Origin of the sequence: Spirosoma spitsbergense DSM 19989 (genome assembly GCF_000374085.1) — a bacterium.
Taxonomy (GTDB): Bacteria; Bacteroidota; Bacteroidia; order Cytophagales; family Spirosomataceae; genus Spirosoma; species Spirosoma spitsbergense.
Genome location: NZ_KB893573.1, coordinates 1 through 51,238, shown reverse-complemented (window position 1 = coordinate 51,238; position 51,238 = coordinate 1). Strand labels below are relative to the sequence as shown.

43 protein-coding genes are annotated in these 51,238 nt (G+C 51.2%); 21 read left to right on the top strand and 22 right to left on the bottom strand.

What is annotated here, in order from left to right; genetic code table 11:
• Window positions 1-117: 117 nt before the first annotated feature.
• A complete protein-coding gene (locus B157_RS0124665; RefSeq protein ID WP_026308953.1) occupies window positions 118-591 on the top strand; it encodes a hypothetical protein in 474 nt (157 codons plus the stop codon).
• A gap of 165 nt (window positions 592-756) precedes the next feature.
• Here the strand turns inward: B157_RS0124665 and B157_RS0124660 are convergent, their stop codons facing one another.
• Window positions 757-1,929: a Gfo/Idh/MocA family protein gene (locus B157_RS0124660; protein ID WP_020605985.1), complete on the bottom strand. Its 1,173-nt coding sequence runs from the start codon at window positions 1,927-1,929 to the stop codon at window positions 757-759.
• Window positions 1,930-2,156: 227 nt separating this feature from the next.
• The gene (locus tag B157_RS0124655; RefSeq protein ID WP_020605984.1) at window positions 2,157-3,527 is read right to left on the bottom strand and encodes a putative oxidoreductase C-terminal domain-containing protein; all 1,371 of its coding nucleotides are present in this window, start codon (window positions 3,525-3,527) and stop codon (window positions 2,157-2,159) included.
• 305 nt (window positions 3,528-3,832) lie between these two features.
• On the opposite strand from B157_RS0124655, the gene B157_RS0124645 reads away from it, so the two are divergent.
• A complete protein-coding gene (locus B157_RS0124645) occupies window positions 3,833-5,317 on the top strand; it encodes an OmpA family protein (RefSeq protein ID WP_020605982.1) in 1,485 nt (494 codons plus the stop codon).
• A 179-nt stretch (window positions 5,318-5,496) separates the two neighbouring features.
• On the opposite strand, the gene B157_RS0124640 is transcribed toward B157_RS0124645, so the two are convergent.
• Window positions 5,497-5,706 (bottom strand): alkylphosphonate utilization protein, encoded by a 210-nt coding sequence (locus tag B157_RS0124640; RefSeq protein ID WP_020605981.1) that lies wholly within the window; start codon window positions 5,704-5,706, stop codon window positions 5,497-5,499.
• Window positions 5,707-5,913: 207 nt separating this feature from the next.
• Between B157_RS0124640 and B157_RS0124635 the strand changes: the two genes are divergently transcribed.
• Window positions 5,914-7,398 carry a hypothetical protein gene (locus B157_RS0124635; RefSeq protein WP_020605980.1) on the top strand — a complete coding sequence of 495 codons (1,485 nt, stop codon included), beginning with the start codon at window positions 5,914-5,916 and terminating at the stop codon, window positions 7,396-7,398.
• A 98-nt stretch (window positions 7,399-7,496) separates the two neighbouring features.
• Window positions 7,497-7,844: a winged helix-turn-helix domain-containing protein gene (locus B157_RS0124630; RefSeq protein ID WP_020605979.1), complete on the top strand. Its 348-nt coding sequence runs from the start codon at window positions 7,497-7,499 to the stop codon at window positions 7,842-7,844.
• Window positions 7,845-7,943: 99 nt separating this feature from the next.
• On the opposite strand, the gene B157_RS35975 is transcribed toward B157_RS0124630, so the two are convergent.
• The 4 genes from B157_RS35975 to B157_RS0124610 all read right to left on the bottom strand — a co-directional run bounded on the left by B157_RS35975 (window position 7,944) and on the right by B157_RS0124610 (window position 13,850).
• Window positions 7,944-8,297, bottom strand: coding sequence for a hypothetical protein (locus B157_RS35975; protein WP_020605978.1), 354 nt, complete (start codon window positions 8,295-8,297; stop codon window positions 7,944-7,946).
• Between the two features lie 48 nt (window positions 8,298-8,345).
• A complete protein-coding gene (locus tag B157_RS0124620) occupies window positions 8,346-11,525 on the bottom strand; it encodes an efflux RND transporter permease subunit (protein ID WP_020605977.1) in 3,180 nt (1,059 codons plus the stop codon).
• Window positions 11,526-11,633: 108 nt separating this feature from the next.
• On the bottom strand, window positions 11,634-12,590 hold the full coding sequence (locus tag B157_RS0124615) for an efflux RND transporter periplasmic adaptor subunit (RefSeq protein WP_020605976.1): 957 nt from the start codon (window positions 12,588-12,590) through the stop codon (window positions 11,634-11,636).
• 63 nt (window positions 12,591-12,653) lie between these two features.
• Complete coding sequence (locus tag B157_RS0124610; protein ID WP_245565246.1) at window positions 12,654-13,850, bottom strand: TolC family protein; 1,197 nt, start codon at window positions 13,848-13,850, stop codon at window positions 12,654-12,656.
• A 260-nt stretch (window positions 13,851-14,110) separates the two neighbouring features.
• Between B157_RS0124610 and rihA the strand changes: the two genes are divergently transcribed.
• Window positions 14,111-15,049 (top strand): pyrimidine-specific ribonucleoside hydrolase RihA, encoded by a 939-nt coding sequence (gene rihA, locus B157_RS0124605; RefSeq protein WP_020605974.1) that lies wholly within the window; start codon window positions 14,111-14,113, stop codon window positions 15,047-15,049.
• Here the strand turns inward: rihA and B157_RS0124600 are convergent, their stop codons facing one another.
• Window positions 15,050-15,634: a hypothetical protein gene (locus B157_RS0124600; RefSeq protein ID WP_020605973.1), complete on the bottom strand. Its 585-nt coding sequence runs from the start codon at window positions 15,632-15,634 to the stop codon at window positions 15,050-15,052.
• Between the two features lie 257 nt (window positions 15,635-15,891).
• On the opposite strand from B157_RS0124600, the gene B157_RS0124595 reads away from it, so the two are divergent.
• From B157_RS0124595 to B157_RS0124565, 7 genes are all read left to right on the top strand, one after another.
• A complete protein-coding gene (locus B157_RS0124595; protein WP_020605972.1) occupies window positions 15,892-16,443 on the top strand; it encodes an NUDIX hydrolase in 552 nt (183 codons plus the stop codon).
• Window positions 16,440-17,636: a pyridoxal phosphate-dependent aminotransferase gene (locus B157_RS0124590; protein ID WP_020605971.1), complete on the top strand. Its 1,197-nt coding sequence runs from the start codon at window positions 16,440-16,442 to the stop codon at window positions 17,634-17,636. Before B157_RS0124595 ends, B157_RS0124590 begins: the two co-directional genes overlap by 4 nt.
• Before the next feature lie 124 nt (window positions 17,637-17,760).
• Complete coding sequence (locus B157_RS35970; RefSeq protein WP_342664713.1) at window positions 17,761-18,093, top strand: GxxExxY protein; 333 nt, start codon at window positions 17,761-17,763, stop codon at window positions 18,091-18,093.
• Between the two features lie 86 nt (window positions 18,094-18,179).
• Window positions 18,180-19,037 (top strand): prephenate dehydrogenase, encoded by an 858-nt coding sequence (locus B157_RS0124580; RefSeq protein ID WP_020605970.1) that lies wholly within the window; start codon window positions 18,180-18,182, stop codon window positions 19,035-19,037.
• A 36-nt stretch (window positions 19,038-19,073) separates the two neighbouring features.
• Window positions 19,074-19,244: a hypothetical protein gene (locus tag B157_RS38525; protein WP_020605969.1), complete on the top strand. Its 171-nt coding sequence runs from the start codon at window positions 19,074-19,076 to the stop codon at window positions 19,242-19,244.
• Complete coding sequence (locus B157_RS0124570; RefSeq protein WP_020605968.1) at window positions 19,244-19,546, top strand: type II toxin-antitoxin system RelE/ParE family toxin; 303 nt, start codon at window positions 19,244-19,246, stop codon at window positions 19,544-19,546. Before B157_RS38525 ends, B157_RS0124570 begins: the two co-directional genes overlap by 1 nt.
• Window positions 19,547-19,706: 160 nt before the next feature.
• Window positions 19,707-20,570, top strand: a complete 864-nt coding sequence (locus B157_RS0124565) for an aldo/keto reductase (RefSeq protein WP_020605967.1) — start codon at window positions 19,707-19,709, stop codon at window positions 20,568-20,570.
• 91 nt (window positions 20,571-20,661) lie between these two features.
• Here the strand turns inward: B157_RS0124565 and B157_RS0124560 are convergent, their stop codons facing one another.
• Both B157_RS0124560 and B157_RS0124555 read right to left on the bottom strand, forming a co-directional pair.
• A complete protein-coding gene (locus B157_RS0124560; RefSeq protein WP_020605966.1) occupies window positions 20,662-21,111 on the bottom strand; it encodes a ferritin-like domain-containing protein in 450 nt (149 codons plus the stop codon).
• 91 nt (window positions 21,112-21,202) lie between these two features.
• Window positions 21,203-22,639 carry a hypothetical protein gene (locus B157_RS0124555; protein WP_026308951.1) on the bottom strand — a complete coding sequence of 479 codons (1,437 nt, stop codon included), beginning with the start codon at window positions 22,637-22,639 and terminating at the stop codon, window positions 21,203-21,205.
• A gap of 364 nt (window positions 22,640-23,003) precedes the next feature.
• On the opposite strand from B157_RS0124555, the gene carB reads away from it, so the two are divergent.
• Together carB and B157_RS0124545 are read left to right on the top strand one after the other, a co-directional pair.
• On the top strand, window positions 23,004-25,895 hold the full coding sequence (gene carB, locus B157_RS0124550) for a carbamoyl-phosphate synthase large subunit (protein WP_020605964.1): 2,892 nt from the start codon (window positions 23,004-23,006) through the stop codon (window positions 25,893-25,895).
• A 131-nt stretch (window positions 25,896-26,026) separates the two neighbouring features.
• On the top strand, window positions 26,027-26,236 hold the full coding sequence (locus tag B157_RS0124545; protein WP_020605963.1) for a hypothetical protein: 210 nt from the start codon (window positions 26,027-26,029) through the stop codon (window positions 26,234-26,236).
• Between the two features lie 97 nt (window positions 26,237-26,333).
• Here B157_RS0124545 and treY read toward each other — a convergent pair whose 3' ends face one another.
• The 5 genes from treY to B157_RS0124520 form a co-directional block, all read right to left on the bottom strand.
• Complete coding sequence (gene treY, locus B157_RS0124540) at window positions 26,334-29,036, bottom strand: malto-oligosyltrehalose synthase (RefSeq protein ID WP_020605962.1); 2,703 nt, start codon at window positions 29,034-29,036, stop codon at window positions 26,334-26,336.
• A 1-nt stretch (window position 29,037) separates the two neighbouring features.
• Window positions 29,038-30,894 (bottom strand): malto-oligosyltrehalose trehalohydrolase, encoded by a 1,857-nt coding sequence (treZ, locus tag B157_RS0124535; RefSeq protein WP_020605961.1) that lies wholly within the window; start codon window positions 30,892-30,894, stop codon window positions 29,038-29,040.
• 89 nt (window positions 30,895-30,983) lie between these two features.
• Window positions 30,984-32,957: a sensor histidine kinase gene (locus B157_RS0124530; protein ID WP_245565245.1), complete on the bottom strand. Its 1,974-nt coding sequence runs from the start codon at window positions 32,955-32,957 to the stop codon at window positions 30,984-30,986.
• A 118-nt stretch (window positions 32,958-33,075) separates the two neighbouring features.
• Window positions 33,076-34,488, bottom strand: a complete 1,413-nt coding sequence (locus B157_RS0124525) for a Gfo/Idh/MocA family protein (RefSeq protein WP_020605959.1) — start codon at window positions 34,486-34,488, stop codon at window positions 33,076-33,078.
• A gap of 94 nt (window positions 34,489-34,582) precedes the next feature.
• On the bottom strand, window positions 34,583-34,879 hold the full coding sequence (locus tag B157_RS0124520; protein ID WP_020605958.1) for an SCP2 sterol-binding domain-containing protein: 297 nt from the start codon (window positions 34,877-34,879) through the stop codon (window positions 34,583-34,585).
• Between the two features lie 67 nt (window positions 34,880-34,946).
• Between B157_RS0124520 and B157_RS0124515 the strand changes: the two genes are divergently transcribed.
• Window positions 34,947-35,399, top strand: a complete 453-nt coding sequence (locus B157_RS0124515) for a hypothetical protein (RefSeq protein ID WP_020605957.1) — start codon at window positions 34,947-34,949, stop codon at window positions 35,397-35,399.
• 178 nt (window positions 35,400-35,577) lie between these two features.
• On the top strand, window positions 35,578-36,033 hold the full coding sequence (locus tag B157_RS0124510) for a DUF2147 domain-containing protein (RefSeq protein WP_026308950.1): 456 nt from the start codon (window positions 35,578-35,580) through the stop codon (window positions 36,031-36,033).
• A 31-nt stretch (window positions 36,034-36,064) separates the two neighbouring features.
• Here B157_RS0124510 and B157_RS0124505 read toward each other — a convergent pair whose 3' ends face one another.
• The 5 genes from B157_RS0124505 to B157_RS0124485 all read right to left on the bottom strand — a co-directional run bounded on the left by B157_RS0124505 (window position 36,065) and on the right by B157_RS0124485 (window position 43,163).
• Entirely contained in the window at window positions 36,065-36,835 is a 771-nt protein-coding gene (locus B157_RS0124505; protein ID WP_020605955.1) for an SDR family NAD(P)-dependent oxidoreductase, read from the bottom strand.
• Window positions 36,835-38,940, bottom strand: a complete 2,106-nt coding sequence (locus B157_RS0124500; protein WP_020605954.1) for an alpha-glucuronidase family glycosyl hydrolase — start codon at window positions 38,938-38,940, stop codon at window positions 36,835-36,837. The genes B157_RS0124505 and B157_RS0124500 overlap by 1 nt, the downstream gene beginning before the upstream one ends.
• A gap of 51 nt (window positions 38,941-38,991) precedes the next feature.
• Entirely contained in the window at window positions 38,992-40,212 is a 1,221-nt protein-coding gene (gene uxuA / locus B157_RS0124495) for a mannonate dehydratase (protein ID WP_020605953.1), read from the bottom strand.
• Between the two features lie 137 nt (window positions 40,213-40,349).
• Entirely contained in the window at window positions 40,350-41,792 is a 1,443-nt protein-coding gene (locus tag B157_RS0124490; protein WP_020605952.1) for an alpha/beta hydrolase family protein, read from the bottom strand.
• Window positions 41,793-41,795: 3 nt separating this feature from the next.
• The gene (locus B157_RS0124485; RefSeq protein ID WP_020605951.1) at window positions 41,796-43,163 is read right to left on the bottom strand and encodes an MFS transporter; all 1,368 of its coding nucleotides are present in this window, start codon (window positions 43,161-43,163) and stop codon (window positions 41,796-41,798) included.
• A 379-nt stretch (window positions 43,164-43,542) separates the two neighbouring features.
• Here B157_RS0124485 and B157_RS0124480 point away from each other — a divergent pair, with 379 nt between their 5' ends.
• Window positions 43,543-46,050 carry a glutaminase family protein gene (locus B157_RS0124480; RefSeq protein ID WP_026308949.1) on the top strand — a complete coding sequence of 836 codons (2,508 nt, stop codon included), beginning with the start codon at window positions 43,543-43,545 and terminating at the stop codon, window positions 46,048-46,050.
• A 14-nt stretch (window positions 46,051-46,064) separates the two neighbouring features.
• Entirely contained in the window at window positions 46,065-48,005 is a 1,941-nt protein-coding gene (locus B157_RS0124475) for a glycoside hydrolase family 2 protein (RefSeq protein ID WP_245565243.1), read from the top strand.
• Between the two features lie 253 nt (window positions 48,006-48,258).
• On the opposite strand, the gene B157_RS0124470 is transcribed toward B157_RS0124475, so the two are convergent.
• Complete coding sequence (locus B157_RS0124470) at window positions 48,259-48,585, bottom strand: HesB/IscA family protein (RefSeq protein ID WP_020605948.1); 327 nt, start codon at window positions 48,583-48,585, stop codon at window positions 48,259-48,261.
• An 80-nt stretch (window positions 48,586-48,665) separates the two neighbouring features.
• Between B157_RS0124470 and mce the strand changes: the two genes are divergently transcribed.
• From mce to B157_RS38520, 3 genes are all read left to right on the top strand, one after another.
• Complete coding sequence (mce, locus tag B157_RS0124465; protein WP_020605947.1) at window positions 48,666-49,073, top strand: methylmalonyl-CoA epimerase; 408 nt, start codon at window positions 48,666-48,668, stop codon at window positions 49,071-49,073.
• Window positions 49,074-49,079: 6 nt separating this feature from the next.
• Window positions 49,080-50,744, top strand: coding sequence for a M1 family metallopeptidase (locus B157_RS0124460; RefSeq protein ID WP_020605946.1), 1,665 nt, complete (start codon window positions 49,080-49,082; stop codon window positions 50,742-50,744).
• A gap of 131 nt (window positions 50,745-50,875) precedes the next feature.
• Window positions 50,876-51,019, top strand: coding sequence for a hypothetical protein (locus B157_RS38520; protein ID WP_020605945.1), 144 nt, complete (start codon window positions 50,876-50,878; stop codon window positions 51,017-51,019).
• Here B157_RS38520 and B157_RS39115 read toward each other — a convergent pair.
• On the bottom strand, window positions 51,012-51,238 hold a 227-nt coding region (locus B157_RS39115; RefSeq protein ID WP_020605944.1), incomplete at its 5' end, for a hypothetical protein. The two genes, B157_RS38520 and B157_RS39115, sit on opposite strands and share 8 nt — an antisense overlap.

Sequence of the window (51,238 nt, the reverse complement as noted above, 5' to 3'; positions counted from 1 at the left end):
ATGTGAGTTCGGGGCTGGTTAGTTTTGTTTGGTTAGCACCCAAAACTACCAATTTCGGCTCATATGCCCTTTAAACGCCGGTTTTAAGAATTTCACAATCCCATAGTTCGCGTTAATATGGGAATAACAAACCCATATGTGCTGGTAGATAAGGATACGTACTATAACACGGTTTGGGCCTCTGGCGGAAGCATATCGATACCTGGGTCCATCAAAAGCCGAATTGTTCAGTACAACCTATCTTCTGACCAGGTAACGGAGGCAACAGACTTTAGTGTGCAATTGAGTAAGCAACACTATAATAATACCGATAACTTTCTGGCAGCCCAAGGCACAGATTTTCTAACAGGCTATGGATCAATCGCTAATCTAATCCTAAGGCCTGGAAGTGTAGCAGCCGACGGTTTGCTGGTCAAGGATGAATTAGTTCGGTATTCTACTCAGGATCGCAGGATAACGGCTTACTACTATATATCAGGTATCCCCAACAGCCTGGCTTACACCCAAACGCCGATCATCGTAGATAATCGCCTGTATATTTTCAATGCGTCGACTGAAAAAGGGCTTCTGACAGAAGTAGTCTTTAAATAAGGCGTGATAACCACAACTTCACCTGACAGTTTACTGAGTTCAAAATGCCTCATAAACGTAGCGGTTGTACAGGCTTGTAAGCCGCTACGTTTATGAGGCATTGGAAGTGCATTAATTCACCGGCCTACTTTCGGGCTTACTCCTGTCAATTAGTCAACCTGCCTTCTATATTTTCATGTGAATGATATCTGCCTGTTTTTGCGCTTTCAGGGCCAGTTCGGTCGCCAGGAAGCAGTGCTCCTGACTCATGGCCGTTTCGGTACGATTCAGTACGTCGTTCACCAGTTGTTCACCGTAGGGCAGTGGTTCTTTGTTACAATCCATATAGCGGGTTTCTTTCTTGTCGGTGATGTAGAGGTGATTGCCTCCTTCGTGTACGGCGGGGTCGATATTCTTGCGGATTTCGATAAAGCCATCGGTACCCAGAATCGTGAGTCGGCCATCGCCCCAGCTTTTTAGTCCGTCGGGTGTGAACCAGTCTACCCGGATGTAGCCCATGCCCTTGTCACCCCGTAGCATCACATCGCCGAAATCTTCGAGACCCGGATATTGCGGATAATGCACATTACCGACCTGAGAGGCCACAACATCCGCTTTGGTGGAGCCGGTGAAAAACAAAAACTGGTCGAACTGATGCGAGCCAATGTCGCAGATGATACCACCGTATTTGTCTTTCTCGAAGAACCATTCCGGGCGGGATTTAGGCGTCATCCGGTGCGGTCCCAGCCCAATGGTTTGAATCACGTTGCCGATGGCCCCGGCTTTTATGAGTTCACCCGCTTTTACAGTGGCCCGATTCTCGAACCGCTCGCTGTACATGATCGAGTAAATACGCTTGGTCTCCTTTTGCACCTTACGTACTTCGGCTAGTTGGTCGAGGGTGGTGATACCGGGCTTATCAGACATATAGTCTTTACCGGCTTTCATGACCCGGATTCCCAGCGGAGCACGGTCGACGGGGATACCCGCGCTCAACACCAGTTGAATCGACTTATCGTCCAGAATTTCTGCCTCACTTTTCGCCGGTTTCGCCTGTGGGTACCGTTTGGCAAAGTCAGCCATTAGTTCAGGCTCTTTGGCGTAATAGGAAACGAATTCGCCCCCACCCCGGGTCACGGCCCCAACCTGACTGTTGATGTGGCCGTGGTTCATCCCAATCACCGAAAAGCGAATTCGGGCTGCCAGCGGCAGTCCATCGCTACCCAGCACTTCAGACTTAATAATGGCCGGGGTATCCGGCGTGGATACGCCCGGCATGGAGTTGCCGATTGTGGGCAGTGTAACTAAGCCAGCCGCCGTAGCGATGGCTTCTTTGAGAAATGTACGTCGATTATCCATAATCAATTTTGAATGACAGCGTGAGTGAATGATAGAATGAGACGAACCTGTTTAAACTGTTGAAAACAAGACTAAAAGGTTCGTTTTGTCATGCTGAGGTACGAAGCATCTTGAACTTCCCCGAGTGACTCGTTAGGAAACAGTAAGATGCTTCGTACCTCAGCATGACAAAACGGTTGCTCAGGGAAATTTAAAACGTGTTCAGTACTCAAGTTCTCCATTCACAATTATTTTTTCGCTTTTTCCAGTGCCTGGGTGGTCGTGTAATATTTAGCAATCATGTTTGGTACTTCCCAGGCGGGTAGCTTGCCCGCTTTCAGGTATTCCAGGTATTTTTCGGTTACCCGGCCGAAATGGGCTTCGTGGCCTTCCTTATATTTATCGGGAATAACGATTTCCCAACCGGCCGCATTTTTCTTACTATCAACGCCCGGAAATTCCTGCTGAATTTTGGGCAGTACGGCTTTCAGCGATGCTTCCAGGTCTTTACTTCCATTGGCCGCTTCGACATACAAAGCCGGTTTATACTGTTGTTCAGCTCCCTGCCGGATAATCAGGTTGGCTTTTGTGCCGCGCATGATGGAGTAGTGCGTATCGCCCGCGCCTTCGGGGGCTTTGTAGGCCCAGGTGACGGATACTTTGGCGTGTACACCCCGAAGCTGATAGTTGATTTCGCCGTTGCTGTAGACCTTCAGGACACTGTCTTTCACCACATCTTTTTTCAGATAATCCGGAAATGCGTCCTGTTTGGTAATGGCCTTAAACTGGCTGAGTGTCATATCGGTCGTCCAGCGCCGGGCGGCTGTCAGGCTGATATCTTTCTGGTAATCAATAACCTGCTCTGGAAAACAGGCCCACTGTACCAGGTCGACCAGGTGCGTTGTTACATCAACGATGCCTTCACCCTGTTGCGCGACATCCATGAACCAGGCCGGACGGGTAAGAATACTACCCGATACATTCTTGTAAAAATGGTGAACGCTTTCTTTGGTAACGGCGGGATTTTCGAGCGTTCCTTTTTCCAGCGTACCGAACAAAGCAGGCTGCTGCGAGAAGGCCCGCTGGAGCATGGTCGTTATTTCGTACCGCTCGGTCATGATGTCGTAGAGCAGTACATTGTTCTTCTCCGCCGTGGCAAAAGCTTCTTTAAGTTCATCAAATTTCGAGGCATCGATCACCATCGGTTTATCGGCCAGTACGTTGAAACCGGCACCAACTGTTTTTAGTATATAGTCGGTTTTTAGTCGATTGTTACCCGCCATCACCACTACGTTCCCCGCCTTTTCGGCAATCATCTTGTCCAGAAAATCGGGGCCTTTGTACACAACCTCTTTCCAGTGGGTCGGATTCTCGGGGCGTGTGTTATAACCCTCAATCTTATCGAGATGGAGTTGCAGGTCAGGCCCGTCGGGCGCGTACACGTGTACGACAGAGTCAACATCCGGGTACATGGTTTTCTGCACCAGGGCGGCATGAAAATGGCCGGGGTCCAGGGTAATCAGCCGGAAGGCAGCTTTGGTAGTATCGGTTTTTTCGGCCGACTGGCAGGCTGTTAATAAGGTAGCCATAAGGAGGCTGCTGGCAAGGGGGAGTTTCATCAAGCAGAGTTAGTTATTTTGGTTTTGGTGGGTGGCATTCCGGTTTATGCCGGGATGCCACAGCGGGGTGTGGGTTATTTTCGGCTGACGTATGAGATAACTATTATTTTTTCGGTTGACATAATCGAGGGGATCATAAACGACTCTTATATTACCGTAAGCGGATATACTGCTGTTTTTACTAATCACCCGTTTGGCATCCCCGTTTTACGGTAGCTGTATTTTAAACCTTTCCCCCTGTAGAGCGTCTTATGAGTCAGGTTGTTAACAGCCTTTTTATTAACCACTTTTCACTACTTCTCCCCATGTGGCAACGTCCTTTGGTTTTTATTTTTCTGACCAGTCTTCTGGCTTCCTGTATGAGCGGCTCTTACCCGTCCGGCTCGCCATCGGGAGGAGGGCAGTCATCACCCGATGACACGTACCCCAGCACGGGCAGTACCTACCCAAACTCCAGAAGGCAGTACCCTGATTCCAGAAGCCAGACGCCCAATTCCGGCAGTCAGTACCCTAATTCCAGAAGCCAGTATCCAAACTCCCGAAGTCAGTATCCCAATTCTGGCAACTCGTACCCTAACGTCAACAATCAGACCGGCAGTGGCCGTTCTGCCGATCCCGGTATAACGGTAAACAGCATACGGCTAACGCAGGAGTATACCATTCTGGATTTGACGTACATAGACAGAAGCAAGCCGAGAAAAGATCAGAACGGCCGCCCTTTGTCAACAAACACCATCGGTTTCGACCCGAACGCGTATCTGGTATCGGCCAATGGAGCCAGAACATTTGGATTCGTAAAAGTGGAAGGTATTCCCGTAAAGCGGGAACAGGTAGACCGGAACACCGGCAAATCAGTATTAGTGGGCATGACTACCTTTCCTGGCGACCAGGTTACTTTCTCCCTCTATTTTCAGCGACTGGACAGAGGGCTGGAAAATTTCGACCTGTTCGAGTGCGTTAGTGACCAATATACCTGTTGGAACATTTACAACCTGCACGTTAACAACCCGGCCGATGACGTCGTTTATTCGCCCCCGACTACCCCAAGGCCCGTGCCTAATCTACCCAGAAAACCGACGTCCCAACTCCCGCCCGCACCTACCGGCAATTCGGGCGGGGAAATGGAAACGCCAAAACCGAACATACCCACTCCGGCTCCCGTAGCAACCATCGTGACGGTGTCGGGCATTGTAAGCGATGCCAAAAACAGGCGGCCCGTTACGGCTACCATCGACTATCAGCTATCGGCCAGTAAGCAGGCTATTGATTCCGTACAGAGTTTTGCCTCAACGGGCGCCTATCGGATGAGCCTTAACAAAGGGCAGGTGTACACCTACGTGGTATCGGCGCGGGGCTACCAGTCTACCAGCGGGGTGCTGGATTTGAGCAAAACAGCCGGGGGGCAGAAACTAACGCGCGACATTGCCCTGACGCCTTTGGCCGTAGGTGATAAAGTGACGCTGAAAAACGTCTACTTCGAAATGTCGAAGTCCGATTTACTGTCGGCTTCTTTTGCCGAACTGGATAAGCTGGTGGGTATGATGCAGGATAACCCCAACATGACCATCCGGCTGGAAGGTCATACCGACGTCATCGGTGACCACGACAAGAATCTCCAGCTTTCTCAGGACAGGGTCATCGCCTGTCAGCGTTATCTGGTTCAGAAAGGCATCAGCATCGACCGTATTCAAACAATCGGGTATGGAGATACGCGCCCCATTCTGACCAAGGGTACGGATGAAGACCGCAAAATCAACCGCCGGGTTGAGTTTGCCATTCTGACTCTTTGATAAAAGACTTGTCTTCCCTTCTTGAAGAGATAGCAAGGCGACTTTCTGTCATTTCTCCGCAGCCGGGGCGCCGGGGCGTGAAATGACAGAAAGTCGAACGCATCAACGCGCATTTATTGATGCTCTTATCGTGTACCAGACGCAAAGAGCGCTCCTGAAGTGTTATGGCAAGGTCTATGCTAGATTTTTTGCAGAAACATCGTCTTCAGTACCATTGTCGTTTTTTCTATTCGCCCCTCAATTTCTTCCGCATCTCCTGTAAGCCTGATATTTTTCACGACTGTGCCTCTTTTCAGAATCGTGGATGCCCCTTTCACCTTCAAATCTTTCGTCAGTTTAACCGAGTCACCCTCAGTAAGGGTAGCTCCGTTAGTGTCTCTTACATCCATATTCTTCCTTTTTAATACCCTGCAAATGTAGGTAAAAGCGCGAACCTTACGGGAAACGTAAAGTCTACCAGTATCGCAGCTGCTCTGTTGGCCTATATTACCTGACAGATGGACTAGTTTACCGGAGTAAAACGGGAAATCCACCCTTGCAAAGCAGCGGGTATCTAGCCAATTTTAGCGTTTAAACCCGTTAACCAATCACACTTTATGCTAAAACTATTCACCATCGGCGATAGCATCAGCCAGGGATTTATGTCGGGGGCGGCTGCCCGTACAGACCTGTGCTATTCAACACTACTGGCTAACGTGCTCGGGATAGCAGACTATAAATACCCCGACTGGCCGGAAGGAGGCTTGCCGGTCAATATAGAAGGACTATTCAGGTTACTCGAGAAAGACTATGGTTCGGAGATCAATACCCTTGAATGGACACTGGCTTTCGCGGCCACCATACCCCGGTTTCTGGACAAGGTAGAAGCCTTCTACGAGCGGGGTGATTACGCAGCTGACAAACCTTACCCGGACAAGGCAATTTCGTATTTTCATAACGTGGCCGTGCGGGGCTTTAACGTATCCGATGCCTGGCTCATCGACGGCGCTTACTGCCAGCGAAAAATTAAGGAGAGTGGTACGAAAGATGATTTCTACGCAGCCCCGAACGAATCGCTGGTACGAACAGCCCTGAAAGTGCTGAACCCCTCACTCAAGAAAGAACACAGCACCAAATCGCAACTGGACTGGCTGAACTACCACGTTCAAAACGGCGGTGTCGAAAATGTAATCATCTGGTTAGGAGCCAATAATGCGCTGGGCACCATTGTCGATTTAAGTATCAACTACACACCCGGGCTGGGCAAAACGGCTGCTCTCAGCCGCGACAAAATACTGGAGAATGGCTGGAACTTGTGGCACCCAACCGATTTTGCGGCTGACTATAAAATGCTCCTCGATAAAATTGATACGGCTCTGGCGGGCACTACTACAAAGGTTTTTCTGGCTACCGTTCCGCTGGTAACCATTGCACCTTTGGCGAAGGGCGTTGGTGAAACATTTGAGGTGAAAATCATGAACGATGACGGCACTGACGATACGGTAACGTATTTTAAATACTACACCTACTTTCCGTTCGATGAGGCATACGCATTCAAGACCGGCATTAACCTCAGTTTCACGCAGGCTCTCCATGTCGATAACTGCATACGGGCGTACAATAAAACCATCAAAAATTTGATAGCAGAACGGAACAACCAGCAGCCGGGACGTTATCATCTGGTAGATATGGCCAATGTACTCGACAACCTAGCCTTCAAGCGCAACAATGGCGTTCCCTGTTATAAGTTCCCGCCTTATTTTCAGTTCAAATACCCAACACCAAACACCAAGTACTACCACGCAGACACGGAAGGAAACCTGAAACAGGGCGGCATCTTCTCCCTCGACGGCGTTCACCCAACCGCCATTGCACATGGCCTCATTGCCTATGAGTTTCTGAAGGTAATGAAACAGGCTAACGTACCCGGAGCTAACCCCAACGGTTTAGACTGGGAGGCTATTTTTGCCTCCGACCGGCTTTATCAGGAGCCTATCAAAATTATGCACGAAGTATATGACAATACGCACCTTGCGGAGTGGGTATTGCGCTTTGCAAAAGGATTCCATCGGGAAGAAACCAAACGCGAGAAGGAGGGTTGACGTTGTTGAGCGCGTACGACTGGGGGCGCCGTTCATTAGGTTATCGGCAAAAAAACAGGCACGTTTGTACTGTCCCTTAACCAACGTCTGCTCCTGATATGCACCTCCGTATCAACGGCCGCATCTGGCTCGAAACAACCGCTGCCGATACCACGCAACGATTTATGGGTATTGGCCGGCTTGAATTACTTGATCATATCCAGCGTACCGGCTCCATCAATCAGGCCGCCAAGGCCATGAAGATGTCCTACAAGCGAGCCTGGGAACTGGTTCATTCCATGAATACGCAGGCCGGTACTCCCCTGGTAACGACCCAAACCGGGGGCGAAAAAGGTGGAGGTGCTATCGTGACCGAAACCGGCGAAGCGTACCTTACCTATTACCGCGCCCTCCACGAACGCTTCCAGCAGTTTCTGACTGACGAACTGACTAACCTACCCCGCTAGCGAAGTTGTTGGCGGGGTGCGGCAACAGTATCGGTAAGGTGGTTACAGACAGAGAAATGATTCAGCTGCCCATTATCTGCCGACATTCAGGCAGGCACTCTATTTTTTATACCTGAAAGCCAGATAGTTAACAACTACGGGATAATAAGTGCCGTCATTAATTCGGTACGCACCATTGGCCCCCAGCTTTTGGCAATCATCTCTAAGTTGTTGTTTGACTACCTCATCTATACGCAAGCCAACTCCGCTTTCTATACGAATTGTAACGACACCCAATTGCTCAATGTCGGATGGTATGTCGCGCTCCAGCAAAAAGATCTTCACGTCCGAACTATCGGGCATCTGGCTACTCTGCCCCTGAGCAACTGGTTTAATCCTGGACGTAACACAAGCCGAGAAAATCGTACTGACCAGCATCATAACAACCATTAATTTCAATGAAAACAGTCTCATAATATTCTGTTTTTTAGTCGGTTACCCCCCCTTACAGGGCTGAAACGCCTAAATCTCCGTTCCTTCTTCAATCGCTTCCGGTTCAGGTTTGCCTTCTTCGTCCAGCACAACGCGCTTGCGGTTGCGGTTGACCAGGTAGAACAGGGGCGGAATAATCAACGGGGCGAAAAACAGCGTGGTGGTTAGCCCGCCGATGATAACCGTTGCCAAAGGCCGCTGCACGTCGGAGCCGATACCGCTCGAAATAGCTGCCGGTACCAGACCGATGATGGCGACTACCATGATGGCCATAATAGCCCGAAACTGCTCCTGTGCCGTTTCGATGGTGATTTCTTTCAGCGATTTGCTCATATCAGTCAAGTTCCGGTTCAGGGCCGACACCAGCAGCACGCCCGCCATAACCGAAATACCGAAGATACTCACAAAGCCCACACCCGCCGAAACGTTGAAGTTGTACCCCCGCAGCAGTAAGGCCCCGATACCACCCGCCAGCGCAAATAGCAGACAGGTAAGTGTAAGCAGCGTATCGCGCACGTTGCCATAGAGCATAAACAGAAATAGAAAAACCACCACGATCGTGAGCGGAATAGAGATAGCCAGTTGACCGCCCGCCCGTTCAAGGTTTTCGTACTGACCACCATAGATGATACTATAGCCTTCGGGAATTTTAACGTGCTCACGTACTTTCTGGCTGATTTCAGTTACGAAACCACCCTGGTCGCGACCCCGAATATTGGTGCGCACCGTCACCATGCGCTTGCCATTCAGCCGGTAAATATTCGTCTGGCCCTGTACGTACCGGATATCAGCGAGTTCATTCATGGGAATGAGCGCGCCCGTGGCCGATGGTACCTGCAATTGCCTGACTGCGTCAATACTACCCCGGCTTTCGGGCGTGAAGCGAACAATGATATCGTACCGTTTGGCTTCGTCGTAAATGGTCCCGATGGCTTTGCCACCGATGGCCGCTTCAATCAGATTCTCGATTTCAGCCACATTGATGCCGTAACGGGCAGCCGCCGGGCGGTTGATTTTGATGGCCAACTGGTCCTGAGGACCTTCCTGCTCGATATTTACGGACACGGCCCCATCCATCTTTTTCACCAAAGCGGCAATGCTGTCGGCTTTGGCCCGCATCAGCGTCAGGTCATTACCCACGATGGAAATGGCTAAATCGGCCGCACTACCGGTTACAATTTCCATCACCTGGTCAATAATTGGCTGACCCGATGAGAAGAACGCACCCGGAAACGTTTCCTGCAATTCGCTCTGCATGGACCGGACGATTTCTTTCTTGGATATACTGTCCGACCAGGTACTATAGTCTTTCAGACCCACCAGAATTTCGGTACGGTCGCTCGGAAATGGGTCAGTACCGTCGTCGTTGCGTCCGGCCTGGGTAATGACGAAGCTAACGGGTTTGTATTTGCTGATGATGTCGCGAATTTTGGGCGATATCTTGGCGTTTTCCTGAATCGTAATACCCGATGGCATAAAGGCCCGCATGAATATAGACCCTTCGTCCAACTCGGGCAGGAACTCGGTGCCGAGCTTCAGCCCGAAGCCAATCATAACCAGCACAACAATCATCCCCACAGCCACCACCAGTTTCGGTACGCGAAACAACGTCGAGATCAACAACCACTTGTACCCCCGTTCTAAGGGTGTGAGCAGGAAGTTTTTGTACTCCTTCAACGGCTTTCCACCGGGCGTGAGTACTTTACGAAAAGCAAACGAAATCAGTACCGGAATCACCGTCATGGCGCAGATGAGCGACCCGATTACAGCAAACGACAACGTAAGTGCCATGGGGGAAAACAGCTTACCTTCTACCCGCTGCATCAACAAAATGGGTAGATAAGCCAGAATGATGATGGTGACGGAGAAGAAAATTTCCCGGGCTACCTCCTTCGCCGAGTTTGTCGTGACAGGCACAATACCAACGTCCCGGTCGCTGGGTCGGCTGTGGCGGTATCGGTGGATGAGGTGTACCGCCATCACGCTGGCCCCGTCTACAATAATTCCGAAGTCGATGGCGCCCAAGGACAGCAGGTTGGCTGGAATACCCGCTAATTTCATCAGGATGAAGGCGAACAGTAGTGAGAAGGGAATGGTGACCGTCACGACCAGAGCCGCCCGCAAACTACCCAGAAACAGCACGAGCAGAAGGGTAACGATGGCAACTCCTTCAATGAGCGTATGCGCTACCGTTTCCAGCGAGTGGTCAATCAAAAAACCCCGGTCGTAGAGTACCCGCAGGTGAACGCCTTTGGGTAGTTCCCGCGCTTCGAGGTCGGCAATTTTCTCCTTCAGCAATTCCAGCACCTCACTGGGGTTTTCGCCCCTCCGCAGCAGGACAATGCCTTCCGTTGCGCCTACTACATCTAGTTTTTCGTCGGGAATGCGGTAGCCCAGGATACCCGATGGCGAAGGCGGATTGATTTCCACGCTGGCCACATCACGCAACAGTACGGGTACGCCTTCGTTGGCTTTGAGCACAATATTCTGCACATCGTCGGGTGATTTGAGCGCACCCAGCCCACGCACGGCAAAGCCTTGTCCTCCCCGTGCCAGAATGTTCCCCCCCGTGTTCTGGTTGTTTTTCTGAACAGCATCAATCACCTCCTGTAAGGTGATGTCGTACTTACGGAGTTTGGCCGGGTCGGGAATAACCTGATATTGTTTAATGGGGCCGCCAAACGTGGTAACGTCGGCCAGACCCGGCACCTGTAGCAGTTGCGGAATAATGACCCAGTCCTGCAAATCGCGCAACTGCATGGGCGTCATACTGGCCGGGGCCTCGATCACATAGCGGTAAATTTCACCCACCGCCGTGGTGAGCGGGGCTAATTCGGGCGAAACACCATCGGGTAGTTGGGCACTACTGAGCCGTTCGATAATCTGCTGCCGGGCAAAGTAGTCCGTCACGGTTTCATCGAAGTTCAGCTGCACTACCGATAGCCCGAAGATAGTTCGGGAACGACGGTCAGTTACGTGCGGCACGTTGTTGAGAACCCGCTCAATCGGGATGGTGACCTGTTGCTCTACTTCCTCGGCGGCACGACCATCGTACTTGGAAATGATGATGACGTTGGTATCGGCAATGTCCGGGTAGGCTTCAATCTTGAGCAGTTTGAAGCACCAGAGGCCCAGGCCCATAACCGCTACAGCCAGCCCAACGACCGCCCAGCGATTGCGAAGGGAAAATGTTATTAGTTTCTGAATCATTCGTTCTACGAATGATGAATAACAAATGATGAATGTTTACGCCAACAGTATCCGCCGGTTCGCCGGTGTGGTCAGTCCAATTCATCATTTTTCATGCATCATTCCCTTTTAATAGCCAAAACTTAACCCTTTCAATTGCATCACGTTTTCTACCACAACCTGGTCGTTATCGGTCAGACCGCCCTGTACTACCACACGGTCGTCACGTTGCTGACCAAGCTGAACGGCCCGGCGTTCAATGGTCTTGTGGCCGGTCTGAACAAAAACATAATCACTGCCCTGAACCGTAACGATCGCATCGCGCGAGACGGTCATGGCATTACCCTCTGCAATACCAAACTGAACGGTGGCAAACATGCCCGCTTTCAGCCGACCATCGGGGTTGGCAACGGAGATGCGGAGTTTGATTTGCCGGGTTGTATTGTCCACGTAGTCGTTCACGTTGTCGATTCGACCCATGAATTTTTCATTCGGGAACGCTGTAAAATTGAGCGTACAGACCAGTCCTTTACGAATACTACCGAACTGATTTTCAGGAATTTCACAAACGACCAGTATCGTGTTCGGAGCCGCCTGGCGGAGTTCTTTGGGGTCGAAACCAGCCAGTTTCAGGGTAGCCTCATCCGAAATAATAGCCGCTTCTTCATTGGCCAACTGCGTTTGGGCTTCAATCACTTCTTTTCCCGATGCCGCGCCATGAGCCTGTAAATCACGCACCCGCTCCAGGTTGCCACGTTCCATCTGAATATTAATCCGATGCTGCAAAATGGCGGTGTAGTTATTCGACAGGCCAGGTTCATCAAACAGGACGAGCCGCTCGGACGGATTCTCTACCGACCGGACGACCATAGCCGCTACGTGGCCCGGTGCCGAAAAATCAGTACGAATCGCCGACGCACGGGCAGCCTGCGTGGTAAAAGCGCGTATCATGACCGAATCAGGAAACGTAATCTTGCTACCGTCCGCACTTATTTCCGGTCGTGGTATCGACTGCACAACGGGCTTTGGCTTTTCCTTGCAGGCAGTAGCCAGCAAAGCCAGCAGGAGAATTGAATATAGTTTCATATTTTTTTTAATAGAGAATGGACAATGGAAGGAGCCGGGCGCATTATCCATTCATTATTCACTCTAGTAGGCATTTATCTGCCCGGTGGCGTAAATAAGCCGGACGTAGTTTAGTCGGTAGGTATAAAGAATCTGATAATAAGCGGTTTGCGTATCGAACCACGAACTTTGTGCCTGGAGCAGGTCAATAAGTGTGGTGGCTCCGCGCAGATACGCATAGCGAACCGACGTGAGCACCCGGTCAGCATCCCGACGAATGTCGACGTAGCGATTGACGTTTTCCCGACTCGTCACGAACGATTGATAGGCAGTTTGTACTTCTGCCCGGATACGCGCCTGTACCAAGGATGACGCTTGCCCCGCCTGTTCCTGCAACACCCTCGACTTCTGAATTTCGCCCTGGTTCCGGCTGTACACCGGCAACTCAAGCGTTAGAAACACACCTGCATAGGGTACTGAATTCTGCGGGTTCCAGATAAGACCTGCTTCGTTACGTGGTTTGGCCAATACCTGCTGGAGGTCGATATTTCGCCGGGCCGCTTCGAGATTGGCTTCGGCTACCCGCACGTCCGTTCTATTGGTTGAAGCCAGTTGCAACAGACTATCGGCACTGGCCGTTACGTTCGGGTATAGGGCCAGTGGGTTATTAAAAACCGGGCTGATAATGGAGTCGTTCAGGAACACATTGACACTATCGGCCGAGCCTACCACTAATTGCAGTTCATTCAGGCGGTTGCGGAACTCCTGCCGGGCCGTACGGGTCTGAATGGCGTACTGGTCCGAAATCAACTGAGTCCTGGCAAGGTCGGTACTGGTAATGGCCAGATTTTTGAGCCGCACTTTATTTAACTGCACCAGCGTATCGACGTTGGCTTTGGCCCGTTGCAGCAGGGCGAGTTGAATGCGGGCATACCAGGCATCCAGAAACCGGTTGGCCGCATCGAACAGCAAATTGCGCTCCGTTTCAGCTACGCTCCGGACGGCCAGATTCGTGTTGGCTTCGGCAAATCGATTGCGGTATGTGCGTTTGCCATAAATATCGAATTCTTTGGTGGCCTGTAACCAGAACTGCCGACGCTGTCGATTTAGCAACCCAACATTTTCAATACCGGGAACCGGCGTATTGCTTAGCTGAAATAGCGTCTGATTGTTCAAAACAGGATTAGGACGGAGGTTGGCCGTGGTCTGGTCGGCCTGAGCAGCATTGATATTGAATCGCTCGACGCGCAACGCTGGGCTATTTTCACGAACTTGCTGCAACGTCTGTTGCAAGGTCAGAATTCTCTGTGCAAAAGCGGGTACAGGAAGTACACAGATTAACAGCAGTTTAATAATTATTTTTCGCGGAATCATTCTACGTGTAAAGACAATACAAACCAACACTATTTACGGCCCAAAACCCCCGTTTATCAATTAAAACATCTTAAAATTACTATTAAAAGGTAGTTAAAATTACTTACTAGTAAATTGAGTAATAGCTCCTGTATCCAAATCAGTTAGTACACTTTCTGTAAAAGTCAATGAAAAAGTTATCTATACTTATCGACTGCGATCCTGGCCACGATGATGCCGTGATGCTGATGCTGGCCATTGGCTGCAATCTATTTGATATTAAGGCAATTACAACATCGGCTGGCAACCAGACGCAGGCGAAAACCCTGAAAAATGCGCTAAAAATTCTGCAATTACTGGAAACCGACATTCCGGTGTACAAAGGATGCGATAAGCCACTCTTTCGTAACCTGATTATTGCCGACTATGTGCACGGCGAAATGGGCCTGGATGGGCCGTCTCTTCCCGAACCAACGCACCAACCTGAATCCCAGTCGGCAGTAGAAGCGATAGCCCGGATTCTGATGGACAGCCCGGAGAAAATTACCATCGTGCCAACGGGTCCACTAACCAATATTGCCACGTTTCTGCTGGCTTACCCACACCTGAAGCCCAAAATTGAACGGATTTCGCTGATGGGCGGTGGTGCTTTCCGGGGTAACATGACGCCAACGGCCGAGTTCAACATCTACGTCGACCCCGAAGCGGCCGCCGTTGTGTTCAGTTCCGGCGTACCCATTACCATGTGTGGCCTGGATGTAACGCACAAAGCATTGGTTTTTCAGGAAGATATTAACCGGTTTCGGGCCATTGGGAATAAGACGGGGCAGGTAGTGGCCGAATTGATGGACTTCTTCTCCATTTTTTACCGGCGCGAACGGCCGGAACTAAACGGCGGGGCAGCCCTGCACGACCCCTGCGCCATTGCCTGGCTCATTGACCCAACAATGTTTACATCAAAGCCCTGTTACGTAGCGGTTGAAACAACGGGGACATTGACGACGGGAACTACCGTTGTCGATTTTTTTGACATACTCAAACAACCGCCCAACACTGAAGTCGTGTACGACATCGACCGGGAGCGATACATGAATTTGATTTACGAAGCCGTCCAGAAACTCCCGTAGTTAAAACCAGGGGCGCCTGACTTTAAATGAACGTTTCAACCCACTCAGTAGCAGGAACGCACCAACGATACCAAAAATAATAGCCAGTATCGTAATATGCAGAATGGCGAACAAAACGGCTACCAGAATAACCAGTACCGATGCTTTGAGCTTCCAGCTAATGCGTTGCCACCAGTTAAGTTCCGGGCGTAGTTTCATGCCCAGGCCCTGCCTAATCTGATTGCCCAGTTTAAGTTTTTTCTTCGGTTTGGGTTGCGGTTGCTGCGGGGTATTCCTTTGGGCTGACGCTTCCAGCAATAATTGAGTCTGGGCTATCCGGTGATGGAGTCGGCTGCTCGTTTCCGGAATCGGTTCGCGGCTTTGACGGGCTACAGCCTGACTAGCCGGGGCGGGTGGTTCAGCCACCGGAGGGTTCTCCCGAACAGATGGATCGGGGGCGGTGCTGATCTCAGAAACCAGCGCAGGCTTAGCCGATAGTCTGGCTGCTGCAGGATGGGATGTCGGTTGAAAATAGGCAGTAGGCCGATGGCAGGAAAACAGGAAAAGAAATGCCGCGGCAACGGCGGGGGAAATCAGTTTTTTCATCAGGTCGCAACTAATACAAACCAAAGGTAAAGCGGCAAAAGTCCACTTTACAACGAATCGGACGGGACGGTTAATATGAAACCAACAAAAAAGCCGTGATTTCAGCCGCATTTTTTGCCGGGTTATCGTACCCGGCAGCCTAAGAAATCACCCGTTACCACCACCAGACCCGCAAACATGGGTTGCTGCACCAGAACGGGAACAATACATATACGTTGCCGATACATTAGTCCATTCGGTCTCATTACCTTTGCGGCATGAATCCCGACAACGACCCCCGGCCCTGGCAGGTTGAAGCCTCTGAATACATTCATCAACTGCCCTGGTTTACCGTTCGCAAAGACGCTATTCGTATGGAAGGCGGTGGTGTCATCCCCGATTATTTTGTTCTTGAATACCCCAACTGGGTAAATGTAGTAGCCGTTACGACCGATAAGGAACTAGTCCTGATTCGGCAATACCGGCACGGCATTGCCGGTGTTCACTACGAGCTTTGCGCGGGAGTTATCGACCCCGGCGAAGACCCCCTGGTATCGGCTCAGCGCGAATTACTGGAAGAAACGGGTTTTGGCAACGGAGAGTGGCAACCCCTGATGACCCTCTCTGCCAATCCCGGCACGCACGCCAATCTGACCTATTCGTTTCTGGCAACGGGTGTTCAGAAAGTAAAACCCCAGCACCTGGAAATCACGGAAGAAATTACCGTCCATGTCGTTTCTCCCGAACGGGCTATGGCCATTATCGACAATGGGGAGATGATGCAGTCACTTCATCTGGCTCCGTTGCTGAAATACCTCTCAAAACTATGATTATCCCGCTCGCCCACCGCGCCAGCCAAACGCAGGAATATTATTTTTCCGTCAAACTGGCCGAAGTCCGCCAACTACAGGCCGCCGGTCATGACATCATCAATCTGGGTATTGGCAATCCGGATATGATGCCCTCGGCCAATACGCTCGACACACTGACCCGGTCGGCCCAGCAACCCACGTCGCACGGCTACCAGCCGTACAAAGGCACCCCGCCCCTTCGGCAGGCTATTGCCCGGTTTTACAGCCATACCTACGGCGTTACGCTGGACCCCGACACGGAAATATTACCCCTGATAGGCTCCAAAGAAGGCATTACGCATATTTCCCTGACCTTTTTGAATGAGGGAGATAGCGTACTGGTTCCCGAATTAGGCTATCCGGCTTACCGGGCCGTCAGCCAGATGGTGGGTGCCAGCGTGCTGGAATATCCTCTGCTGGAATATCAGGGCTGGCAACCCGACTGGCAGGCAATGGCCGATCTGGTTATGAATGATGCGTCGGGGAAACGGACGAAAATTGTCTGGCTAAACTACCCGCACATGCCCACCGGTGCGCCCGCTACCCATGCGCTGTTTGAACAGGCCGTTCGGTTTGCGCACGACCATAAAATTCTGCTCTGTCACGACAATCCTTACAGCCTGATTCTCAATAAGAAGCCACCCATCAGTCTACTCTCTATTGACGGGGCGAAGGAAGTAACTGTCGAATTAAATTCACTGAGTAAGTCGCACAACATGGCGGGTTGGCGCATGGGCTGGATGGCGGCTTCCAAACCCTATGTGGATGCCGTACTGACCATCAAGAGCAATATTGACTCCGGGCAATTCAAACCCCTGCTGGATGCAGCGACCGAAGCCCTCACCAACTCCGACGACTGGCACCGCGAACGCAACGCCGTGTATCAGGGTCGGCTGGATGCCGTTCACACGTTTCTGGATACGCTGGGCTGTACGTACACAACAGACCAAGAAGGGCTGTTCATCTGGGCCAAACTCCCCGACACAGTAGCATCGGCTGAGCACTTTGTGAATGAGTTACTACTACAAAAACACGTATTCATTGCACCGGGCTTCATTTTTGGCCCTAAAGGAAGCCGGTACGTGCGGGTATCGCTATGCGTGAACGAGGAGCGTATCAACGAAGCAGTAGGGCGTCTGAACCATTCTGAACCAAGATTTTCACAGGATTAAAAAGATTAAACAGGATGTGCTGGTTATAAATTTTACACAATGGAAGGTAGGAAAACACCAGTAACTGATGACCTGACCGGCCGGGTTATTGGATGTGCTATGGAAGTGCATCGTATGCTTGGCAATGGTTTTCAGCCGGGCCGCCGGTGCGAAGGTTGTTTACCAGCGGGCCTTGGCCGTCGAATTGGAACTAAACGGTATCCGTTTCGCTCGTGAGTTTGAAATGCCTATTTTTTACAAAAAAGTGCAGATTGGAACAAGACGAGTCGATTTTCTGATTGAAGATACTTTGTCTGTTGAGTTAAAGGCCGTGATTGCTTTGGATAATTCAAATTTGGCTCAGGGAAAAAATTACCTAGAAGCGTATAATCTACAAACTGGACTACTAATCAACTTTGGCTCAATGAGCCTAGAGTTCAAACGTTTATTCAACAACAAGTATAGGCACGATAAATAGACAACCCATTCATTGCCCCCCCGCAGGCTGTTTCAATTTCGCACTATCCTGTAAATCTTTAAAATCCTGTTAAAATCCCGGTTAAGATGACTATTTCCATTATTGGTGTTGGCCTCCTCGGCGGCTCATTTGCCCTCTCCGTTCGCGAAAAGTATCCAAAAATGCGCTTCATCGGTGTCGATGCGTCGCCCGTAAATGGACAACTGGCTCTGGCAAAAGGTATTGTGGATGAGGTGATGCCACTTCCGGAAGCCGTTGCGCAGAGTACGCTGGTTGTCATGGCCACGCCCGTCAATATCATCATTAATCTGCTGCCTACGGTATTGGACCACCTGCCGCCGGGTGCCACCGTGCTGGATTTAGGTTCCACCAAAGAAACAATCTGTGCCCTAGCGGATGCCCATCCCAAGCGGGCGCAGTTTGTGGCGGCCCACCCCATGGCCGGTACCGAAAACTCAGGCCCCGGAGCCGCTTTCCGGGAGTTGTTGCCCGGCAAAAACCTAATCATCTGCGCCCGCGAGAAAAGCCTGCCCGATTCCGTAACCCTGGCTGAAAGCCTGTTCCGGGATATTGGGATGAAACTGTTTTACATGACCCCGCAGGAGCATGACCTGCACCTGGCGTATGTATCGCACCTGAGCCATATCAGCGCGTTTGCCCTGGGCTTAACGGTACTGGAAAAAGAAAAAGATCAACAAACCATTTTCGATATGGCCAGCACGGGCTTCAGCTCGACGGTGCGACTGGCCAAAAGTTCTCCGCAGATGTGGGCACCTATCTTCGATCAGAACCGGACAAATGTTTCCAAGGCGCTCACGGCTTACATTGAGTTCCTGCAACAATTCAAGCAGGTAATAGATAATCAGGACGTGGCAACTTCCCTGGAATTCATGCAGCGCGCCAACGTGATCCGGCGAGTGCTGGACGGTATCGAGAAGCGGTAAAATTTGTATATTTGAGAAGTAAAAACGCCTAATGACATGACAAAAACTGTTGTTCAGGAATCACTGGCAACGATGCCGGATGAATTTCCGGTCGAAGCCCTTATTGAACGCCTACTGTTCATTCAGAACGTGCAGGAAGGACTGGCACAGTCGGAGCGGGGCGAAACCGTTTCTATCGAAGAAGTCAAACAACGGCTACGCCGATAATGCGCATCTCGTTCACAAACCGGGCTATTGATGATCTCGATGCCATTAACGAGTATCATTCGCTCTATTCACCTGCTTACGCCGACCATCTTATCGACTCTATTATCGCTAAAGTTGAGCGGCTAACGCGATTCCCGGAAATGGGTCGAAAAGTACCGGAGTTTGACTTATCGTATTTGCGTGAATTGATCCAGAACAATTACCGAATCGTTTATAAGATTGTCAGCGACGGACAAATTGACATCATTACAGTCCAGCATAGTTCGCGGGATATGAGCGAACGATTTTTCGACGGAGCATAAACCGCTTGACTTACCTGGCAATGGGTGCTGGATGGTATCGAGAAGCGGTAAAGGCAAAACTTAACACGTCTTAGCATACAAAAGCGGGTTTCTGTTTGTTAATAGAACTGCGTAGCGGGGTACAGGACCCCGCTACTTACGGATTCAATCAAAAACACGTATGCAAGCTACTGAACAACAACCCGCTAAAGCTGCCGGTACGATTACCCTCGGCGACATGACCGTTAACCGGATGAGTTATGGAGCCATGCGCCTGACTGGCGATGGCATTTGGGGCCCCCCAAAAGACCACGATGAAGCCATTCGTGTGCTCAAACGCTGCCTGGATTTGGGCATAAACTTTATCGACACTGCCGATAGTTATGGCCCTTATGTTTCAGAAGAACTCATCGCCGAAGCACTCTACCCTTACCCAACTGGTCTGGTTATCGGGACTAAAGGTGCCCTACTGCGTACTGGCCCCAACCAATGGCCGGTTGACGGAAGTCGGAAACACCTGGAAGAAGCCCTCAATGGTAGCCTGAAACGACTGAAACTAAACCAGATTGACCTGTATCAACTGCACCGGTTCGATACGCAGGTACCTACGGACGAGTATCTTGGTTTTTTGAAGGAAGCCCAGGAAGCGGGGAAAATCCGGCACATTGGTTTATCGGAAGTCAGTATCGACCAGATCGAGGAAGCCAAGAAATACTTCGAGGTCGTATCGGTACAGAACATGTACAATTTTGGCGAGCAGAAGTGGAATGATGTGCTGAAATACTGCGAACAGAATAATATAGCCTTTATTCCCTGGTTCCCGCTGAATGCCGGTAACGTAAGTGCCGAAGAAGCGATTAAAAAAGTAGCAGCCCGGCATGATGCCACCGATTACCAGATTGCACTGGCCTGGCTACTGGCGGCATCACCCGTTATGTTGCCTATTGCCGGTACATCGTCGGTAAAGCACCTGGAAGAAAACGTCCAGGCCGCCACCATTAAACTTACCGACGAGGATTTCCAGGATATGCCACTACCGAAGTAATCTTTTCATTCTGGTACAAAACGAACCGGGGGCTGATACACCATTCTACTGGTGTCAACCCCCGGTTCGTTTATGTGCTGGGACGCTAAAATTAAGCCGCCATCGACTTAATTTTAGCGTGACTCACTTTCAGTTCTGTTAGCTGCTTTTCCAGATCCTCTTTGATATAGGCAGGTATTTTATCGTTTTCGATAGCATCCTCATACGCTTCTACGGCGGCACTTTCGCCAAATTCAACCGAACTCAAAACAGAATCGCGGTCTTTGCCGGTCAGTGCCGATTTGATGTCGATCCAGGCCCGGTGCAGTTTGCTCGTTGTATCCGTAGAGGTTACATCGGAAACGGCCAGTCCATCAATTCGTACAATGTGCTCTGCCAGTTGGCTACGGAAATTCTGACTTTGAATGACGTAATGCCGAAACAGGTCATCTAGCTGAGGGTCTTCGTTGTCTTCGATGGCTTTCTCATAGCCCTGCATCCGGTCATTGTTAATTTTTACCAGATCGTTCAAATCGTCGACAATTTCTTTATTCGTAATCATAATGGTTGAGATTCGTTTGGTTGAAAAACTAAACGTATAACTCAGGGGAAAACGAATTGTTTGGGGGGAACCATTTCAAAAAGTCTGTTTCCTACTTCGATGCCGTTACACCCCGAAGGCGGAGCACAGACCCTTTCTCAAACTGGTTCTGGCTACTGGGGCTTTTCAACGACAGTTGCGTAATAACCCCGTTCCAACCGCTTAGCTGGCTGGTATTTATTTCGTAGGTACGGTACTGTCCATCGCCCACAATGGGGAAATCAACGTACCGATCCGGTATATCAAAAAAATCTACCTCGTCTGCTTTCCGCCAGGAGAGACGGGCAACCGTCCCTTTAGTCAGGAAGGCAGCATCTATATAAATTTTTGACACATTAGTCGACTGCCAGAACGAGAGCGGGCTAATGACCCGAAAATCATTCCTTGTCGAATCTGCCCTGTACCACCGGACTACCATCTCCCCCCGCACGGGCCATCCCTGGTCGCGGGTGTTGGCGAAATACCAACCCAGCCGGTCATTGGCAAACTTGTAGGTGGGGCCCGCAGGCGGACGGGGTTGTGCGTAGGCAAACTGCCGGATATCGGTCAGGCTACCAACCACCAGCGTGTACTCAAACTCATGAACTCCGTTGTGGTCGATGAGCAGAAAGGGCTGGCTGTTAATGTAGCCAGAAGACACATCAAATTCACCGCCCGACCGGGGGTTGGTACCAAAACCCGCCGAAGCGAAACGAACTTCATTAGGCTTATAGATGCCCACACCCCGTCCATCGACATTCAGCAACGCAATCCAATTTTCGCTGCCAAACCGATTTATAACATCCCGGTCAGTAAATTCGGATAGGGCATCATTCGTGAAGGGCTTAGCACCACCATACGTAACAAAGCGGTAATAGGGGCCATTCAGGTACACACAGGGGGCCTCCTGCGTTCGGGATTCATACTGCGTAGTGTCGGCCCGGTTCACGGTAAGCCGGCAGCGAACATGAATGGTATTGCCTTTCAGTTCCATCCAGTGTTCGAAAACACAGTCGGCGGGTTCGTTGAATAAGGGCCAGATTAGGGGAATCGTTTTAACGTAAATAGTATTCTGCGTCTGCTGGTAACTAACAATCTCGGATGGATGGTTGTAAAAATCACCCGTCTGAACGGGGTTCCATCCCAGATTCCGCCACTCGTAAACAGGCTGCTTTCCGTTTACAACGTAAGGGTAAGGTCCGGCATAGAGCGACGTCTGAATTTGCCGTCCAAGGTCATTATTGTTGACCATGTTTACGGTAGTACCAGCCTCCGACAGGTACGTTATGGCACCACCCGCGTTGAGGTCGATGCCGACACGAATCTTGTCATTGTCCAGATACAGTCGTTTTTGGGCGGAAGGCTGAGCCTGACTGGGCAACCCGCCCGATGGCGGATTAGGGACAATAGGTGCCTTGTAAGGGTCTGTGGACGGGTAGTCGCGAACGCACGTAACGGCCAGACAGCTAACCACAACGCACACGAGCAATAATGGGTAAGGACGAATCATAAGCGCAGAGAGTACAACAATACAATAACCAAAAATAGGGCTATATCGAGCCTTTTACAATAACCCTTTATCCTCTAACGGTTAAATTAATGGTTTCCGTTTAAGAAACACGCCAATCCAATGACCCGATAATTCACTACAGGAATAAACTTCATTAGACGCAGTAATCGCTGCTCAACATTCCCGTAAGGCCAATAATCCTGATTATCCCGTTTTATTCTGTCATTCTCCTTTTTCCTTCCCTGACAAAATCCTAATTTTGCAGGATTTTTGACCACCTCAAAGCCTGTCGACTATCCGTTATTGCGCTCAAACTACTAGTGTTATTCGGGACCGCCCGTGCGGTTCATTGTCCCGTTGAAAAATGCCTAAAAACACGAATATCCGTTCCGTTCTGATTATTGGCTCCGGCCCCATTGTTATCGGGCAAGCCTGTGAGTTCGATTATGCCGGCTCCCAGGCCGCCCGCTCTATTCGGGAGGAAGGTATCGAAGTAGCGTTGATTAATTCCAACCCGGCCACCATCATGACCGACCCTATCAACGCCGACTACGTTTACCTGCTGCCGCTGGAAAAGAAATCCATCGTCGAAATCCTGAAAAAACACCAGGAAATGGGGCGTCCTATCGACGCAATTCTCCCAACGATGGGCGGCCAAACGGCCCTTAACCTGGCCATCGACTGCGAGAAGGCGGGTATCTGGGCGAAGTACAACGTGCAGATTATCGGGGTGGACATCAAAGCGATTGAAACGACCGAAGACCGCGAAAAATTCCGGTTGCTAATGCTCCAGCTTGGCGCCGGCGTTTGCAAAGGCCGCACAGCCCGTTCGTTCCTGGAAGGAAAAGAAATTGCGCAGGAAATTGGCTTCCCGCTTGTAATCCGACCATCGTTTACGCTCGGTGGTACGGGGGGCGGATTCGTAAATACACCCGAAGAATTTGATAACGCGCTTACGCATGGCTTACACGCATCGCCGGTGCATGAGGTACTGGTAGAGCAAAGCGTAATGGGGTGGAAAGAATATGAACTGGAACTGTTGCGCGACAACAACGGCAACTTTATCATCATCTGCTCCATCGAGAACTTCGACCCGATGGGTATCCATACCGGCGACAGTATTACAGTGGCTCCGGCTATGACCCTGCCCGACACGCTTTACCAGAAAATGCGCGATTTATCCATTACCGTGATGAGTGGTATCGGGCAATTTGCCGGTGGGTGCAACATTCAGTTCTCGGTCAACCCGCAAACTGACGATATTATTGTTATTGAGGTAAATCCCCGCGTGAGCCGGTCATCGGCGCTGGCCTCCAAAGCAACGGGCTATCCCATTGCTAAGATTGCGGCTAAAATGGCGGTCGGGTATAACCTCGATGAGTTGATGAATCCCATTACGGGCACCACGTCGGCCTTTTTTGAACCAGCTATCGACTATGTTATCGTGAAAGTGCCCCGCTGGAACTTCGATAAGTTTCCGGGTGCAGACCGCTCTCTGGGCTTGCAGATGAAGTCGGTTGGCGAAGCGATGGGCATTGGCCGAAATTTTCAGGAAGCGCTGCAAAAAGCCTGTCAGAGTCTCGAAATCCGGCGCAACGGGCTGGGTGCCGATGGTCGGGAACTGACCGACCGCGTGGCCCTGACTGAGAGCCTGCAACACCCAAGCTGGAACCGGTTATTTCATATTTACGATGCGTTTAAGGCGGGGATGTCGTTTCGCACTATTCAGCAGCTCACCCGGATTGACCCCTGGTTTTTGCACCAGATTGAGGAACTGATTGAACTGGAGCGCGAAATTCAGCAATACGACCTGGAAGATCTCCCCCCCGAACTCCTGCGCATTGCCAAGCAAAAAGGGTACGCCGACCGGCAGCTGGCGCATTTGCTTCAGGTCAAAGAGAGCAAGATTTATAACTTCCGGCAGGACCACAACATCCGGCGGGTTTTCAAGTGCGTGGATACCTGCGCGGCTGAATTTGAAGCCCAAACACCTTACTATTACTCGACCTTCAATAACCAGTTGCCCATTACGCAGGATCGGCCCGAACCCGTTTCTGACCTGCCCGGTAATGAGTCGATACGAAGCAACCGCAAAAAGGTTGTTGTACTGGGTTCGGGGCCAAACCGCATTGGGCAGGGTATCGAATTCGACTACTCCTGTGTACACGGCGTGCTGGCGGCTAAAGAAGCGGGTTATGAAACCATCATGATTAACTGCAATCCGGAAACAGTTTCTACCGACCCCGACATTGCGGATAAACTGTATTTCGAGCCGGTATTCTGGGAACATGTTCATGCCATAATCATGCACGAACAGCCAGAAGGGGTCATTGTGCAGCTAGGTGGTCAGACGGCCCTGAAAATGGCGGAAAAATTAACTCGTTACGGTATCAAAATCATTGGTACGAGTTGGGATGCGCTCGACCTTGCCGAAGACCGGGGCCGTTTTTCGGGCCTGTTGCGCGATCTGAATATTCCATACCCAAAATTCGGTACCGTAAGGGAATCCGAAGGGGCCATTGAATTGTCGCGGGAGTTGGGCTTCCCGTTACTGGTTCGCCCAAGCTACGTGCTTGGTGGACAAAGCATGAAAATCGTGATTAACGAGCAGGAACTGGAGCAACACGTGATGAAGATTTTGCAGGACATCCCTGACAATAACATCCTGCTCGATCACTTCCTGGAAAATGCCATTGAAGCCGAAGCCGACGCCATCTGCGACGGTGAAGATGTGTACATCATTGGCATCATGGAGCACATCGAACCAGCGGGTATCCACTCCGGCGATTCATACGCCGTTCTGCCCACTTTCGATTTGAGCGATGATGTGATCCGTCAAATTGAGGAACATACCAAAAAGATTGCCGTTGCCCTGAAAACCGTCGGGCTGATCAACATTCAGTTTGCTATTAAGAACGATGCGGATGGCAAACCCATAGTGTATATCATCGAAGCCAACCCACGGGCCAGCCGTACGGTTCCGTTCATCTGCAAAGCCTACCAGGAACCGTATGTCAACTACGCTACGAAGGTGATGCTGGGCGACAAGAAAGTGAAGGATTTCGATTTCAAGCCCGTCAAAAAAGGGTATGCGATCAAGATTCCGGTTTTCTCATTCAACAAGTTCCCGAAAGTGAACAAGGAGCTCGGCCCGGAAATGAAATCGACCGGAGAGGGTATCTATTTCATCGACGACCTGACCGACGATTATTTCCAGAAGGTCTATTCCGAGCGGAATCTCTACCTGAGCCGGTAACGCGACGGAACTCCGCTGAAACCTTATATCGAAAACCGTTGTGCCATTCTATGGAAGTGTGGCACAACGGTTTTATTGGTATTTGCGTTTAGAAAGTAGATATTCATGTCGGACCAGGAAGAGATATAGCGATGACGGTTGTAACGGTTGAATTGGAGGATAAAGTCTTTCGGGATTTGGAGGAAATATCCGGCACGGTTAACCTGCCATCCGACCAGATGATTAGCCGAATTGTGAAGAACTACCTACACATTGAAAAGTTGAATAAACTTCGGCAGGAACTCAAAGGAACTGCCGAAGCGGCTGGTTTTTTATCGGAAGAAGATGTTTATCTGTTTTGACCGGGCTGGCGTATCGGTGGAATCTGTATTCGAGCCGATAAGTAATAAATCCTTCCCTGAGCCAGCCATTTAAATGGCTGGCTCAGGGAAGGATTTATTACACCAGGCGCAACAGCGCGACCGGTATTTGTTCCAAAACCTTCTGTACCGAAACATCCTTTCCACTGCCAGTTGCGCCGGTCAGCTGGTTCGTCCAGGTTGCTGGTGCTTTGTCGGGCAGCACAATTCGGGTCTTTTTCCAGTCGAGCGAACGGATGTCGGTACCCTGTTGGCGGCAAAGTTGTGCCGTGTGCAACGGGGTAATAACTACATGCCAGTCCTGCTCGTGCTGCCGGGCGAAAGCGATGATGTGTTTGGCATGATCACCTTCAACGGCCAGGGGGATATACTGCCCTTTGGCAAATAGAATTGGGTTCTGTTGCCGCTCCCGCAGGAGTTGGTGAGTCAGCCAGAATTTTACGCGTCCATCGAAGCGGTTTTGCCAGAGTTCGTCCAGACGATCTGCTGCCACTTCTCCGGCAAATTCATCCAGACACTGTTGTCGTTTCTCATAGTCAACCGGTCGGCGGTTGTCGGGATCAACCAGGCTCAGGTCCCAGCCTTCGCTTCCCTGATACACATCGGGAACGCCGGGGCAGGTAAGTTTCAGGAGTACCTGCGCCAGCGAATTAACCACACCAAAATCGGCTATTTCCCGCTGGAATACCTGAAACCGCGCCCAGAAGGGGCTTTTCTTGTCCAGTACGTAGTCGGTAAAGGTCCGAATATCCGCGTGGTAGCCTTCATCAATGACCCAACTGGTCGTATGCCGCTTGGCTTCCTGCAACGCTTTCTCCAGATACAGACGGAACCGGTTCGAAAAATCGTCCTCATCCTGCCCCGGCATGGGGTACGCCCCCAGCAGATTCTGGTAAATCAGGTATTCATCGTTGTAATCCAACTCTCCCCTGACCGAACTGGTCATTTCCTGCCAGCGCGCCACTTCCGGCAGCCACTCATCGGCCAGATCCGTCAGTACGTTGAGTCGCGCCCGCACATCTTCGCCCCGTTTGGTATCATGAGTGGCCGTTGTGTTCTGAGCCAGCGGCCAGTGCTGTTGCCGGGATTGCATAGCCCGGTGAAACGCATCAACAGACATGCCGAACCGCTCCGGCGAGTCGCCCACCTCGTTATGCCCTACAAAACTATTGTAGGTGTACATAAGCGTATCTTCCACGCCTTTGGCCATCAGCGGTCCTGAAAACTGCATCAGTCGCTGGTAGAAACGAAGTGCCCGCTCGTTGTAATCCGCGTCGGCCACCGGGGGTTTGGTAATCAGGGCTATTTCCAGCACATTCACTGCCGTTTCAATGGCAGGGTTGTTTTGCCGAATGTTTTTAAGCAGTCTACGGATAACGGTAGCTTCCTCGTCCGGCAATGGAAACTGGTTGCCGTAATACCGATAAACGGGGCACTCGACCAACAGTTCGCCAATGGCAAATTTCAGTTCACCCGCCTTCAGGACTTCTACGTCCGGCTCATCGGCCAGATTCATCGCCAGAAAATAGTGGTACAGATTATCGAGTTCACCGCCCATGTATTGCGCCAGAAAGTACGACTTCCGATACCGGATGCGGTCGTGCAGGGACGTATCCGACCCAATTAGCTGATGGTAAAAATCCACGAATACCTTTTCGCTATCGCCGTTGGTCAGCAGGTTGTTTACCATCGCCAGGAAATCGTAGCCCGATGTCCCTTCTATCGGCCATGATTCGGGTAGGTCTTCATTGTCGTGCAGGATTTTCTCAACGACGATGTAAGTTTCTTCCCCAACCAGGTTTCGCAGTTGTTGCAGGTACTGAGTCGGGTCGAACAGCCCATCGACATGGTCGATGCGCAGGCCCTGAAAAACGGACTCATTGACCAGCTTTTTCGTCAGGGAATGCACATGCTCAAAAGTCATTTCGTCGCGCATGTTCAGGCAAATCAAACCATTGATCGTAAAGAAACGGCGGTAGTTCATTTCCTGACGGGACTCCGGCTCGGTGCAGAACCGATAGTGCTGTTCATCGACAATCGGGCGCAACTGGGTCAAATCGGCATTAAGAACCCGCAAACAATCCATTACGTATTCGCCAATCGATGGCGTCTTAACCAGTGATGCCAGTTGCAGCCGTAGTTCATCCCAGGCAAGGGCGTACTCTTCCGGCTCATCAGTGTATTGAAGTTGATCGAGTTCCGTCAGCAGTTGTTTTATGGCATCATTTCGCGGAGTGGCCGTAGCCTGTAAAACCGCCGTGTATGAAGTTGGCTTTACCGGTAGTACGTTTCCGCTTACTTTCAACACGAAGCGGGCGTCTTCGTAGTCAATGGTCAGTTTACCATCCTGCATCGTCTCATCCAGCGATTCTGGCAGAAAGGGTGCCATGATGCGGCCATGAAAGAACGAACTGGACAAGGATGTTTCAAAAAACTGGCGGAATCGTGAATACATCCCCTTTTCCAGGACATCCATCAGCCAGACATTGTCAGGATGGTAGGCCATGTGGTTGGGCACAATGTCCTGCAACCAGCCCATGCCCGATTCCTGCAACTGTTGGCTGATAGCACTCAGTTGTTCCTGCGTGCCTATCTCCGGATTGATGCGGGTGGGATCGACATTGTCGTAACCATGCGAACTCTCGGGAGTTGCCGCAAAAATGGGCGAAGCATAAACAGTGGTGATGCCTAGCTTTTGCAGGTAAGGCAACAGGGCAGCCAGATGGGTAAGCGTAAAGTCTTTATTGAACTGAAAGCGATATGTAGAAATCGGATTATACATCTTATTTGTTTGTGTAGATCAGAATTGATTCGGGCTGGACGCTAACATGTTCGTGGTTACTGGCCACAACCGCAGGAGCAGCCGCCGGTCCATTCCATTGAGGATCGGCCGAATCGAGCAGTTTATGCCAGGGCCGCTCACCAGCGGGCAGCGTAAGTAACTGGATTTCTTTCGAGAAATTCATCAGACAAACCACTGTCTCTTCCTGCTGACCTGCCAGCTCGCCTGCGTGTTGACGAAGAAGCGTCAGTGTTGCCCGTTCTTCATCCACTACCACCGCTACCGACTCGCGGTTGGGGTGACGTAATGACGACTGTTTACGTAGGGCCAGCAAGGTTTGGTAATAACGAAAAATGGTCTGGTGCGGCTCCTGTGTTACGCGTGACCAGTTTAGCTTAGAGCGTTCAAATGTTTCTGCGGCCTGCGGGTCGGGGGCGGCAAACGGCCCGTGAAAATCGGCAAATTCCCGTCTGCGCCCCTGCCGAACGGCCTCAATGAGGGGCAAGTCGGAATGGCTCACAAAGTACATGAACGGGTTTAACTCGCCCCATTCCTCGCCCATAAATAGCATGGGCAGATAGGGACTGCTGATAACGGCGCCCGCCATCAGTTTCTTCATTTCCGGACTTACTAACTGGCTTGGCCGTTCGCCCAGCATCCGGTTACCGATCTGGTCATGGTTCTGGCTGAAAACCACGAACTGCCGCCCCGCATGCCCCGCCGTCGATTTCCCGGCAATTCGGGCACGCGGGTGCATCGTTGTTCCATCATACACATACGCATCCCTGTAGGCTTTCGCCAAATGCTGGATGCCATTATAGTCGGCGTAGTACCCGTTTCGTTCGCCCCCAGCCGTAACGCGCAGGGCGTGGTGAAACTCATCATTCCACTGGGCATCCATACCGTACCCATCCCCGGCAATGGGCTTGATAAAGCGGGTCTCGTTCAAATCCGACTCCACAATCAGGTAATGTTGTTTGCCCGTAAGCGTCATCAATTCATCGACATACTCTTTTATTTCCCGTAGTAAATGCACCTCACTGGTATCACGAATGGCATGTACGGCATCCAGTCGGAGCGCGTCGATATGGAAGTCCCGAAACCACATCAGCACGTTTTCGATGAAGTACCGGCGCACGCTATCGCTGTAATCATCATCGAAGTTCAGGGCGTCGCCCCAGGGTGTCTGGTGTTTTGTGGTAAAATAAGGGCCAAAGTCAGACAGGTAATTCCCTTCCGGCCCCACATGGTTATAGACAACATCCAGCACTACGGCCAGGCCGCGCTGGTGGCAGGCATCCACTAATTTTTGCAGGCCAGCCGCTCCACCGTAGGAGTTCTGTACCGCATACGGACATACTCCATCGTAACCCCAGTTGCGCGTACCCGGAAACTGGGCTATCGGCATGATTTCGATGGCGTTGATTCCCAGTTCGACCAGGTAGTCCAATCGTTCTTCAATCCCGGCAAAGGTGCCCTCAGGCGAGAAAGTACCCGTATGGAGTTCATACATGAGGTAATCGTCCAGCGGTATGTTTTGCCAATCGGTATCCGACCAGACAAAAGCAGCGGTATCGACTACCTTCGAGGGGCCGTGTACACCCTCCGGTTGCGCCAGAGAAGCCGGGTCGGGCCGTTCGAGGGTATCGTTCAGTATAAATTTATAGGCATCGCCGGGCTGGAGCTGGTCGGTCGTTGTATGCCAGTAAGTACCGTCGTTTTGAAGCGGGATTTTCACATCCTGCTGGCAAAGATGCAGGACTACTGACTGGGCCATTGGCGCCCATACCCGCACGTTTGTGTGGTCTGGGTTATATGTAACACCCAGTGCTCGCTGATCAATAATTGCTCTGTTCATAGGGTCAATGATTGTATACACAACCAACCATTGCATGGATGTGTTAGTTGAAGGGGGCGAAAAAACTGTGTCGATTAATTACAATGAGCCTATACGGCTACCTCCACGGTGGTTCCATTGTCGGCGAAAATCCGAAATGTGCCGCCTAATTCCTGCGCTCGGGTCTTCATATTTTCAAGGCCGTAATGATGCGCCGAAACTGCGCCATTTACCCATGTAAAGCCTCGGCCATTGTCGCGTACCTGCAGGTTTATATGCCCCGATGCACTGACTTCCAACTGTACGTGGGCGGCTGTAGCCTGCGCGTGTTTGATCACGTTGGTAAGGGCTTCCTGCACAATGCGGAACAGGTTCAACACCTGAGTTGAGCTAAGCCGCTGGGTTTGTGAACCCGTTACCAGCACATCGACATGCAGGCCATCCGTATCATGAAAATAGCGGTTGATATACTGATTGAGCCGGTCCGAGAACTCTTCGACCGTGAAGCTCTCCTGGTGAATGGCCCAGATGGTTTCACGCAGCAGTTTAACGGCTTCGCGGGTATGGGTCACTATGGTACGCAACCGGCTGGCCCACTGTTTGCCATCCTTAATGGGCTGCTTTTCGGCCTGATCGCTGATGTGGGTGAGGTTGGTTACGATAAACGCCAGATGAGCACCCACGTTATCGTGCAAATCGCGGGCAATCCGTTCTTTTTCGATCAGCAGATTGTTTTTCAGGGCCAGGGTCTGCACCTCGGCTTCATAGGCCCGCTGTTGCTGAGCCGTGGTTGCTTTAATTAGTTGTTCGGTTAGGTCGCGGTCTATTTTGTACCGATAGGCAAGCCCGATAGTTAAAACCAGTACTTCAAATAAGGCCGCTGACGCGTAGTAGGCAAAGTTGGCAATGGGGTGGTAGGTAGGCAGCAAACCGAAGTTGGCGAAAACGAGGGCAAAATTCAACGAATAAAAGGGCAGGATAGCCACCAGGTACAGCAAGGCCTCCTGCACGCGATACCGCCGAACAATGTTGACGATAATATAAGTGACAATTACGGGTAAAGGCAACCAATAGAGTGAGGTGAATAGCCGAACCAAAATCAGTTCTGTAGTAGGAGTCAGGGGGAAAAACCACTCGGCCGTCAGAGAAATCAGGCATAGTATGCCTCCCCAGAGAACTACCTTTCCAACGGTATGCCATCGGTGAGAGGGGGTATTTTTCAGGTTTAGAAACGTCCGGACAAACGTTAACTGTGAATAGAAAAGAATGAGTGGAAACAGGAAATAAACATTCTGCCGGGGCATCCAGAATTGCGCCTGAAAAGCAAACTGATTCATGAAACCATCATTGATGAAGAAGAAACCCACTAACCCCAACAAACAGAAAATGTATTTTGAATAGATTCGATCGAACGTAGTAAAGAAGAAAATAAGGCTCATAAGGGCTACAAAAGCCAGCGTAAACAACACGCCACCCCAATACAAATAACTTTTCTGAACGGTGTAGGCATAAGCGGATTCCCGAACGAGGTCAACGGGAATGACCTGTGCTCCCCGGTGCTTGATAACCCGTAAATAAACCGTTACGGTTTGCCCGGCCGGAATGGTGAACGGGAACCAGAAATGCCGATGCGATATAATACGCTGATCGGCTGGGGTTTTCCAGCCAATAGTTCGCGATGTGGACAAGACCCGGTTCCGGGCATCGACCACAAAAAGCTGTAGTTCGTCGAAGCACCAGAAATCTATTTCGGTCAGCCAGTACTGTAACTGACCAGCGGGATTCTGAGCCCGAAATCGCAGCCAGATGGGTGCGGCTACTTTTGTGCCTGTAACAACGCCAAAGTTGGGAACGGGAGACGTAACCGGATTGAAAGCGACCCGGCCCGTCGGACTGAGTACATCGGTAAGGGTTCCGGTATGGGCAGAATCCAGCCAACAAGCCATTTTCCCTTCCAACGAAATATGCTCACTATGAGCAGACAAAACAACAGCAGGCTGCCTGCTCAACGGTTGTGCCGTGAGAGAGGTAACGAGTAGGGAACTGCTCAGGACGTATAAAATTCGTTGGTAGAGAAGTCTCATTAGGGGTCTGAGGTACCACTAATGTAAGAATTTATTCAGAACAAAGGATTAAACGAAGCACAGGAGCAACAAACGTTAATCACCTGCCTGGCAGCCTCTCCCCTGCCGGCTCTGCCCATTACAGCGTATAACCGCCGTTATACTGCCGCTTCACAAACTGGTTAGCGTAGTCAAAGTTGGTGATTTTCATGGTGTCGCCATCCCACAGGAGTTTTTTCCGACCGGGGAATTTTCCATTTTCATGGGCCAGATAAGAACGCGTAGCCAGATTTCCCATTAGAACCGTTTCCGTAAGCGGCCCCGACTGGTCGAAGGAGGAGGAGGTATAAGCACCATACCCCTGTTTGCAGGCTTTAACCCACTGCTGCTGGTGACCTTCTGTTTTGCCTTCTACCAGTGGTTTTTCGGGTGTTGGCAGGTCTTTATCGCCAAACTTCTCAACGGGAAACAGCTTGGGGTCATTACCGAACAGACCACCGGTCAGCATCCCTTTTGTCCCGATGAACAGCATACCACCATCGATACTGCGGAACATATCATCGTACGCGACGCCTTCGGGCAACGGTGGCCGGATACCGCCATCGAACCACGAAAACCTGATTTCTTTTACTTTTTTGTCTTCTGAAGGAAAAGTCAGATGAATGGCCGATGAGGGTGGGCAACTATCGTCAAAGAACGCTTCCTCAAAAAAGTCTTTATACACCGTACCAACGCTACACTCCACGGATGTGGGGTATTTTAGTTTCAGTGCGCGGAAGGGAACGTCCATAAAATGGCAGCCCATATCGCCGAGTGCTCCGGTACCAAAATCCCAGTAGCCACGCCAGCGGGTGGGCATGTAGGCTTCGTGGTACGGGCGGGTTGGAGCCGTACCGAGCCAGAGTGGCCAGTTTACTTCGGGTGGTACTGGCTGCGATTCACCTTTGTCCTTTGGCGAGGCAACTCCCTGTGGCCAAACCGGACGGTTAGTCCAGCAGTACACGGTATGCACATGCCCGATTAATTTATTCTGGATAGCCGTCTCGATAATTCGCGTCGCATCACCTGAGCTTCCCTGATTGCCCATCTGCGTCACGACCTTATACTTTTTTGCCGCTTCGGTCAGCATCCGGGCTTCGTAAATGTCGTGCGTCAGGGGTTTTTCCACATACACGTGTTTACCCAGTTGCATGGCCGCCATGGCAATGGGTGCGTGCATATGGTCGGGCGTGCTCACAATAACGGCGTCGAATGTTTTACCGGCTTTATCGAACATCTCGCGGTAATCCTGAAAATAGGGCGCATTCGGAAATTGGGCACGAAACTTCTTCGACTGCCGGTCGTCTACGTCGCACAGGGCCACAAAATTATCCGAACCGTTGTTGTAGGCCAGCCGAATATTGACATCGGCTTTCCCACCGCAGCCTACAGCGGCTATATTCAGTTTGTCGGAGGGGGCCACGTACCCTTTGCCGAGCACATGGCGTGGCACAATGTAAAACGCAGTAGCTGCAATGGCACTATTCTGGATAAATTTACGGCGCGAGGACATGGGTAATGAGCGGATTAGCGAATGAATGAATTAGTGAATGAAAGGCGTATGCACGGTCAATCTATTCATTCATTCGCTAATCCGCTCCTAATTTTCATCCCATGATGCTGCCCATCTTCATCGCAATTCCCATATTACCGTCGATTTTAAGTTTTTTCGTCATCACGGCCATCATGGGGTTGAGGTCGCCATTGCCCATTTTCACCAGATTATCGACAGTTATTTGCAAATCACAGTCGGCGGGTTTATCCTCGTTGGAGACCACCGCCGGCGATTGTTTGCCATCGATATACACAACGCCCTGGTCGGTTGTAATTTTCACGGTAGCGTTGATGTCATCTGCATGCGTAACTTTGTTTCTTATCTGCTCGGTTAATTCCTGCAAGGTCATTGGATTTGGCTTTTGTTGGTAGTACGAAAACTTAGCTGTGCAAATAAGGTTAATTCTCCCTAATTATATGCGTTCTCAGTTCTTAACCCTCCTCTGTATTCTCACCTTTCTTAGCTGTGCCTGGGGTCTGGCCGATGCTGTCGTGTCTTATTTTCAAACCAGCGCGGTCTCGGAAACGCCTTATGTGGCCGGCCAGCGGAAGAAGTCTGATACTGACAAGGAACCAAAGAAATACTTTGAAGACCGCTCATCGGGAGATGTTCCCTTACCGCCTGACCAGGTACAAGTACGCTTGCTGTCTATTGCTCAATTTGCGTATTCCTTATTAACCCTAATCGGCGCGATACTCATGTTTCGGTTGCGTCGGATTGGTTTTTGGGTGTACATAGCGGGCATTGTCACTGGCTTTGTGCTAACGGTTTCTCTGGCCGGCTTTGGTGCCCTGAACACTTCATTCGGGGTCTTTTTCAGCCTGATATTTGCGGGATTGTATTGGACTAACATCAAGGAAATGAGTTAGATAAAGCGACTAATAATAGCTCCTATCACTACCGCCGTCTGTGAATCATCCAGATACAGACATATATCATACGTTTCAGGAAGGGTTGCAGGGCTTAAACCCTGACTACCCTTTTTTAGTCTATATGATATCCTGCACTTTTCAGGGTAATTACTGAACAATTTGTTTAAACTACGTTATGAACTTAATACGCCCGGTCTCTTTCTTACTTGTAATTTGTTTTGGTTTGACTTCGATGGCCCCCAAAGCCGATGACCCCGATGCCATTTTGGGCAAGTGGCTCAGTTCAAAGAAGCGAAATCAGGTTCAGATTTATAAGCAGGGGAATAAATACAACGGCAAGCTGGTCTGGATGCTGGAACCAACAGAACCAAACTCGAACAAGCCTAAACTGGACGCTGAAAATCCCGATGAAAAATTACGTACCCGCCCCCTAATGGGCCTGGTCATTCTTACTGATCTGACTTATAAGGGAAACGGCGTTTGGGGCGATGGTAATATTTATAATCCCGAAGATGGCAAGACGTACGGCTGTGAAGTTACGCTCAGTAACCAAAACACGCTGGATATGCGTGGCTACGTAATGGGCATGCCTTTCCTGGGTAAAACCAAAACGTGGACCCGGGTACGGTAAAACCGCACCTACTTGTCTAAATCACAGGTATTTAAAATCCTATTGAATTACCCCCGTCCACCGGTAACGATACGCCCGTTATGTATTTAGCCGCTTCAGAAGCCAGGAACACGGCGGCCCAGCCGATGTCTTCGGGTTGACCAAACTTTCCCATCGGTGTCCGGCGCATGGCCCGGGCAAATCGGTCGGGGTCGCCCCCCATGGCCGTTTTACTCATAGCTGTTTCAATAAACCCCGGCGCAATGGCATTGACGCGAACGCCATTACCCGAAAATTCCGAGGCCAGCACCTTGACCATCCCTTCGACCCCCGATTTGGACGCGGCATAAGCGGCAACCCGGTCAATTCCGTAATAGGCGGCCATCGACGATATCATGATAATAGAGCCGCTTTTACGCGCCATCATGCGTTGCGCACATACCCGCGTCAGGCTAAAAACCGAGTTCAGGTTCGTGTGTACAATCCGGTCAAAATCCTCATCGGTTACCTCCAGGGCCGGTTTTTTCATGTTGATACCCGCGTTGTTGACGAGTATGTCAACGGGTGCAATTGTCCGTTCTATTTCTTCCACCAACGCATCCAGCGAATCCCGCTTTGTTACGTCGTTGACTCGATATTGCGCCCGTTCGCCCAGTTTGGCAACGGCTTCGCGGAGGGGTTCCTCCCGTCGACCGGTGATAACGACGCGCCCACCAGCACTCACCATACAGTTCGCAATATCGAAGCCGATACCACTGCCCCCACCGGTAATGAGGGCTACTTTTCCGGCCAGCGAAAAAACAGCCATTGGATTTTGTTCCATTAACGCAATTGATAAATATGTACTAAGTTTTTAACCTCGTCCAGTGTTCGGTCCGGCTTTTTGAACGGTGCAGGAATCGATTGCCGGGAATAGGTCTGAAGGTACAGCACCCAGGCATCGCGCCACCAGATAGCTTCTTTTTGCTGTGTTGTCAACCGGCCCGTAACGTCGGCAAAAATTTCCGGGTCGATGGCGGGTTTCACCTGCGCCCATTGCTGCTGCATCCAGCCAACGGAATCGGCACCGGTATAGAATCGGGTGCAGAGTTCATCCCAGAGCGTTCGGCCCGTGCTTAGCTTTTTCGTCCAGGGAACGTGGTGAAACCAGAGTAAATACGGTAGCGGACAGGTTTCGACATTGTTCCATTTTTTCTGTACCTCGGGGCTATACTGCGCCAGTGCATTACTCCCCGCAGCGGTCCGGTCGAACCCAAGCCCGATGGAGTCAGCCCGGTGGTAATAAATGGCCGTCCAGTCGGGTCGGGCACTTTTCTCCTGCCAGGGTTCGGGTGCGAAATGAACACCCGACCAGGGACGCGATAGACCCAGGGGGGTGTTGTAGCCCACATAAATATCCCGCGACCGCAGCATAATATCGGCAATTGTTTTCACTGCTTTAGGCTCTTTTGTCAGGGTCATTTTAATCCAATCCGTAGCAATGTCCTCCGACGAAAGGGTATGGTCCCAGGCCAGCCGACCAAAGGCATACCAGTTGGCCTGCGCCATCGGGTTACCCGTCCAGTTTCGATCTGAACCGGTATTGGCCACCCCGGCAATAGCCGTCAAATCGTATCCCTGCAAACTGCCATCAATCACCTTCGCCACGGTAGAGCCTTTGCCTTTTACATATGTGTCCGACTCCAGGCATTCTTTAAAGATGGGCGCTTCGTAGACCCAGTGCGTAGCAAAGCCGGTGTACTCCTGCGTAATTTGGAACTCCATCGACAGGGGCGTTTTGGGCATATTACCAAACAGGGGAGAAAATGGCTCACGCGGCTGAAAATCAATGGGGCCGTTCTTAACCTGAACGATTACCTTCTTGTCAAACTTTCCATCCAGGGGTGTAAACTCTTCGTAGGCCGCCTTGAACCGGTCGGCATTCCCGTCGGCTTTGTACACAAAGGCCCGCCACATCACAATACCATCATAAGGTGCAAGGGCTTCGGCCAGCATGTTGGCCCCGTCGGCGTGGTTACGCCCATAGTCCTGCGGGCCGGGTTCGCCTTCCGAGTTGGCTTTCACCAGATACCCGCCAAAGTCGGGGATGAGTGTATAAATTTCACGGGTTTTGTCAGCCCACCATTTCTTTACGTCGGGGTCAAGCGGGTCGGCGGTTTTTAGACCACCAATAACTTTGGGAGCCGGGAAGTAGACGGATAAATAAATTCGTATGCCATAAGGCCGAAAAACCGCTGCCAGCGCAGCAACTTTCTCCAGGTATTCGGCGGTCAGGAAGCGGGCACTGGCGTTCACGTTATTAACCACCGTACCGTTAATTCCGATTGAGGCATTAGCCCGGGCGTAGTCCCGGTAACGCGGATCGACCGTTGCGGGTAATTCATACCACTTCCAGAGCGATTCACCGGCGTAACCCCGCTCAATAGTGCTATTGGTATTATCCCAATGATTGAGCAGGCGGTGCTTAATTTTGGGGCTGCTCACCAGCGAAAGACCACTGAGTGATTGACCGGTTTGCAGTTGCCGAAGCAGGGCGAATGCGCCGTGAAGAACCCCCGCACCAGATTGACTGACGATGGTGATGTTAGCAGTCTTTTTTGTGATAGCGTACCCCTCTTTAGTGAGTTTTTGCAAGTCGGCTTGTGGTGCCGTAGCCACCGTCAGCACAATACCGCCCGTTCGGGCACCAGCATTGGAGACAACAGGAATCGTTTTGCCCAACAAGCCCTGCAAGCCCATCTGCAATTCACTGGCTGTCGATTTCAGGATAGGGTCATTACCCGTAACGGCAATGAACTGCGCCGACCGGGCGTATTCTTCGCGTTTGGCCGCGTCTTTAATCAGGTCGTATTTCAGCCATAACCGGTAACCATCGTCGGCGCTGGCAGTGCAGGCAACCAGAAGGAACAGGAAGAGGAATCGAGTCATTAATAAGGGGGATTGTTAACACATAAGAAACCATAAAGGCGACTATACTCGTTAAACGACCGCCTTTATTTCGGCTATACTGCGTGTAATGCCCAGTTCCAGTCCCCGTAGTTCGGCCAAACCGCGCAGTCGACCGATGGCCGAATAACCAGGATACGTCTTTTTAGTCAGGTCGTCCAGCATCTGATGGCCGTGGTCCGGGCGCATGGGAATGGACGTTTCACCAATGCCTGCCTGCTCCCGCCGTTTCTGTTCGAGCACAATGGCTTTAACCACCGCGTACATATCCACATCACCCGCCAGATGGTCGGCTTCGTGGAAATTACGCGGGTCTGACTCCCGTTTTGTGGTACGGAGGTGAATGAAATGGATACGCTCACCAAACCGCTGAATCATGCCGGGCAAATCGTTATCCGGCCGAATCCCTAATGAACCCGTGCAGAAGGTAATGCCATTGGCCACTACATCACTAGCCGCCATTAACCGGGCCAAATCTGCTTCGGTACTGACCACGCGGGGGAGACCCAGCAACGAACGAGGGGGGTCGTCCGGGTGAATACACAGCCTGACACCCACTTCCTGCGCTACTGGAGCTACCTGTTGAATGAAATAGTACAGATTTTGCCGGAGTTCAGCATCGCCAATGGTAGCATACTCGTTTAGTAATCCCTGGAACGTATCGAGAGTAAAGGCTTCCTCAGAACCGGGTAAGCCAAGCAAAACGATGTTCGATAATTCGGTAATCTGCGCGGCCGATAACGTACTGAATTTCCGGTGAGACGATTCAATGATTTCGGGCTCATAATCCGATTCGGCACCGGGTCGTTTCAGGATGCACAAGTCGAAGATGGCGAAGTCTTCCCACACAAACCGAAGGGCGCGGGAGCCATCCGGCATTTCGTAGTTGAGGTTTGTGCGCGACCAGTCCAGCACCGGCATGAAGTTGTAACAAACCGTCTTGATACCACAGGTTGCCAGATTCCGAATCGACTGTTTATAGGTGTCAATGTACGTTTCGCGGGAGGGAAGGCCTTTCTTAATGTCTTCATGAACGGGCAAACTCTCCACCACTGCCCAATGCAGCGGGGTGTACCGGTCGTTATCGGCTTCTACCAGTTGTTTTCTTTCGTCAATTGCCTCAACCGGCCACAACTCACCCACCGGAATCTGGTGCAGTGCCGTAACAACGCCCGTGCAACCGGCCTGCCGTAGGGCCATTAATGGAACTGGGTCGTTTGGGCCGAACCAGCGCATGGTTTGTAACATTCCCATTGAGTAAACGGACTACCTGTTTATGAATTTTGTACGCTGCTGGCGCCATACGTCGCACCAACAGCGTACAAAAGTACAATCCGTTTACCAACCACCCGATACTAATGCGTTGTCTGAAGCCTCAATTCGGCCGATGTTTATTTGAGATTAAGCTGCCGCCGGGCAAATTGCAAAAAAACAGGCCAGTCGGGCGAATCGACATGACCACCTTCATGGTTTCGAAAAGCAATGTCTCCCTGTATCAGTGATATATCGGGAGCGGGCATCCGGGTAGTGCCAACTCCCTTTTTACCCAGTAATTCATAAACGGGACCAGCGGCAACGCAGGCCAGAAATTCACCTTTGGGGTCGGCCCAGCTATCCTGCGTACCACCAGTAATAAAAACCGGCCGGGGCGCTACGAGCGCAATCAGTTCATGGGCATCAACCGGCATTGCATCCCAGTTGCCACCGTATTTCAGGAAGTTCCCCGCCATCCAGTGGTACTCGCTGGGGCCGTTCACGTTATCAATTGTTTCACCAAAGTTTCGTTTTTCCAGCGAGGCTCCCATGGAACCCGAACAACTGGAAAACACAATGGCCCAGCGCGGGTCCAGCGCACCGGCCAAAAGGGCTGTTTTGCCCCAGCGTGAATGCCCCTGGATACCAATTTGTTTGGGGTTGATGGCTTTATCGGTTTCGAAATAGTCGAGTACCCGGCTCAGGCCCCAGCTCCAGGCGGTCAAAACGCCCCAATCGTCGGGCTGGCGATCCTGACCTTTACTCATCAGTCCGATAACGCCCTCGTGCAACCCCGCTCCACTGTCCATTTGAAGGGCACCCGTATTCACAACAGCGACGGCCCAACCCGCGTCAATCAGCGTTTCGACCGTAGTCATGGGGGTAGGAGATGAACCCCAGACAATGACCATCAGCGGCACCGGACCCGACGCATTCGCGGGCATGAAACGAAGCACAGGGATGACGGGAGTTGCCCGTGGGTACTGCGTGTTGTCTACATAGCCCAGCAACTTTTTTTGGGTTGCTTTCCCGCCCAGCACCGTACTGTCGGCACCTAAGGTGGAAAAAAAGACTCGGGGTGTATTAGTCGGTATTTTTCCGTAAATCTCGGTCTGATAGTCGTTCAGAATTTCGGGGCGACGCAGGTTCCACCAGGTAGCGGCATCCTGCACTGCCTGCCCATTTTTCAGTTTCAGCGGGTCGGGCAGGGTGTAAATTGTTGCCGTTGCCTTTGCCTCATCGTAATTAGTCCAGTTTCCCCAGGCTGACTGCACGTAGGTAAGTCCGGCATTATCGGCCCAACTGTTCGATCCTGCTACCGGCTGGAGTGCTGCGGGTCGGCTTGGGTCGGAGGCAGGTGGTGACAACACAGGTGGTTTAACCCCCAGTTTATCCAACATCTGCTGGCGGTTTGCCTCGTAGGCAGCGCGAATTTTTTGCTGGTGAGCGATTTTCTCCCCGGCAGTCAGCCGATGAAATTCGTCAGACTGAGCTTTAGCCGTGTAGCCCGGCAGGTTCATAGCCAGAAGTCCCACCCAGGCTATCGAACAGGCACCCCTCAATACCTTCCTCTTTTTCATAAATCATTTGTTTTTGGCCGCCCGGCTAAAAACAAAAATGTACAGCATTGTCCAGGCGACCAGATAAGCGAGGCCAGCAATGTAGAAGATGACGTAATAGCCTTCAGACAAACTGCCCAACAACTTATAATGATCAAGAATCCTGCCAACTATCAACGGGAAGATCGCTCCGCCCAGGGTTCCTGCCATTGTCCCCAGACCAACCACACGGCTGATCACCGTTTTGGGGAACTGGTCAGCGGCTACGGTGAAAATATTAGCCGACCACGCCTGGTGAGCCGCTACTGCCAGCGATAGTATGCCGATAACCGGCCACAGCCCATCTACCTGGCTGATAAGCATGACGGGCGTAACGCAAATAGCAAATAAAGCCATCGACCATTGCCTCGCCCGGGTAGGGTGCCAGCCTTTGCGGATAAGCATGGACGACAGCCAGCCTCCCCCCACACTACCAATGGTGGCTGCCGAATAAATAACAATCAGCGGAGCACCCAGGGTTTTCAGGTCGAGGTTATAGATGTTTGACAGGTAGGTAGGCAGCCAGAACAGGAAAAACCACCAGATAGGGTCGGTCATGAACTTGCCACTCATAAAGCCCCATATGGCTCTATTACCAAAAATAGCGTATTTACGGTCTGGGGCATCATCAACCAAATTTGTCGAAGCCGCGTTGCCAGCCATCATGGGGTCTACCGTGGGGGCTTCCGTGATGTAGGCCAGTTCGGATGGGCTAACCCGCTTGTGCCGGGCCGGCACTTCGTAGTAATACCACCAGGCCCCAATCCAGAGGAAACCCAGTGCGCCGGTAATGATGAAAGCCATTTGCCATCCCCACACAACGGCGATTATGGGTACCAGTGCCGGAGCGGCCACCGCCCCAATATTAGCCCCCGCGTTGAAAATACCAACAGCCAGCGCCCGCTCTTTTTGTGGAAACCATTCTGCTACGGTCTTGATAGAAGCCGGAAAGTTACCGGCCTCGCCAATACCGAGGAAGGCACGGGCCACCATAAAACCAGCCGTACCACCCGCCAGAGCGTGACCCATGGCAGCAAAACTCCACACGATAATAGCACCGATGTAGCCGAGTTTAGTACCAACCCGGTCAATGATATAGCCCGCTAGTAGCGTACTTGTACCATAGAAAAAAGTAAAAACCGTTACAATGTTACCATAGTCCGTTTCGCTCCAGTTAAACTCTTTTTCCAGTATAGGCTTCAGCAGACTGATTACCTGTCGATCGAGGTAGTTGATTGTCGTGGCAAAAAAGAGCAGGGCCACAATTACCCAGCGGTAATTGGTTTGTTTGCTCATCAGGTCAGGCGTTGTCAGCACATTGCCGGTGGATGTTGGATTCTGGTTTCCTGTCATAAACAAGTAAGGATAAATAAGCAAGCGGGTAGTTAAGCTCAACCAAGAAATAGTACGTATTTTTTTAGGCACTGGCAGGAACCTACACGCTTTCACTGTCGGCCCCAGGAGCAATCAATCTTCCCATTAGTAGTCTGTTGTGCAGTACATACTGTTTTATGCCCGGCAGGCATAGACAAAAACAGCCAGTAGAGGAGAGATTTCATGGGTTCAGACGCGTCAAAGAAGTTTGTTAGTGGTTTGCCGAATAAGAATGGCAGCCATTTATTCTACCCGTATAAGTGCGAATTAGGTTGTTGATACCCTATTTGATAAGTAAAGTAAGGGTGTATTCTGGTTTATGAGAACATAGTACCTATTCCCAAAAACTGACTCCCTGATGCATAAAAAGTCGTGTTATCCTACTCTGCTCACCGTATTTTTCATGCTATTCCACGGATCTACTCAGGCCCAGGCATTGCGCCCGCCCGCTTATCCGCTTATCACCCACGACCCTTACTTCAGCGTATGGAGTATGACCGATAAACTAACCGACTCCCCCACGCGCCACTGGACGGGTAAACCGCAGTCGCTGGAGGGAATCATTCGGGTGGATGGCAAAGCCTATCAGTTTCTGGGTGCTGTACCGACTGCTTATAAACCCATTTTAGCCACCGGCGAAACCCAGCCTTACACGGCTCAGTATACCCTCACAAAACCAGGTGCCGGCTGGGAGAAGCCAGTCTTCAATGCCCGTGCCTGGCAATCAGGACCGGGGCCATTTGGCGATACGCCCGACGCCAGAACGAAGTGGACCACCAGCGCGAAAGACGGTATCTACCTCCGGCGGGAGTTTACCTACGATGGCCAGGCCGACCCAACAAAACTGCTGCTTTCCCTTAATCACGACGACGATATAGTGGTTTACCTGAACGGTACCAAAATTCTGGATAAGACCGGTTACGTCAATGAATACATTTACCTGTCCCTATCGGCAGCCGGACAGAAAGCCCTCCAAAAAGGCAAAAATGTACTGGCCGTTCATTGCGTGAGTCCACGCGGAGGATCATTTGTGGATATTGGTATCGTCAATCCAATTCCGTCGGCGGTTGTGGCACGGGCCATACAAACGAATGTAGCTGTATCAGCCACGCAAACCAACTACGCCTTCACGGCCGGACCGGTAAGACTATCAGTCAACTTCATGTCGCCCCTGTTGCTGGAGGAACTGGACATTGCAGCCCGGCCCGTTTCGTACATCACCTTCGAGGTTCAGTCGGGCGACAAAAAGCAGCATTCCGTACAGGTATTTTTCAGCGAATCCGGCACGCTGGCAACTAACACGATTGGGCAGGAAGTGGCGATAAATACCGGTCAGGCCAATGGACTGAATTTTGCGTCGATTGGCACCGTAGCTCAACCCATTCTGGCCAAAAAAGGCGACAACATCCGGATTGACTGGGGACAGGCATATCTGGCGGTACCGCAGATAACCGGCAACCAGTTGGAATCCGGCATGGCCGACGGGCTGAAAAAATCATTCATAACCAGCGGTACGCTACCCAAAACGGATAAAACGGCACCGGGGGCCGCTGCACCCAGGGCCGCTATCGACCTCGCACTGGCTACCACGCTGGATTTTGGTAATGTAACAAAGTCGGCGAGTAAACACCTTTTACTGGCCTACGACGATGTTTATTCCGTCCAGTATTTTGGCAAGAACCTGCGACCCTGGTGGAATCGGGACGGTAAAATAACCATGCCGGTGCTGTTGCAAACGGCGGAGAAGGAGTACGACCAGTTGCAGAAAAAATGCAACGACTTCGATGCCCGTCTTCGGGCCGATGCTCGTAAAGCCGGGGGTACTCAGTACGCCGATTTGTGCGTGCTGGCGTACCGTCAGGCCATTGCGGCCCATAAAATTGTGGCCAGTCCCAAAGGAGAGGTTTTCTTCTTCTCCAAAGAAAATTTCTCAAACGGCTCCATCGGCACTGTCGATGTTACGTATCCTTCTGCTCCGTTGTTTCTACTGTATAATAATGAACTGGCAAAGGGACTGCTCCGATTCATTTTCGACTACAGCGAATCGGGAAAATGGAAAAAGGATTTTCCGGCGCATGACGTAGGTACCTATCCACTGGCCAACGGACAAACCTACGGCGAGGATATGCCGGTAGAAGAAGCTGGAAATATGATGATTCTGACGGCCGCATCGGTGCAGCGCGACGGGAAGCCCGACTTCGCCAGGGAACACTGGCCTACGCTCACCAAGTGGGTTGGGTTCCTCAAGCGTGATGGCTTCGACCCCGCTAATCAGCTTTGCACCGACGACTTCGCCGGACACCTTGCCCGGAACGCTAACCTCTCCGCCAAGGCAATCATGGGTATTGCCTGCTATGGACACATGGCCGGGATGATGGGCGATAAGAAAACAGCCGACGAGCATTTGGCACTGGCCCGAGATTTAGCGCTAAAGTGGATGAAGATGGACTCAGAAGGCGACCATTATGCACTGACCTTCGACAAAGCACCCGGAAGCTGGAGCCAGAAATACAACATTGTCTGGGATAAGCTACTGGGTCTGGATATCTTCCCCAAAGAAGTAGCGCAGAAAGAAATCGACTTCTACCTGACCAAACAAAAGCAGTATGGGTTGCCCTTAGACAGCCGCAAGACATACACCAAATCGGACTGGATTATGTGGACAGCCACGCTGGCAAAGTCGGACAAAGACTTCCAGAAGTTTGTGGCACCCGTCTGGAAATTTGCCAACGAAACCCCTACCCGCGTCCCCCTCAGCGACTGGCACGAAACTACCAATGCCAAACAGGTCGGGTTTCAAGCCCGGTCGGTAGTAGGTGGGTATTTTATCAAAATGCTGGAAGGAAAACTGGATAAGGGTAAGTAAGACTAATGATGGATATGATAACGGAAGAAAGGCAAAAAACACAGATGATTCGCTACCTGTTTCTGTGCGTTTCACTACTTAGTACCAGCGCTGTTGTTGCCCAGCCACCACCCGTTAATCAACCCCGGCCTGCGCCCATCATGAGCCGCTGGGAAAAGCAGGTAACCGCCGACAATGCCTGGCGGGACTATCCACGCCCGCAGATGATTCGGCAGCAGTGGCAAAACCTGAATGGGATGTGGGACTACGCCATAACGCCCAAAACGGCTCCCGCTCCTACCCGTTATCAGGGGCAGATTCTGGTCCCATTCGCCGTTGAGTCAACGCTGTCTACAGTAACCAAATCCCTCACCGCCAACCAGCGTCTTTGGTACCGAAAGGCAGTGAGCATACCAAAGGAATGGGCTGGGCAACGGGTGCTTATTCACTTCGGGGCCGTAGATTACGAATGCAACCTGTGGGTAAACGGGGGGCTGACCGGTTCGCATGCGGGTGGTTCCGATTCGTTTAGCTTCGACATTACCGACTTTCTGAAAGAGGGACAAAATGAACTGGTTCTTGGTGTCCTGGACCCTACCTCTGCCGGGGAACAGCCACGGGGTAAGCAGTTGATGAATCCACAGGGTATCTGGTACACACCGGTATCGGGCATCTGGCAAACGGTGTGGCTGGAACCGGTACCAAAGCAAACTTACATCGAAGAAGTCCAGTTGACCCCCGAGCTGGATTCAGGCCGGGTTCGGGTGGAAGCCCTGCTGGATAAACCAGCCAATAATTACACCACGGCCATTCGGGTAACGGCACTGGATGGTAGTCAAACAGTAGCCACAACCCTCGTACGGGCAGGCCGAACGGCGTACCTCCCCATAAGCAATCCCAAACTATGGTCGCCGGATAGTCCGTTTTTATACGATTACAAAGTAGAACTGGTTACCGTAACGGACCCCTTCGGCGATACACCTAGGAACAAACGGCCCCGTCAGGACGAAGCCCTCCGGACGGCATACGCCAATGCTACCGCAACGGGTATGCCCCTCGACGCCGTAACGGGATACTTCGGCATGCGCAAGATTTCGGTGGGGGATGGACCCTTGCCAAATCAGCCGGTGTTGCTGCTGAACAACAAATTCGTGTTTCAGAATGGCCCGCTCGACCAGGGCTGGTGGCCTGCCGGATTGCTCACGCCCCCGTCGGAGGAAGGAATGGCCTTTGAAATAGACTTCCTCAAAAAGTCGGGGTTCAATATGCTCCGGAAACACATAAAAGTGGAACCGGAGCGGTACTATTACCTCTGCGACAAAATGGGTATCCTGGTCTGGCAGGATATGCCATCGGGTTTTCTGGAAGGGCAGAACGAATCCCCCGGCGACCAGTCAGAACCCATTCGCAGGTCGAAGGGGAAGGAGCAGTTTGAACTGGAACTGCGCCGGATGATGAACCGCCTGCATAATCACCCCAGCATTGTTACCTGGGTCGTGCATAATGAAGGATGGGGGCAGTACGACAATGGGCGGCTGGCAGCCTGGGTAAAAGCTCTCGACCCAAGTCGGTTGGTGAACGCGGCCAGTGGCTGGAATGACCGGGGCGCGGGCGATTTTTACGATATTCACACGTACCAGGAAGAACCAAAAGCCCCCGAACCGAAGTCAGACCGCGTTGTGGTTATCGGTGAGTTTGGCGGCATTGGCTGGCCCATCGACGGGCATCTCTGGAACCCGAACATGCGTAACTGGGGCTATCAGACTTATCATTCGGCCGATACGGTACTGGCAGCTTACAAAAAGAAATACGCCAAAATAGTTGAGTACTACCAGAAACAGGCTCTCTCAGCGGCTGTGTACACCCAGACAACCGACGTAGAAGGAGAAGTAAATGGGTTGCTCACCTACGACAGAGAGGTCATTAAAATTCCCGTCGAAACCCTCCGGCAAATCCACGCGCCCCTGTTCAGGTAGCGTTAGTATTAACCGCAGAGAACGCTAAGGCAAAACCGCAAAGGTCTCAAATGAATTCAGTCAGCCACTCAGTGCTCTTTGCGAATTTGCCTTAGCGTTCTCTGCGGTTATCACCAGACACTCCAGAACTACGAAAGAATAAGTTCACATTGGTTCAAAACCAAAAGGCCAATCCACGTGGGACTGGCCTTTCTGATATAAAATCAGGAGAATAAATTTAATCCCAAAAATTCTGTCGGGGCCGCCCGCGCGGTCAGACGGCGAAACTTTCTCCGCAACCGCAGGTACGACTGGCGTTTGGATTTTTGAACTGGAACCCTTTGCCGTTCAGCCCGTCCGAAAAATCGAGTTCGGTACCGGCCAGATAGAGCAGGCTTTTACGGTCTACCAGAATTTTAATGCCTTTATCTTCAACGATATGGTCGGTGGGCTGCTGGGTTGCATCAAATTGCAGGTCGTACATCAGGCCCGAGCACCCACCCCCCTGCACCGCTACCCGGATAGCGAGATCTGCGGCCAGACCGTCTTTGGTACGTAGTTCAACAATCTTATTTTTGGCAATTTCCGAAACCGTAACCATAGTCGTAATTAAGTCAATTTTGACGCATATCAATGCTTTCTCTATAACTTTCGGCCGAAAGGAAAAGTTCTTTTGTAACCATGCTTACCAACGTCGAACACATTGGCATTGCCGTCCGGGACCTGACCGCGTCGAACGCCCTGTTTACGAGCCTGCTGAATGTAGCTCCCTACAAATCCGAAGCCGTCGAGGCCGAAGGCGTCCTGACGTCTTTTTTTCAGGTAAACAAGACGAAAGTCGAATTACTCGAAGCCACGAACCCCGATAGCCCCATCGCCAAATTTCTGGAGAAAAAAGGAGAAGGGATTCACCATATTGCTTTTGAGGTCGACGACATCGAAGCCGAAATGGAACGGCTAAAAAACGACGGATTTACGTTACTGAATGACGTTCCCAAACGCGGTGCCGACAATAAGTTAGTGTGTTTTCTACATCCTAAAACAACCAACGGTGTCCTGATTGAACTGTGTCAGGAAATTAAGGAATAACCCAGTATGAATAAAAAACAACGTTTTCTGGTTGCCTTGTGCATTTTCATCACCACCGTTACGCAGGCGCAGATAGCCAGCAGGGCGGCTCTGTACACGCAGCCGGGTGTGGATGTGCAGCATTACGCTTTTTCCCTGATGCTAAGTGATTCTACCAACCAAATCAAGGGCGAAACCACCATCCGCTTCACCCGCGCCGACGACCGGCAAACCGTCTGGTTCGACTTGATTAGCAATAAAGCCGATTCGGCACAGGCTGACGACGGGGCTACCGGTATGCGGGTACGCGCGGTAAGCCTGCCCGATGGGAAAGCAGTGCCGTTCAGTCAGCGTAACGACCGGGTATTTATCAATCTGCCCCCGGCCCCAAATCAGCCAACCGAGGTGGTGATTCGGTACGAAGGAACGCCTGCGCGAGGGTTGATTATCAGCCAGAATAAGTTTGGTGAACGCACGTTCTTCGGCGATAACTGGCCCAACAACGCCCGCAATTACCTGCCCGTCATCGACCATCCATCCGATAAGGCTACCTGTTCGTTTGCAGTCAATGCCCCGGCTACGTATCGGGTTATTTCCAACGGCAAATTCGTGAACGAAACCAATCTACCCAACGGACGAAAGCTAACGCGCTGGGACGAGAAGACGCCCATTCCAACGAAGGTAATGGTTATTGGCGCGGCAAAGTTTGCGGTCGATGAGGTTGGCTCCGTCAATGGCGTACCGGTGCAAAGCTGGCTCTACCCGCGCGATAGTCAGAAGGGGTTTATTGACTACCGTCCGGCTAAAGAGATTCTACAATACTTCATGGATAAAATTGGGCCCTACTCCTACGAGAAACTGGCCAATGTGGAGTCCACGACTATTTTTGGCGGGATGGAGAATGCCAGTTGTATTTTCTACAATGAGAAGGTGATTGTGGGTCATAAGGATTCCGATGTGGAAGCCCTGCTGGCCCACGAAATTGCGCACCAGTGGTTTGGCAATTCGGCTACCGAAACCGACTGGTCGCAGCTTTGGCTGAGTGAGGGATTCGCTACGTATTTCTCTGCCCTCTACCTCGAACACGCTTACGGCAAAGACACGCTTAACGCGGTACTGAATCAGAACCGGAACCAGATTTACCGGTACACGGCACTCAAACCAACCGGCACCGTTGTTGATTCCACTACCGCAAACCTGATGGATTTATTGAACCCAAACTCCTACCAGAAAGGCGGTTGGGTGCTGCACATGCTCCGCAACGAACTCGGCGACGATACGTTCTGGAAAGGCATCCGGGCCTACTACGCCAAATACCGTAACGCCAATGCCCAAACGTCCGATTTACAGGCCATCATGGAAAGCGTTTCAGGGAAAAAGCTGGGCACGTTTTTTCAGCAATGGCTCTATCAGCCGGGATTCCCCGAAGTAGTGTGGGGATCGAGTTATGACGCGGCAAAGAAAGCTCTGGTTATCGATATTCGGCAGGCGCAGCGGTCGGGTACCGTGTTCACCATCCCGCTCACGTTCAGCATGAAGGACGGTAGTGGCCGCGAACTAACCCGCTCCCCCCGCCTGACCATGAATCAGCAAAACCAGACGTTCACCATCCCGGTAGCCAACAAACCAGCCTCCGTTATGATCGACCCGGACAATGTCGTGCTCATGCGGGCTGTGCAAATGGGTAAATAGCTATGTTTCGTTATTCCGTTGTTCCATTAGCCCATTGTTCCACGATTCCGTTAGCCCACGGTTTATTGATTTGTAGTAATTAACCGCCGAAACTGACTTTACCTGTGGTACATTAACAAACGGCGACCACTATGCTTAAACTCACCCTTGACCAGTCCGCTCAACAAGCCTTGCAAAAGGCCCTCAAAACCCACCCCAAAGCCTATGTCCGAGAACGAGTTAGTGCCATTCTCCAAATTCATGCAGCAGTTTCTAATTTGGGTGTTTTCAAGTAATTTCGACTCCGTACAGGTAAGCAGTTTCTTGATATAGATGTCTAAAACTGGTTAAGGGTTTGACCATAAACAAGGCCCGGAAGGTAGCCCAAAGTTTGGCTTTTGTTTTGGCTTCTCGCCAGAGAACTTCAAACGGATGACTGCACCACTGAATGAGCTGATCGGTGGTAAAGGCCATCAGCATTAGATAAGCCAGCACCGTGGCCAGCGACTGCTGAC

Excerpts from the sequence above, each read along its gene's own strand:
- B157_RS0124665 (WP_026308953.1), top strand. The coding sequence starts at position 118 with ATGGGAATAACAAACCCATATGTGCTGGTAGATAAGGATACGTACTAT.
- B157_RS0124660 (WP_020605985.1), bottom strand. The coding sequence starts at position 1,929 with ATGGATAATCGACGTACATTTCTCAAAGAAGCCATCGCTACGGCGGCT.
- B157_RS0124655 (WP_020605984.1), bottom strand. The coding sequence starts at position 3,527 with ATGAAACTCCCCCTTGCCAGCAGCCTCCTTATGGCTACCTTATTAACA.
- B157_RS0124645 (WP_020605982.1), top strand. The coding sequence starts at position 3,833 with ATGTGGCAACGTCCTTTGGTTTTTATTTTTCTGACCAGTCTTCTGGCT.
- B157_RS0124640 (WP_020605981.1), bottom strand. The coding sequence starts at position 5,706 with ATGGATGTAAGAGACACTAACGGAGCTACCCTTACTGAGGGTGACTCG.
- B157_RS0124635 (WP_020605980.1), top strand. The coding sequence starts at position 5,914 with ATGCTAAAACTATTCACCATCGGCGATAGCATCAGCCAGGGATTTATG.
- B157_RS0124630 (WP_020605979.1), top strand. The coding sequence starts at position 7,497 with ATGCACCTCCGTATCAACGGCCGCATCTGGCTCGAAACAACCGCTGCC.
- B157_RS35975 (WP_020605978.1), bottom strand. The coding sequence starts at position 8,297 with ATGAGACTGTTTTCATTGAAATTAATGGTTGTTATGATGCTGGTCAGT.
- B157_RS0124620 (WP_020605977.1), bottom strand. The coding sequence starts at position 11,525 with ATGATTCAGAAACTAATAACATTTTCCCTTCGCAATCGCTGGGCGGTC.
- B157_RS0124615 (WP_020605976.1), bottom strand. The coding sequence starts at position 12,590 with ATGAAACTATATTCAATTCTCCTGCTGGCTTTGCTGGCTACTGCCTGC.
- rihA (WP_020605974.1), top strand. The coding sequence starts at position 14,111 with ATGAAAAAGTTATCTATACTTATCGACTGCGATCCTGGCCACGATGAT.
- B157_RS0124600 (WP_020605973.1), bottom strand. The coding sequence starts at position 15,634 with ATGAAAAAACTGATTTCCCCCGCCGTTGCCGCGGCATTTCTTTTCCTG.
- B157_RS0124595 (WP_020605972.1), top strand. The coding sequence starts at position 15,892 with ATGAATCCCGACAACGACCCCCGGCCCTGGCAGGTTGAAGCCTCTGAA.
- B157_RS0124590 (WP_020605971.1), top strand. The coding sequence starts at position 16,440 with ATGATTATCCCGCTCGCCCACCGCGCCAGCCAAACGCAGGAATATTAT.
- B157_RS35970 (WP_342664713.1), top strand. The coding sequence starts at position 17,761 with ATGGTTTTCAGCCGGGCCGCCGGTGCGAAGGTTGTTTACCAGCGGGCC.
- B157_RS0124580 (WP_020605970.1), top strand. The coding sequence starts at position 18,180 with ATGACTATTTCCATTATTGGTGTTGGCCTCCTCGGCGGCTCATTTGCC.
- B157_RS38525 (WP_020605969.1), top strand. The coding sequence starts at position 19,074 with ATGACAAAAACTGTTGTTCAGGAATCACTGGCAACGATGCCGGATGAA.
- B157_RS0124570 (WP_020605968.1), top strand. The coding sequence starts at position 19,244 with ATGCGCATCTCGTTCACAAACCGGGCTATTGATGATCTCGATGCCATT.
- B157_RS0124565 (WP_020605967.1), top strand. The coding sequence starts at position 19,707 with ATGCAAGCTACTGAACAACAACCCGCTAAAGCTGCCGGTACGATTACC.
- B157_RS0124560 (WP_020605966.1), bottom strand. The coding sequence starts at position 21,111 with ATGATTACGAATAAAGAAATTGTCGACGATTTGAACGATCTGGTAAAA.
- B157_RS0124555 (WP_026308951.1), bottom strand. The coding sequence starts at position 22,639 with ATGATTCGTCCTTACCCATTATTGCTCGTGTGCGTTGTGGTTAGCTGT.
- carB (WP_020605964.1), top strand. The coding sequence starts at position 23,004 with ATGCCTAAAAACACGAATATCCGTTCCGTTCTGATTATTGGCTCCGGC.
- B157_RS0124545 (WP_020605963.1), top strand. The coding sequence starts at position 26,027 with ATGACGGTTGTAACGGTTGAATTGGAGGATAAAGTCTTTCGGGATTTG.
- treY (WP_020605962.1), bottom strand. The coding sequence starts at position 29,036 with ATGTATAATCCGATTTCTACATATCGCTTTCAGTTCAATAAAGACTTT.
- treZ (WP_020605961.1), bottom strand. The coding sequence starts at position 30,894 with ATGAACAGAGCAATTATTGATCAGCGAGCACTGGGTGTTACATATAAC.
- B157_RS0124530 (WP_245565245.1), bottom strand. The coding sequence starts at position 32,957 with ATGAGACTTCTCTACCAACGAATTTTATACGTCCTGAGCAGTTCCCTA.
- B157_RS0124525 (WP_020605959.1), bottom strand. The coding sequence starts at position 34,488 with ATGTCCTCGCGCCGTAAATTTATCCAGAATAGTGCCATTGCAGCTACT.
- B157_RS0124520 (WP_020605958.1), bottom strand. The coding sequence starts at position 34,879 with ATGACCTTGCAGGAATTAACCGAGCAGATAAGAAACAAAGTTACGCAT.
- B157_RS0124515 (WP_020605957.1), top strand. The coding sequence starts at position 34,947 with ATGCGTTCTCAGTTCTTAACCCTCCTCTGTATTCTCACCTTTCTTAGC.
- B157_RS0124510 (WP_026308950.1), top strand. The coding sequence starts at position 35,578 with ATGAACTTAATACGCCCGGTCTCTTTCTTACTTGTAATTTGTTTTGGT.
- B157_RS0124505 (WP_020605955.1), bottom strand. The coding sequence starts at position 36,835 with ATGGAACAAAATCCAATGGCTGTTTTTTCGCTGGCCGGAAAAGTAGCC.
- B157_RS0124500 (WP_020605954.1), bottom strand. The coding sequence starts at position 38,940 with ATGACTCGATTCCTCTTCCTGTTCCTTCTGGTTGCCTGCACTGCCAGC.
- uxuA (WP_020605953.1), bottom strand. The coding sequence starts at position 40,212 with ATGGGAATGTTACAAACCATGCGCTGGTTCGGCCCAAACGACCCAGTT.
- B157_RS0124490 (WP_020605952.1), bottom strand. The coding sequence starts at position 41,792 with ATGAAAAAGAGGAAGGTATTGAGGGGTGCCTGTTCGATAGCCTGGGTG.
- B157_RS0124485 (WP_020605951.1), bottom strand. The coding sequence starts at position 43,163 with ATGACAGGAAACCAGAATCCAACATCCACCGGCAATGTGCTGACAACG.
- B157_RS0124480 (WP_026308949.1), top strand. The coding sequence starts at position 43,543 with ATGCATAAAAAGTCGTGTTATCCTACTCTGCTCACCGTATTTTTCATG.
- B157_RS0124475 (WP_245565243.1), top strand. The coding sequence starts at position 46,065 with ATGATAACGGAAGAAAGGCAAAAAACACAGATGATTCGCTACCTGTTT.
- B157_RS0124470 (WP_020605948.1), bottom strand. The coding sequence starts at position 48,585 with ATGGTTACGGTTTCGGAAATTGCCAAAAATAAGATTGTTGAACTACGT.
- mce (WP_020605947.1), top strand. The coding sequence starts at position 48,666 with ATGCTTACCAACGTCGAACACATTGGCATTGCCGTCCGGGACCTGACC.
- B157_RS0124460 (WP_020605946.1), top strand. The coding sequence starts at position 49,080 with ATGAATAAAAAACAACGTTTTCTGGTTGCCTTGTGCATTTTCATCACC.
- B157_RS38520 (WP_020605945.1), top strand. The coding sequence starts at position 50,876 with ATGCTTAAACTCACCCTTGACCAGTCCGCTCAACAAGCCTTGCAAAAG.